Below are 54974 nucleotides of genomic sequence, written 5' to 3' on the forward strand. Positions count from 1 at the left end.
CGCCCGGCTGGACCGCGCCGCCCTGGCCGCCGGGGGCGCCGTGACCCGGGCCCTGGCCCGCGCCGCGCTCGCCGACTGGCCCGGCTTCGAGCCTCTCGATGACGTTTCCATGGAATCCGGCGAGGCCGGCTCCCTCGACACGCCGGCGCTGTTGTAGTCTCGCCCCATGGACGCCCCAGACGCCACCCTCCCCGCCGATGCGGAACCGCCCGCCGAGGCCGCCGCCATCGCCACCTCGCCCGAGCGGTTCATCAACCGCGAGCTCTCCTGGCTGGACTTCAACGCCCGGGTGCTGGAGGAGGCGGCCAATCCGCAGCACCCGCTGCTGGAACGGCTGCGCTTCGTCGCCATCTCGGCCTCGAACCTGGACGAGTTCTATTCGGTGCGCGTCGCCGGGCTGGTCGGGCAGGAGCGCTCGGGCATCCTGCCGGCCTCCCCGGACGGGCTGACGCCGGGCCAGCAGCTGGTCGCCATCCATGCCCGCGCCGCGGCGCTGATCGACGAGCAGCAGGCGACCTGGCGCGAGCTGCGCGCCCGCATCCGCGAGGCGGGCATCAGCGTCGCCGGCATCGAGGAGCTGTCGGAGGCGGACCGCGCCTGGCTCGAGAGCTGGTTCCTGGAGCGCGTCTTCCCGGTGCTGACGCCGCTGGCCGTCGATCCGGCGCATCCCTTTCCCTTCATCAGCAACCTGGCGCTCTGCATGGTGCTGAAGCTGGTGCGGGAGGAGGATGGCGGCACCATGCGCGCCCTGCTGCCGCTGCCGCCGCAGATCGAGCGCTTCGTCCGCCTGCCGCCGGCCGATGACGCGCCGCAGATCACCCCCGGCACCGGGCCGATCCGCTTCGTCGTGCTCGAGGACCTGATCACCCTCTTCCTGCCGCGCCTCTTCCCAGGCTTCATCAATGCCGAGCAGGGGCTGTTCCGGCTGATCCGCGACACCGACGTGGAGTTCGAGGAGGAGGCGGAGGATCTGGTCCGCTCCTATGAGAGCGCGCTGAAGCGGCGCCGGCGCGGCCGCGCCATCCAGCTCTCGGTCGATGCCGGCATGCCGGCCGATCTGGTGGATTTCGTGGTCGAGGAGCTGGACGCGCCGCGCGCCGAGATCTTCGTCGTCGACGGGCTGCTCGGCATGGCCGACCTCAAGCAGCTGATCGTCGACGACCGGCCCGATCTGCTGTTCACGCCCTATACGCCGCGCTTCCCCGAGCGCATCCTGGATTTCGGCGGCGACTGCTTCGCGGCGATCCGCGCCAAGGACATCGTCGTCCACCACCCCTACGAATCCTTCGATGTGGTGGTGCAGTTCCTGCGGCAGGCGGCGCGCGACCCGAATGTCGTGGCCATCAAGCAGACGCTCTACCGCACCAGCCGCGTCAGCCCGATCGCCCGCGCGTTGATCGAGGCGGCCGAGATGGGCAAGTCCGTCACCGCCATGGTGGAGCTGAAGGCTCGCTTCGACGAGGAGCGCAACATCGCGCTGGCGCGCGAGCTGGAGGCGGCCGGGGTGCAGGTCGTCTATGGCTTCGTCGATCTCAAGACCCATGCCAAGGTCAGCCTGGTGGTGCGGCGCGAGGGCGGCTCGCTGCGCTCCTACGCGCATTTCGGCACCGGCAACTACCACCCCGTCACGGCGCGCATCTACACCGACCTCAGCTACTTCACCGCCGACCCGGCGCTGACGCGGGACGCGCAGAAGCTGTTCAACTACATGACCGGCTACGCCCGCCCCGAGACGATGGAGAAGCTGGCCTTCTCGCCGCTGACCATCCGCCCCTCGATCCTCGGCCTGATCGAGCAGGAGATCGCCTTCGCGCGGGAGGGCAAGGCGGCGCAGATCTGGCTCAAGATGAACTCCCTGGTCGACCAGCAGCTGATCGACGCGCTCTACCGCGCCAGCCAGGCGGGGGTCAGGATCGACTGCGTGGTGCGCGGCATCTGCTGCCTGCGCCCCGGCGTGCCGGGCCTCTCCACCAATATCCGGGTGAAGTCGATCGTCGGCCGCTTCCTGGAGCATTCGCGCATCCTGGTCTTCGGCAACGGCCACCGGCTGCCCTCGCGCCGGGCGCGGGTCTTCATCTCCTCGGCCGACTGGATGGCGCGCAACATGGACTGGCGGGTCGAGACCATGGTGCCGGTCGAGAACGCGACCGTGCATGCGCAGATCCTCGATCAGATCATGGTGACCAATCTGCGGGACACCGAGCAATCCTGGCAGCTGAGGCCGGACGGTTCCTGGCGGCGCCTGCATCCGGGGGCGCAACCGGTGTCCGCCCACGAGTATTTCATGACCAACCCGTCGCTGTCCGGCCGGGGCAGCGCCCTGCAGCGGACCGCCGCCCGCGCGCGCCGGCGGCAGGACCGTGTCTCCCAGGACTGACTCCACAGAAGGAAGCCCGCGTTTGGATCTGCCGCATATCGCCGCCGCCGTGGGAATGGGGCCGGATGCCCGCTGCGGCATCGTCGACCTTGGCTCGAATTCCGTGCGTCTGGTGGTCTTCGAGGGGCGCGGGCGGAACCCGGCCGCCATCTTCAACGAGAAGGCGGTCCTGGGTCTCGGCCGGGGGTTGCAGACCACGGGGCGGCTGAACGAGGAGGCGGTGCCGCAGGCGCTGATGGTGCTGGAGCGTTACCACGCCGTGGCGCGCGCCATGGGGGCGGCGCCGCTGGAGGTGCTGGCCACCGCCGCGGTGCGCGATGCCGAGAACGGTCCCGCCTTCGCCGCCGCCCTGGCCGAGCGGATGCCGGGCGTGCCGGTCAAGATCCTGAACGGGCAGGAGGAGGCGGCCTATTCCGCCGAGGGGGTGCTGCTGGGCTTTCCCCAGGCGGACGGCATCCTGGGCGATCTCGGCGGCGGCTCGCTGGAGGTGGTGGAGCTGACCCAGGGCCGCGCCGGGGCCAGCGAGTCCCTGCCGCTCGGCGCCATCCGCCTCTCCGACCGCGCCGGCGGCGATGTCGGCCGGGCGCGCGGCATCGCCGAGGCCGAGCTGGGCCGGCTGCCCTGGCTGGCGCATGGCAAGGACCGCGACCTTTACCTGGTGGGCGGCGCCTGGCGCGCGCTGGCCAAGATCCACATCGCGCAGACCTCCTATCCGCTGTCCATCGTGCATCATTACGTGCTGCGGCGGGAGGAGGCGCGCGACCTCTGCGGCCTGGTGGCGGCGGCGACGCGGCGGACCCTCGAGAAGCTGCCCGGGGTTCCCTCCAAGCGGCTCCAGGACCTGCCCTTCGCCGCCGTGGCGCTGCGCCGCCTGCTGCGCGCCACCGGCGCCTGCCGCGTCGTCTTCAGCGCCAACGGGCTGCGGGAAGGCTGGTATGCCCGCCACCTGGCGCCCGAGGTGCGGCGCGAGGACCCGCTGCTGGCCGCCGGGCGCGAGATGGCGGCGCGCTACGGGCGCGACACGGCCCTGCCCCTCGCGCTCGCCGCCTGGACCGCGCCGCTCTTCCCCGAGGAGCGCCCGGCCGAGGCGGCGCTGCGCGAGGCGGCCTGCTGGCTGTCCGACATCGGCAGCCACGACCATCCGGACTATCGCGCCGAGCAGTCCTTCCTGCGCGTGCTGCGCCAGCCGGGCATCGGCCTCGACCACCACGAGCGCGCCTTTCTCGCCCTGGTGGTGGCGCTGCGCTACGAGCCCGAGCTGGCCGCCCCCTGGCTGGCCACGGCGCGCATCCTGCTGGACAGCGTGACGCTGCGCCGGGCGGAGGTGCTGGGGGCGGCGCTGCGCCTCGCCTATACGCTTTCGGGCGGCACGCCGGCGCTGCTGGGCGAGGCGCGGCTGGAGATGACCGGCGAGGAGCTTCGCCTGCGGCTGGTGCAGGGGGGTGGCGTCTTCGCCGGGGACAGCGTGCAACGCCGCGTCGAGGCCCTGGCGGCGGCGCTCGGCCTGACCGCGGTGGTGGAACTGGCGGCCTGAGGCGCGGGCGGAGGGCGTCTGATGGCGCGGATCGGCCGGGGGCTCGGAGGGGCGCTCGGAGACTGGATCAGCTTCCGGGGCCGGATCCCGCTCGGCCGCTACTGGCTGACCTATGTGCTGCCCCTGACCGCGCTCCAGCTCGCCGCCATCCTGGCCGATATCCTGCTGTTCGGCTGGAACGCGCGGAGCCTGGGGCCGGAGATCGTGCCGACGGCCCGTGCGGCGCTGGAGGGGACCTATCGGCTCCACGCCACCACGCTGACGCTGCAAGGACCCCTCTCGGGTCTCTGGTGGTGGGTCTCGCTGGTGCCCGGCTTCGCCGGCATGACGAAGCGCTGGCACGACCGTGGCGCCAGCGGCTGGTGGAGCCTGCTGTTGCTGGTACCGGTGCTGGGCTGGATCTGGGTCTTCGTCAGCCTGTGTTGCCGCGATGGCCGGCGCGGCCCCAACCGCTATGGGCCCGACCCTCTGGAGCCGGCGCCGCCGGCGGCCTGACGGATCCCCCCCTCACGGCCGAGGCCCCGCGGCAGTCCCGGCCTGGAACGTCTGTTTTTCTCGAGCGTCCTCACCCGATCCGGTGATTCCACCGGATCGGGTTCCGCTCTAGCTCGGGATCAGCTTGACCTTGCGGCCCTCGACGCCCAGGGCCAGCCGCCCGCTCTTCAGCGACACCGCCGCCTGGCCGAAGATCTGGCGCCGCCAGCCATGCAGGGCGGGGATCTGCGGCTCCGCCTCGGTGGCCAGCCGCTCCAGCTCGTCGCTGCTGGCGATAAGGCGCGGGGCGACATGATGCTCCTCGGCCTTGGCCGCCAGCAGGACCTTGAGCAGCGCGATCAGCGCCGGCGAGGCCGGCGGACCCTGGCGGTTGTCGCGCTGCGCCTCGGGCAGTTGGGCCTCCGGCAAATCGCGGGCCGCGGCCAGCGCGGCCAGCAGACCGGCCCCGGCCTTGCCGTCGGCGAAGCCCTTGCTGATGCCCCGCGCGCGGGACAGTTCGGCGGGGGAGGCGGGGCTGGTGGCGGCGATCTCCAGCAAGGTCTCGTCCCGCACCAGCCGCTGGCGCGGGATGTTCACCCGCTGGGCCTCCCGCTCGCGCCAGGCGGCGGCGGCGCGCACGGCGGCGAGGAAGCGGCGGTTGCCGCTGCGGGGCTTCAGCCGTTCCCAGGCGCTCTCCGGGTCCTGGCGGTAGGTGGCGGGGTCGGTCAGCTCCGCCATCTCCTCGGCCACCCAGGAGAGCCGGCCCTCCTCGGTCAGGCGCTCGACCAGCGCCGTATAGACCCGGCGGAGGTGGGTGACATCGGCCGCCGCATAGGCGATCTGCGCGGCGGAGAGGGGGCGCGCCGACCAGTCGGAGAAGCGGTGCGCCTTGTCGATCGAGGCATTGGCGAGGCCGCGCACCAGGCTGTCATAGCTCGCCTGGTCGCCGAAGCCGGCCACCATGGCGGCGATCTGCGTGTCGAAGAGGGGGCGGGGCGGGGCGCCGAAGCGGAGGATGCAGATCTCCACATCCTGCCGCGCCGCGTGGAACACTTTCGTGACCTTCGGATCGGCCAGGAGCTCGCCGAGGGGGGCGAGGTCCAGCCCCTCGGCCTGGGCGTCGATCACGGCGACATCCCAGGCGCCGCCGAGCTGCACGACGCAGAGCTCCGGCCAATAGGTCTTCTCCCGCATGAATTCGGTGTCGACCGTGACGAAGGGCTCCTCGCGCAGGCGCGCGCAGAGCGCGGCGAGGTCCTCGGTACGGGTGATCAGGACGGGGTCGGCGTCCTGGGCCTGGCTGCGTCGGCTCATTGTCAGCGTTCTAGCGAAGCGCGCGGGCGGCGCAAAGTCCGGCCCTGGCCGGACCGATTCGCCAGGCGGCGCAACTCGCCCTTGACAGGGGGCCGCCCGGCGCCCCTTCTGCGGCCCTTTCCGACTGACGCCGCGTCCTTATCCAGCCTGGGGTTTACCGACCGATGCACGCCTACCGCACCCACACCTGCGGCGCGCTGCGCGCCAGCGACGCGGGGCAGACCGCCCGCCTTTCCGGCTGGGTGCACCGCAAGCGCGACCATGGCGGGCTGCTGTTCATCGACCTGCGCGACCATTACGGCATGACCCAGTGCGTCTTTCCCTCCGGCTCGGAGGTCTTCGCGGCGGCCGACGCGGTGCGGCCCGAGAGCGTGATCACCGTCACCGGCGAGGTGGTGGCGCGCGAGGCGGGCACGGTGAACGACAGGCTGCCGACCGGCGCCATCGAGCTGCGGGTGAAGGCGCTGGAGGTGCAGAGCCCGGCCGAGGTGCTGCCGATCCAGGTGGCGGGCGAGCAGGAGTTCCCCGAGGAGCTGCGGCTGAAGTACCGCTTCCTCGACCTGCGGCGGGAGAAGCAGCACCGCAACATGATGCTGCGGGCGGGCGTCATCGCCTCGATCCGGCGGCGGATGATCGAGCAGGGCTTCACCGAGTTCCAGACGCCGATCCTGACCGCCAGCAGCCCGGAGGGCGCGCGCGACTTCCTGGTGCCTTCGCGGAACCACCCCGGCACCTTCTACGCCCTGCCGCAGGCGCCGCAGCAGTTCAAGCAGCTGGCGATGGTGGCGGGCTTCGACCGCTACTTCCAGATCGCGCCCTGCTTCCGCGACGAGGCCTCCCGCGCCGACCGCAGCCCGGGCGAGTTCTACCAGCTCGACTTCGAGATGAGCTTCGTCACCCAGGAGGACGTCTTCGCGGCGATCGAGCCGGTGATGCAGGGCGTGTTCGAGGAGTTCGGCGGCGGGCGCAAGGTGACGCAGGCGCCGTTCCCGCGCATCGCCTATGACACCGCCATGCTGGATTACGGCTCCGACAAGCCCGACCTGCGCAACCCGCTGAAGATCACCGACGTCACCGAGAGCTTCCGCGAATCCGGCTTCGGCCTCTTCGCCAGGGTGGTGGCCTCGGGCGGCATCGTCCGCGCCATTCCGGCCCCGGGCGCCGCCGCCAACCCGCGCGGCTTCTTCGACAAGCTGAACGAGTGGGCGCGCGCCGAGGGCGCCGGCGGCCTCGGCTACATCCAGTTCGCCGAGGACGGGCCGAAGGGCCCGATCGCCAAGAACCTGGAAGCCGACCGCGTCGAGGCGATCCGGAGCGCCTGCGGCCTGAAGCCGGGCGATGCCGTCTTCTTCGCCGCCGGCAAGGCGGACGAGACGCCGAAATTCGCCGGCAAGGTGCGGACGAAGCTGGGCGAGGAGCTGAAGCTGATCGAGGAGGGCGAGTTCCGCTTCTGCTGGATCGTCGACTTCCCGATGTACGAGCTGAACGAGGAGACCGGGCGGGTCGATTTCAGCCACAACCCCTTCTCCATGCCGCAGGGCGGGCTGGAGGCGCTGAACACGATGGACCCGCTGGAGATCAAGGCCTTCCAGTACGACATCGTCTGCAACGGCATCGAGCTCTCCTCCGGCGCCATCCGCAACCACCGCCCCGACATCATGGTCCGCGCCTTCGAGATCGCCGGCTACACGGCGGCCGATGTCGAGGCCCGCTTCGGCGGCATGCTGAACGCCTTCCGCTACGGGGCGCCGCCGCATGGCGGCTCGGCCCCCGGCATCGACCGCATGGTGATGCTGCTGGCCGACGAGCCGAACATCCGCGAGGTCATCCTGTTTCCGCTGAACCAGCAGGGGCAGGACCTGATGATGGGCGCGCCCTCTCCGGTCGAGCCGGCGCGGCTTAAAGAACTGTCCATCAAGCTCGATCTGCCGCCGGCCAAGGGTGCCGCGGTGCCGAAGGCTTCCTAACTCTGCATGACGCCCGCGCGGCACCCGCCGCGTGGCCTGCCTGACGATGCCCGGCGGCACCCCCGCCGGGCCAGCCCGAGAAGGACTTGCAGATGCGGCTGAGCGACGCCCTGGCCGGGGCCACCTTCCTCTCCGCCCCCGTCTCCGCCCCGGCCTTGCTGGCCCTGGCGCTGGCGGCCCTGCCCGCGGCCCCCGCGGCGGCGCCGCCACCGGCCGTGGCGGCCGCCGCCGCCGCCCTGCCCGGCAGTGAGGCCATGGCGCCGCACCGTGCCGCCTACCGCCTGTCGCTCGACAGGGCGCGGCAGGGGAGGGAGGTGGTGCAGGCCGATGGCGCCATGCTCTTCGAGGTGCTGGACGCCTGCGACGGCTGGACCACGCGCCAGCGCCTGCAGCTCACGGTGATCGACCGCGCCGGCCAGACGGTGGAGACCGCCTCCGACTACTCCACCTGGGAGAGCAAGGATGGCCGGCGCCTGCGCTACACCCTGACGCAGTCGGCGCAGGGGGCGGTGACGCAGCGCATTTCCGGCGAGGCCGAGCTGGACGGCGAGAAGGGAGGCACCGCCCGCTACGAATCGCCGGCCGCGCAGCAGGTGGCGCTGCCCCCCGGCACGCTGCTGCCCATGTCGCACACCATCCGGGCGCTCGAGATGGCGCGCTCGGGCCAGCGGATGCTGGTGGCGCCGCTCTTCGATGGCACCAGCGAGGACGGCGCGCAGGACAGCACTACCCTGCTCTCGCCCTGGACGAAGCCGCTCGCCGAGCCGCGCTTCGCCCTGCTGAAGGGCCAGGACAGCGCCCGGATGCGCATCGCCTTCTTCTCCCGCGAGGCGGCGGCAGGCGCCAGCGCGCCGGAATACGAGGTCGGGCTGCGCTACTTCGCCAATGGCGTGGCCGACGAGATGAAGATGGATTTCGGCGACTTCGCCGTGGACGCGCTGATGCAGAGCCTGGACCCGGTGCCGGCCGCCTGCTGAGGTCCGGCGCCGGGGAGCCCCCGACACCCCGGCGCCTTCAGTAGGTCGCGAAGATCCGCTCGATCTCCGCCGGGTCGCGCGTCACGGTCAGCGCATAGGCCAGCAGGATACGCGCCTTCTGCGGCGTCAGGTTGTCGGCCGCCAAGATGCCGCCCTCGCGCATCCTGTGGCCGCGCACCACGCGGCCGCTGCCGACACGGGTGGATTGCACCACGGCCACGCCCTCCTTCACCGCCTCGGCCAGCGCCTCGGCCTCGGCCGGGGTGGGCGCGCCCGGCGCGAAGCCGGCGCTGACGATGCCCCGGGCGCCGGCCGCCACGAAGGCGCGGATCGCCGTGCCGTCGGCATCGGCGTGGGAATAGGCGATGTCCACCCGCGGCAGGGCGGCCAGGCCCGCCAGGTCGAATTCGGTGTCCGGCGCGGCGCGGCGCAGCGGCTTGCGGTAGAACACCACCCGGTCGCCATCCGCCTGGCCGAGGGCGCCGAAATCCGGGGTGCGGAAGGTCTGCATCCGCCAGGTCGAGGTCTTGGAGACGTCGCGCGCGGCGTGGATCTCGTCGTTCAGCAGGGTCAGCACGCCGAGGCCGCGCGCCTCCGGGCTGGCCGCGGTGCGGACGGCGTTCAGCAGGTTCATCGGCATGTCGGTGGAGAGGCCGGAGGCCGGGCGTTGCGCGCCGACCATGACCACCGGCACCGCGACCCGGAGGCCGAGGGAGAGGGCATAGGCGGTCTCCTCCAGCGAGGAGGTGCCATGGCCGATGACGATGCCGGCGAGGTCCGGGATCTCGGCCACGGCGCGGGCGCATTCCCGCGCCATGCCCTGCCACTCGCGGAAGCCGATCCGGCTGGAGATCAGGGCGCTGAAGGGGCGGGCCACCACCTCGGCGACCATGGCGAGTTCCGGCACTCGCGCCAGGATCTCCTCCGCCCCCATGACCTTGCCGAGCACGCCGTAGTCTTGGATGTCCAGCGGATCGCGGCCGAGCGAGGCCATGGTGCCGCCGGTGCCGATGAAGGCGACCTTGGGCTTGGGGGCGGTAGCGGTCATATCCGGCATCCTGGCTGCGGAGACAGAGCCAAGCTGTAGGCCGGACGGGGCGGGGCCGGAAGAGGGCGTCAGGCCGGGCGCGGTGCCAGGTGGCGGGCCCGCAGGCCGCCCCGCCGCGCCATGCGGGACCAGCGCAGCGTCATCAGCACCGCCACCATCGCCAGCCCCGAGGCCAGGCCGATCCAGACGCCGAGCGGCCCCCAGCCGGCGGGGAAGCCGAGGCCGAGGCCGATCGGCAGGCCCAGCCCCCAGTAGCCGAGGGCGGCGAAGAGCATCGGCATGCGGGTGTCCTTCAGCCCGCGCAGGGCTCCGGCGGCCACGGCCTGCACCCCGTCGGCCAGCTGGAACAGGCCGGCCATCATCAGCAGGGTGACGGCGAGGGCGCGCGTCTCCGCCAGATCGGCGGCGAGGAAGAGGCCGGCGATGGCCTCCGGCAACGTCAGCAGCAGCAGCGCCGTCAGCACCATGAAGCCGGCGCCGAGGCCGATGGCGGTCCAGCCGGCGCGCCAGGCCCCCGCGGCGTCGCCGGCCCCGGTGGCGAGGCCGACGCGGGCCGTGGCGGCCTGCCCGATGCCCATCGGCACCATGAAGCAGGCGCTGGCCACCTGCAGCGCCACGGCATGCGCCGCCACGGCGCGCGGGCTGAACCAGCCCATCACCAGCGCGGTGGCGCTGAAGATGCCGATCTCGAGCAGCATCGAGCCGGCGATGGGCAGGCCGACTAGCACGATCTCGCGCATGCGCCGCCAGTCGGCGCGCCAGAAGCGGCCCGCGAGGCGGAAGCGCGACAGCCGCCGGTCCAGGCCGATCCAGAGCGCCAGGCCCAGGAACATGCTGGCATTGGCGGTGGCCGAGGCGATGCCGGCGCCGAGCACGCCGAGCGCCGGCATGCCGAGGCCGCCGGCGACCAGCCCGTAGTCGAGCAGGCCGTTGAGCAGGATCGCGGCACCGGAGATCCAGAGCGCCGGCGCCGGCCGCTGCAGCGCCGCCAGGAAGCCGCGCAGCAGCATGAAGCCGAAGAAGAAGGGCATGCCCCAGAGGAAGGCGCGGTTGTAGATCTGGGCCGCGGCGGCCAGGTCCGGGTCCTGTCCGCTGGCCAGCAGGATGGCGCCCGTGTGCCAGAGGCCGAAGCCAAGCAGGACGAAGATCGGCACGATCAGCCAGAAGGCCTGACGGACGGTGCGCCGCATCTCCCGCATATGCCGCGTCACCCGACCGCGCTCCTGCGCCAGCATGGCCGAGGCGGCGAAGGCGAGGCCGAAGGGCAGTGACATGGCGATGAAGTAGAGGTTGCCGCCGAGCGTGGCCGCGGCGAGCGGGATCTCGCCCAGCTGGCCCAGGAAGAAGGTGTCGGTGAGCACCAGCGCGATCTGCGACAGGTTGGTCAGCGCCAGGGGCCAGGCCAGCGCCAGCATGGCGCGGGCCTCTCCCGCCCAGCTGTCGCGCGGGCGGGGGGGCTTCGGAGTCGTCTGCATAATGCGTGGGCGAGTAGCACAGGATTGAGGCGAAGGCTCGCGACGTTCCCGTGTCCATGGCGAAGGCAGCCCCTGTCGTGCCTGCGGCGTTAGCCTGTGATCGCGGGCTTCCCCGACGGCCAGAAGGAGACACCGAACATGACCGAGAGCGAACTGCTGACGAAGGATTTCCTCAGGGCCGCGGGCGACGAGTTGGCGCGGACCGGCTTCCTGACCGACGAGCACGACTTCGTCCCGCCCGGCGCGCATGTGGCGGGGCATTGCGGCGCCCTGCAGGACGCGCTGCGCGAGGCCGGCAACCCCGTCCGGCTGGAGGAGGTGCCGATCAAGCATCTCTCGCGCGGGCTGCTGGTCTGCCTCTATGACGCCGGGCGCTTCCCCCGCAGGGCGGAGGCCTATCAGGCCATCCATACCTGGCTCGACACGCGCTACGAGCAGTCCTGAGGCACCCGCGCCGCGCCGGGGCTCCCCGGTCCCGCCGGCGATGCTCTAGCCTGCGCCACACGACCGCCCCCGGAGAGGCGGCCGATTCGGGAGGTCTGTGCCATGCTTCGCCGTACCGTGCTTGCCGCCCCCGCGCTCCTGGCCGCGCCGTCGCTGCTCGGCCCGCATCCCGCCGCCGCGCAGCCGGCCGGCGTCACCTTCGAGGAAATGCTGGTCCCGGGCGGCGATCCGGGCATCCAGCTCTATCTGCGCAACAAGCGCGGGGCCTCGGCACCGGCGCGGCCGGACCGCACCGTGCTCTGCGTGCACGGGGCCACCTATCCGGCCAGCACCGGCTTCGACCTGCCGCTCGGCGGCGTCTCCTGGATGGACTACATGGCCGCGCGCGGCTTCGACGTCTGGTGCCTGGACCTGCGGAACTATGGCCGCTCGACGCGCGAGGCGGCGATGGCCCAGCCGGCGGAGGGCGCCGCGCCGCTGACCCCGGGCGAGGTGGCGCTGCGCGACATCGCCGCCGCCGCGGCCTTCATCCGCGAAAGGCGAGGCGTGCCGAAGCTGGTGCATCTCGGCTGGTCCTGGGGCAGTTCGCTGATGGCGCGCTTCACGGCGGAGAATCCGGCGCTGGTCGAGCGGCTCGTGCTCTACGCGCCGCAATGGCTGCGCGAGGGGCCGAGTCCGGCGGCGGCGGGGGCGGCGGAGGCCCTGGGCGCCTATCGTCGCGTCACCCGGGCGCAGGCGCGCGAGCGGTGGCTGAACGGCGTGCCCGAGGCGCGGCGCGGTGCCCTGTTCCCCGCGGGCTGGTACGAGCACTGGGCGGACGCGACCTTCGCGACCGATCCGGAGGGCATGCGGGAGGTGCCCTCGGTGCTGCGCGCGCCGAACGGCGTGCTGGCGGATTCCCGGGCCTTCTGGCAGGCCGGCCGGCCCTGGTACGACCCCGCCGCCATCACCGCCCCCACCCTGATCGTGCTGGCCGAATGGGACCGCGACACGCCCCCCTCCATGGCCCTGGCGCTGTTTCCCCTGCTGACGCGCAGCCCGGGCAAGCGGCTCGTCCTGCTGGGCGAGGGGACGCACGGCATCATGCTGGAGCGCAACCGCGGCGCCCTGTTCCAGGCGGTGCAGCTGTTCCTGGAGGAGGCCGGGCCCGGATAGAGGGGCGGGAATTGTCTTGTGGATCGCCCCGGGCGCCCCTACATTGCAGGTGTCGACTGTTTTGGTTCGGCTTGCTGTCCCAGCTCGCCTATCCCCGCCCCTCGGGGTGGGGCACTGCGTGCCTGGTGCCCGTTCCCATTCGAAGTTGATCCGCCGTGCATGTTGCGCGGTGGCAACGCATTCTGACGGAGCACCGCGATGCCCATCGGTACCGTGAAGTGGTTCAACCCGACCAAGGGTTTTGGTTTCATTCAGCCGGAAGACGGCTCGAAGGATGTGTTCGTGCACATCTCCGACGTCCAGCGCGCCGGCCTGCAGGGCCTGAACGAGGGCGAGCGGGTGGAGTTCGAGATGCAGCGGGGCCGTGAGGGCCGCCTCTCGGCCGGCAATCTGAAGCAGGTCTGAGCCTGGAAGGGGCCGGGGCAGAGCTGGCCCGGCCCGACCCTCCGGCCCGCCGCCGACCGGTGGCGTGGCCGGTTCTCTTCCGCCCCGCGCGGGTGGCATCCACCCCTGGGCGTACCTCTTCCCGGATCGTCGCGTCGCCCCCGTGGGTCGGTTTCCGGCCGCGTCATGGTGCCGTCAGGATACCGGGCGCCAAAGCGGAGACGCGACCATGGCACGCACCCCCAATTACGGCCTTGCCCGGGCTGACCGGAACCGCTCGAAGCAGGACAAGGCCGAGGCCAAGGCGCAGCGGCGCGAGGCCGAGCGCGCCCGTCGCCAGGCCGCGATCGACGCCGGGCTGGACCCCGATCTCGGCGAACCCGTCACACTCGACGCGGAGGATGAAACCTCCAGCCGCGAGGAGCGATAGGCCCTGGCCGGGGCCATGATGGCCCGTGGCATGGCAGGATATCGCGGCATGGCGAAGCAGAACGGCACCTACGTCTTTTTCGACGTCCAGTACGAGGATGGCAGCCGGCGCTCCAACCGCAAGGTCCCGACGGAGCTGCTCGGCGGCCTGGACGGCGACCTGCCGGCGCGCCGCTACATCGAGGCGCAGGACGAGGAGATCTCCAAGGCCTCGGGCCTGCCCCGGCCGGTGATCGCGACGCTGCAGCGCTCGCCGCAGCCCAAGCCCGCCAAGCCGCCCCGGCGCTGATTCTGCCTCCAGCCCACGCCCCTCCAGCCCACGATTGACATAGCGAGGGCCGCGACGGACGCTTCACCCCAGCGGGAGAAGCGGAACCGGACGCCATGGATCAGACCAAGAAGCCTTTCAAGCTGCGCAGCCAGCGCTGGTTCGATGACCCGGAGGATCCGGGCATGACGGCGCTCTACATCGAGCGCTTCCTGAATTTCGGCCTGACGCGCGGCGAGCTTCAGTCGGGCAAGCCGATCATCGGCATCGCCCAGACCGGCAGCGACATCGCCCCCTGCAACCGCCACCACCTCGCGCTGGCGGAGCGGGTGAAGGCCGGTATCCGCGACGCCGGCGGCATCCCGCTGGAATTCCCCATCCACCCGATCCAGGAAACCGGCAAGCGCCCGACGGCGGCGCTCGACCGCAACCTGGCCTATCTGTCGCTGGTCGAGATCCTGCACGGCTATCCTCTGGATGGCGTCGTGCTGACCACGGGCTGCGACAAGACCACCCCCGCCTGCCTGATGGGCGCGGCGACGGTGAACATCCCCGCCATTGTCCTCTCCGGCGGGCCGATGCTGGACGGGCACTGGAAGGGGCGGCTCTCCGGTTCCGGCACCATCGTCTGGGAGGCGCGCAAGCTGCTCGCCGCCGGCGAGATCAATTATGACGGCTTCATGCAGATGGTGGCCTCCTCGGCCACCTCGGTCGGCCACTGCAACACCATGGGCACGGCGCTGTCCATGAACTCGCTGGCCGAGGCGCTCGGCATGTCGCTGCCGGGCTGCGCCTCCATCCCCGCCGCCTATCGCGAACGCGGGCAGATGGCGCATGCGACGGGGATGCGCATCGTCGACATGGTGCGCGAGAACCTGCGCCCCTCCGACATCATGACGCGCGAGGCTTTCGAGAACACCATCGTGCTAGCCAGCGCGATCGGCGCTTCCTCCAACTGCCCGCCGCACCTCGTCGCCATCGCGCGCCACATGGGCGTGGCGCTGACCACGGAAGACTGGCAGACCATCGGCGCCGAGGTCCCGCTGCTGGTGGACTGCCAGCCCGCCGGTCGCTTCCTGGGCGAGATGTTCTATCGCGGCGGCGGCGTGCAGTCGGTGATGAAGGAGCTGGCCGATGCCGGCAAGCTGCATACCGGCGTGAAGACCGTCACCGGGCAGACGCTGGCGGAGGACCTGAAGCGCGCTCCGCTGCCCGACCGCGAGGTCATCCGCCCCTATGCCGAGCCGCTGAAGGAGCAGGCCGGCTTCGTCGTGCTCTCGGGCAATCTCTTCGACAGCGCGGTGATGAAGGTCAGCGTCATCGACGCCGAGTTCCGCAAGCGCTTCCTCTCCAACCCGGAGGACGTGTTCGAGGGCAAGGTGATCGTCTTCGAGGGGCCGGAGGACTACCACGACCGCATCGAGGACCCCGATCTCGGCGTGGACGAGCGCACCGTGCTGGTGATCCGCAACTGCGGCCCCGTGGGCTATCCGGGCAGCGCCGAGGTGGTGAACATGCAGCCCCCCGGCGCCATGATCAAGGCGGGGCTGCAGAGCCTGCCGACCATGGGCGACGGGCGGCAGAGCGGCACCTCCGCATCGCCCTCCATCCTCAACGTCTCGCCGGAAGCGGCCGTCGGCGGCGGCCTCGCGCTGCTGAAGTCGGGCGACCCGATCCGCATCGACCTGAAGACCCGCAAGGTGGACGTGCTCATCCCGGCCGAGGAGCTGGAGGCCCGCCGCGCCGCCTGGACGCCGCCGAAGCTGCAGCACAAGACGCCATGGGAGGAGATCTACCGTTCCATGGTTGGGCAGCTCGGCACCGGCGGCTGCCTGGAGCCGGCGACGCTCTATCTCAACATCCTGGAGACGCGCGGCGAGAGCCGGCACAATCATTGAAGCGCGGCAGGCGTTGAAACGCGGCGGGGAGGAGGAAGGATGGCCGGAAGGCTGCAGGGCAGGCGCTGCTTCGTCACGGCGGCGGGGCAGGGGATCGGACGCTGCGCGGCGCTCGCCTATGCGCGCGAGGGCGCCGCGGTGGTCGCCACGGACCGCGACGCCGCCAAGCTCGAGGGGCTGGCGGCGCACGGCATCACCGCGCTCGCGCTCGACGTGCTCGATGATGCCGCCGTGGAGGCCACCATCCTGGCGAACGGCCCTTTCGACGTGGTGTTCAACTGCGCGGGCTTCGTGCACCAGAACGACGTGCTGAGCTGCACCGATGCCGAATGGGACTTCGCCTTCGCGCTCAACGTCCGGGCACAGTGGAAGGTGATCCGGGCGGCGCTGCCCGGCATGCTGGAGAAGGGGGGCGGGGCCATCGTCAACATGGCCTCCGCCGCCGGCTCGGTGAAGGGCGTCGCCAATCGCTTCGTCTATGGCACGACCAAGGCGGCGGTGGTGGGGCTGACCAAGAGCGTCGCCGCCGATTACGTCGCCAGAGGCATCCGCTGCAACTGCGTCTGCCCCGGCACGGTGGACACACCCTCGCTCGGCGAGCGCATCGCCGCCAACGCCACGGCGGCGGGCGGGCTGGACGCGGCGCGCGCGGCCTTCGTCGCGCGCCAGGCGATGGGCCGGCTCTCGACGCCGGAGGAGATCGCCGAGCTGGTGCTCTATCTCTCGGCGCCCGAATCGGCTTTCGTCACCGCGCAGGCCATCGTCATCGACGGTGGCTGGACGAACTGAACTGGTCTTGTCTGATCGTGCGCCCCACCGTTCGCGGGCGCAGTCAAGGGGAACGCTGCACCATGAAGCTGTTGCGCTATGGCCCGCCCGGCCAGGAGAAGCCCGGCCTGCTCGACGATGCCGGGACGATCCGCGACCTCTCCGCCGAGATTCCCGACCTGGCGGGCGAGGCGCTTTCGGCCGCGGGCCTGGCCAGGCTGGCGTCGCTCGATGTCTCGGCCCTGCCGGCCGTGTCCGGATCGCCCCGCCTCGGGCCGCCGGTCGCGGGGATGAAGAACTTCGTCTGCATCGGCCTGAACTACGCCGACCACGCGGCGGAGACCGGCGCCGCCATTCCGAAGGAGCCGATCATCTTCCTGAAGTCGCTCGGCGCGCTCCAGGGTCCCGATGACGACGTCGTCATCCCGAAGGACAGCGTGAAGACCGACTGGGAGGTCGAGCTGGCCGTCATCATCGGGGAGAAGGCGAAGAACGTCTCCGAGGCGGAGGCGATGGATTTCGTCGCCGGCTACACCATCTGCAACGATGTCTCCGAGCGCGAATGGCAGACCGAGCGCGGCGGCACCTGGGACAAGGGCAAGGGCGCCGACACCTTCGGCCCGCTCGGCCCCTGGCTGGTGACCAAGGACGCGGTGCCGGACGCGCAGAACCTCGCCATGTTCTGCGAGATCGACGGGCACCGCTACCAGGACGGCTCGACGCGCACGATGATCTTCGGCGTGGCCAAGCTGGTCTCCTACGTGTCGCACTTCATCACGCTGCACCCGGGCGATGTCATTACCACCGGCACGCCGCCGGGCGTCGGCATGGGGCAGAAGCCGCCGGTCTTCCTGAAGGCGGGGCAGAGGATCCGCCTCGGCATCGAGGGGCTGGGCGAGCAGAACCAGAAGACGGTGGCGGGCTGACGGCGGGAGGGGGGCCTCCCCCCTCCGCTAACCGGCGAGCGCGTCGCTTCGCAGGAAGCGCACACCCTTCGCGCGCAGCCGCCGCGTCCCTTCCGCCGTCGCCTCCGGCGTGATGCCGCGGCAGGCATCCTCGAGCAGCACCACCGCGTAGCCCAGCTCCGCCGCGTCCTCGGCGCTGAAGTCGGTGCAGTAGCCCCGCGCCAGCCCGGCGATGAAGAGGCGCGTGATGCCACGGGCCTGGAGATAGCTGTGCAGCCCCGTCGCCGTGCGTCGGTCGTTCTCGCGGAACGCCGAATAGCTGTCGATGGCGCGCCGGACGCCCTTGCGCAGGATCATCTGGATGCCGCGCGTCTCCAGCGCCGGATGCAGCGCGGCGCCGGGCGTGCCCTGGACGCAGTGATCGGGCCAGAGCACCTGCTCCCCGTAGGAGAGGGTGACGGTCTCGAAGGGGGCCTTTCCGGGGTGCTGGCTGGCGAAGGAGGCATGGTCGGCCGGGTGCCAGTCCTGGGTCGCGACGATATTGCCGAAGCGCGGCATCAGCCGGTTGATGACCGGCAGCACCGCGTCGCCCTCCGGCACGGGCAGCGCCCCGCCGGGCATGAAGTCCGGCTGCACGTCGACGACAAGCAGCAGGTCGGTGGGCGCGCTGGTGAAGGGGCTGGAGGTCGGCATGGCGGCGCAGCCTGCCACAAGGCCCGGCGGGCGGTCACCCCCCGTCGAGCACCCGCACCGCCAGCGCCGTGGCCGAGGCGCGGTTCTCGACGCCGAGCTTGGCGAAGATCCCCTCCAGGTGCTTGTTCACCGTGCGCGGGCTCATCACCAGGATCTCGGCGATGTCGCGGTTCGACTTGCCGCGGCCGAGCCAGAGCAGCACCTCGGCCTCCCGCGCGGTCAGACCGAGCCGCTCGCGCAGCACCGATTCGGCGCGGCCCGGATCGGTCGCGGTGACGCGCAGCAGCAACTCGTCCGGGGCGATCTGTCCGACATGGTGGAACTCCAGCCGCCGCCCGTCGGCCAGCGCCACCGGGCCGAGGCGCGGCGCCTCGCCCTCGGCCAGCGGCGGCCAACCGGGGAGGCGGGGGCCCGCCGGGCCGGGGGCGATGTCCCCGGCGCCGGCCTCTTCCGGCGGCAGGGCGGCACGCAGCAGGGCGGTGGCCTGCGGCGTGGCCCAGAGCACCAGCCCCTCGCGGTCCACCGCCAGCAGGAAGCGGCCGGCGACATCGAGCGCGGCATGCGCGCTGCGCGTCAGCCGGGCATTGGCCAGGTGCGCGCTGATCCGCGCGAGGACCTCGTCCGGCACCACGGGCTTGATCACGTAGTCGATGCCGCCGGCATCGAAGCCGCGCACCACGTCCTCGCTCTCGGTCAGTCCGGTCATGAAGATGACCGGCACGGAGATCAGGCTCGGCCGGCGCTTCAGGCGGCGGCAGGCCTCGAAACCGTCCATGCCGGGCATCATCGCGTCCATCAGCACGATGTCGGGGGTGATGCGCTCGGTCACGGCCAGGGCGGCGGCGGCGGATTGCGCCACCAGCACCATGTAGCCGGCACCCTCCAGCGTGTCGTTCAGCAGGCCGAGCGTGCCGGGCGCGTCATCCACGACCAGCACGATGTCGCGGCGCTCGATCATGCCTCCTCCTCCGGCAGGGCCGCCAGGAAGGCGTCGAGCCGGTACTCCGAGATGTAGCCGCGCAGCTCGGCGATGGCCGGCGCCGCCTCGGGCGCCTCGGCCTCCAGCGCGTCCAGCCGTTCGCGCAGGCCACCGACATAGCCGATGGCGGCGAGCTGGCGCAGGCTGGCCGCCTGGGCCGGGGTGAGCCGCGCGCCGGCGGCGGCGGGGCGCGGCGGCGGCGTGTCGGCGAAGGTCCAGGTGATGCCGAGCAGCAGGCCGATCTTCTCCAGCAGGGCGGTGAGGGAGACCGGCTTGGGCAGCACGTCGTCATGGTGCCGGCCCTCGCCGCCGGGGCCCAGCTCCAGCGCATTGGCCGAGATCATGACGATCGGCGCTCGCCTCCCCTGCGCCTCGCGCAGCCGGCGGGCCAGCTCCCAGCCGGTCATGCCCGGCATGGCGATATCGAGCAGGAAGAGATCCGGCGCCTCCTCCTCCGCCAGGGCCAGCGCCTCGGCCCCGTCCGCGGCGAGGCGGAGCTGGAAGCCCAGCGGTTGCAGCAGGTCGGAGATCAGGGCGCGGTGCGCGGCATCGTCATCGGCCACCAGCACGCGGAGCGGCCGTGTCGCCGCATCGGCGCGGCCGGTGACGGGCCGTTCCACCTCGGAGGGCAGGGCGCTCTTGCCCGAGAGCAGCAGGCGCACGCGGAAGCGGCTGCCCTCGCCGAGCCGGCTGGTGACGGAGACCTCGCCGCCCATCACCTCGGTCAGCGTCTTGGTGATGGTGAGGCCGAGGCCGACACCGGGTGTCGAGGGCGCATGTGAATTGCCGCCGCGCTGGAAGGGTTCGAAGATGCGCGACAGATCCCCGGGCGCGATGCCGATGCCGGTGTCGATCACCTCGAACTCGGCTACCTCGGAGCGGAAGCGCAGCCGGAAGGTGACGCCGCCCTGGCGGGTGAACTTGATGGCGTTGGAGAGCAGGTTAATCAGGATCTGCCGCAGCCGCCGCTCATCGGTGTGCACGATGTCCGGCAGGCGCGGCGGCGCGTCGAAGATGAAGGCGATGCTCTTGGCCTCGGCCTGGAGGCGCAGCATCTGCACGATCTGGTCGAGGAACTCCGGCAGGCGCACGGCATCGCGGTAGAGCTCGATACGCCCGGCCTCGATCTTGGAGATGTCGAGCAGCCCCTCGATCAGCGCCGCCAGGTGCTCGCCCGAGCGGCGGATGGTGCGCACCCCGTCGCGCCGCCGCTCGGGGATGGCGGCGTCGCGCTCCAGCAGCTGCGCATAGCCCAGGATGGCGTTGAGCGGCGAGCGCAGCTCGTGGGAGATGCCGATGACATAGCGGCTCTTGGCCAGGTTCGCCGCCTCGGCCGCCTCCTTCGCCTCCTGAAGCGCCGCGTCGGTGCGCTGGTGGGCGCGGATCTCGCTCATCAGCAGGCTGGTCTGCCGCCGCGTCTCCTCCTGCGCCACCTTGCGGCTCCCATGCGCCAGCACCAGCGTCCAGGCGACGATGCCGCCGATGACGACGAGGACGAAGAAGGCCTTCCAGAAGGCGGCGTCGAGGTCGGCGCTGGGCCGCGACTGCAGCCGGATGCCGAGGAAGACCAGGCTGATGGTGGCGACGAAGAGCAGGAAGACCACCATGAAGGCGCCGACCGGCGTCGCCAGGCCGCGCAGGAGCGGCGCCGGAAGCAGGGCGCGCAGTGGCGTCATGATCTGCGAGGAAAGCCGCGCATGCGGCTTGCAGCCATCGCCGCAGCGGGCGTCGAGCGAGCAGCAGAGGGAGCAGATCGGCCCCGTGTAGACCGGGCAATAGGCCATGTCGCGGGGCTCGAAGTCATGCTCGCAGATGACGCAGGTCAGCATCGGGCGCGCCGCCCAGGCGGCGCGGGGCCGGCGCGCCAGGTAGAAGCGCCCGCCCGTGGCCCAGGCGATGGCGGGGGCGGCGGCGAAGGCCACGCCGAAGGCGATGAAGGTGGACATCGCCTGCGCCAGCGCGCCCAGGAAACCGTAATAGGCGAGGAAGGAGGCCAGGACCGAGAGCAGCATGGCGCCGACGCCGACGGGGTTCACGTCGTAGAGATGGGCGCGCTTGAACTCGATGCCGGGCGGGCTGAGGCCGAGCGGCTTGTTGATCGCGAGGTCCGCGACCAGCGCCCCCATCCAGGCGGCGGCGACGTTGGAATAGACGAAGAGCACCTGCTCGATGGTGTTGTAGACGCCAAGCTCCATCAGCAGCAGGGCGACGGCGATGTTGAACACCAGCCAGACCACGCGGCCGGGATGGCTGTGCGTCAGCCGCGAGAAGAAGTTGGACCACGCCAGCGAGCCGGCATAGGCGTTGGTGACGTTGATCTTGATCTGCGACAGCGCGACGAAGATGGCGGTCACCGCCAGCACCAGGGTCGGCGAGGCGATCAGCACGCCGAAGGCGAGGCGGTACATCTCGGCCGGCTGCACCGCCTGCGCGGCGGAGAGGCCCGAGCGCAGCGCGGCATAGGCCAGGAAGGAGCCGGCCAGCAGCTTCAGCACATCGAAGGCGATCCAGCCCGGGCCGCCGGCCAGCAGCGCGCCCCACCAGACCCAGCGCCGCTGCGTCGCGCGCGGGGGGAGGAAGCGGATGTAGTCCACCTGTTCGCCGGTCTGGGTGATCAGCGCGAAGAGCACCGAGGCGGCGGCGCCGAAGGCCAGCAGGTCGAAGCCGGCGCGGCCGTTCTCCCCGGCATAGGCCGTCCAGCCCGCGAGCCAGTCGGGATGCGCCAGGATCAGCGCGATCAGCGGCAGGATGTTGAGCACCAGCCAGACCGGCTGGGTCCAGGTCTGCACCCGGCTGATGAAGGTGATGCCGTGGGTGACGAGGGGCACCACGACGGCGGCGCAGAGCAGGTAGCCGAGCCAGAGCGGCACGCCGAAGAAGCTGTCCAGCATGTCTGCCAGGATCACCGCCTCGATGCCGAAGAAGATGAAGGTGAAGCTGGCGTAGATCAGCGAGGTGATGGTGGAGCCGATATAGCCGAAGCCGGCGCCGCGGGTCAGCAGGTCGATGTCCACCCCGGCGCGGGCGGCGTGCAGGCAGATCGGCAGGCTGGCCAGGAAGATCACCACCGAGACGAAGAGGATGGCGGAGACGCTGTTGACGAAGCCATGGGCGACCGTCAGCGCGCCGCCGATGGCCTCCAGGGCGAGGAAGGAGATCGAGCCCAGCGCCGTGTTGGCGACGCGGAAGGCGGACCATTTCCGGGCGCTCTCGGCGGTGAAGCGGAGGGCGTAATCCTCCATCGTCTCGTCGGCGACCCAGCGGTTGTAGTCGCGCCGGATGCGCATGATGCGCTGGCGTGTCGCCATGCGGGGGCCCGTCCTCGCGCCGCCGGGCGGGAGGGATGGCGGCGCGCCACAGACTGGGGCCGGGGCGCCGGACGGGTCAAGACGGCCGGGGCTACGTCATTTGACGTATAACGCCGGTGGGAGGATCGCCGCGAGACTGCGCGCCGCGATGAGGCCGGGCCTCCACCGGCCGCCGCTTGCAGGAGACCCGATCCCATGACCGTCCGCTTCCCCGTCTCCCGGCGCGCGCTGCTCGGCGCGGCGGCCGGCGCCCTGGCCATGCCGGCCATCCGCCCCGCCCTCGCGCAGGGGAGCGGCCCGATCAAGGTCGGCGTGCTGCATTCCCTCTCCGGCACGATGGCGATCAGCGAGACGGCGCTGCGCGACACCGTGCTGATGATGGTCGAGGACCAGAACCGGAAGGGCGGCGTGCTGGGCCGCAAGCTGGAGGCGGTGGTGGTCGACCCGGCCTCCAACTGGCCGCTCTTCGCCGAGAAGGCGCGTGAGCTGCTGCAGGTGCACAAGGTGGACGTCACCTTCGGCTGCTGGACCTCGGTCTCCCGCAAGTCGGTGCTGCCGGTCTTCGAGGAGCTCAACGGCCTGCTGTTCTATCCGGTGCAGTACGAGGGCGAGGAGCAGTCGAAGAACGTCTTCTACACCGGTGCCGCGCCGAACCAGCAGGCAATCCCGGCCGTCGAATACCTGATGAGTGAGGATGGCGGCGGCGCCAGGCGCATCGCGCTGCTGGGCACCGACTATGTCTATCCCCGCACCACCAACCGCATCCTGCGCGCCTTCCTGAACAGCAAGGGCATCGCCGATGCCGACATCCTGGAGGAATATACCCCCTTCGGACATTCCGACTGGCAGGGCATCGTCAGCCGCGTCAAGCAGTTCGCCAGCCAGGGCAAGAAGACGGCGATCGTCTCCACCATCAACGGCGACGCCAACGTGCCGTTCTACCGCGAGCTGGGCAACCAGGGCATCAAGGCCGAGGACATTCCCTCCGTCGCCTTCTCGGTGGGCGAGGAGGAGCTGGCCGGCATCGACACCAAGCCGCTGGTCGGCCACCTGGCCGCCTGGAACTACTTCATGTCGGTCGACAGCCCGGTGAACACCGAGTTCGAGAAGATGTGGGCGTCCTACATCAAGAACCCGAAGCGCGTCACCAACGACCCGATGGAAGCCACCTACACCGGCTTCAGGATGTGGACCCAAGCGGTGGGCCAGGCCAAGACGACCGCCGTCGATGCCGTGCGGAGCGCCATGTACGGCCAGAAGGTGGAGGCCCCCTGCGGCTACACCGAGCAGATGTTCGAGAATCACCACCTCTCCAAGCCGGTGATGATCGGCGAGATCATGGAGAACGGCCAGTTCAACGTGGTCTACAAGACGCCGACGGCGATCAAGGCCGAGAACTGGTCGCCCTTCATCCCCGAGAACGCCAACCGCGCCAAGGCCGGCTGATGTTCCGCCTCCTGTGCCTGCTGGCCTCGCTCCTGCTGATCCCGGCTGCCTCGCAGGCGCAGGAGAGTTTCGAGGCCACCGCAGCGACCCTGGCCGGAAGCTTCACGGCCCAGGCCGAGGCGGTAGAGAGGCTCGGCGCGCTGGGTGATCCGCGCGCCCTGCCGCTGCTCCAGGCCCTGGCCGAAGGCCGCTTGCAGAAGCAGGCCGATGGCACGCTGCTGATCGCCCAGAATGGCGCGGTGCGCGAGGCGCTTTCGGGCGCCCCGGCCGCCGGGCCGGGCGAGGTGGTGCGCATCAACAACCGCGTGCGCGCGGCGCTGCGCGGCGCGCTGGGCCGCCTGCAACTGATGTCGCCCGAGGAGGCGGTGCGCGCCGCCGCCGCGGAGGGGCTGTTCCGCAGCCGCAGCGCGGAGAACATCCCGCTGCTGGAGCAGGCGCTGGCGCGCGAGACCGTGCCGGCGGTGGGCCGCCGCATGGAAATGGCGCTCGCCGCCGCGCGGCTGATGTCGGGGGACGTGGCGACACGGCGCGCCGGCATCGCGACGCTCGGTGCCAGCAGCTCCGCCGAGGCGCGCGGATTGCTGCTGGAGGCGCGCGCCGCGGGGGCCGAGACCGCGGACGGGATCGACGCGGCCATCGCGGCCATCGACGGGCGGCTGAAGCTGCGCCAGATGGCCGAGACGGCGTTCCAGGGCCTCTCCCTCGGCTCGATCCTGCTGCTGGCCGCGCTCGGCCTCGCCGTCACCTTCGGCGTCATGGGCGTGATCAACATGGCGCATGGCGAGATGGTGATGCTGGGCGCCTATACCACGGTGATGGTGCAGGAGGCGCTTCGCGGCATTCCCTGGCTGGCCGCCTGGTCCTTGCCGCTCTCGGTGCCGGCGGCCTTCCTGGTCACGGCGGCGGTGGGGGTGGCGCTGGAGCGCGGGCTGATCCGGCACCTCTACGGCCGGCCGCTGGAGACGCTGCTGATGACTTTCGGCGTCGGCATGATCCTGCAGCAGGCGGTGCGGCTGATCTTCGGCGCGCAGAACCGCGAGGTGGTCAGCCCGGCCTGGATGCAGGGCACGCTGACCCTGCCGGGCGATGTCACCGTGACGCAGAACCGGCTCTGGATCATCCTCTTCGCCCTGGTGGTGCTCGGCCTGACCGTCGCCGCCATCCGCTTCACCCGCTTCGGCCTCGAGATGCGCGCCGTGGTGCAGAACCGCCGCATCGCCGCCACGATGGGCATCCGCACCGGCCGCGTCGACGCCATGACCTTCGCCTTCGGCTCCGGCATCGCCGGCATGGCCGGGGTGGCGGTGAGCCAGATCGACAACGTCTCGCCCAATCTCGGCACCGGCTACATCATCGACAGCTTCATGGTCGTCGTCTTCGGCGGCGTCGGCTCGCTGGCCGGCACCATGATCGGCGCCTTCACCCTCGGTCTCGTCAACAAGATGCTGGAGCCATGGGCGGGCGCGGTGCTGGCCAAGATCGCCGTGCTGGTCGGCATCATGCTGTTCATCCAGCGCCGGCCGAAGGGCCTCTTCGCGCTCCGCGGCAGGGCGGCCGAACAATGAGCGCGACGACCGCCCATCCGCCGGTCCGCACCGCGCTCCGCCCGGGCCTGGTGCTGCGCGGGCTCCTCCTCGGCGGCCTCGCCATCCTGGCGTTGCTGCCGGTGCTGAACCAGCTGCCGCAGGACTCCGCGCTGCACGTCTCGGACTTCGTGGTCGCAGTCTCGGGCAAGTGGATCTGCTACGCCATCCTGGCCCTGGCCATCGACCTGGCCTGGGGCTATGCGGGCATCCTCTCGCTCGGCCATGGCGCCTTCTTCGCCCTGGGCGGCTACGCCATGGGCATGCACCTGATGCGGCTGATCGGGCCGCGCGGCGTCTATGGCCATCCGGTGCTGCCGGACTTCATGGTCTTCCTCGGCTGGACCGAGCTGCCCTGGTACTGGTGGGGCTTCCAGCACTTCCCCTTCGCCCTGCTGATGGCGCTGGCGGTGCCGGGGCTGCTCGCCGGGCTGGTCGGCTGGCTGGCCTTCCGCAGCCGCATCACCGGCGTCTATCTCAGCATCATCACCCAGGCCATGACCTATGCGCTGATGCTGGCCTTCTTCCGGAACGACATGGGCTTCGGCGGCAACAACGGCTTCACCGACTTCAAGGAGCTGCTCGGCATGCCGCTCAATACCTCCGGCGCCCGCGCGGCGCTGTTCTATGCCGCGCTGCTGGCGCTCGGCGCCGCGCTGCTGCTCTGCCGCCACATCGCCCGCTCCAAGCTCGGCCGGGTGCTGGTGGCGGTGCGCGACGCGGAGAGCCGCCTGCGCTTCCTGGGCTATGACACCACCGCCGTGAAGCTCAGCGTGTTCGTGCTCTCGGCGATGATCGCGGGGCTGGCCGGGGCGCTCTACGTGCCGCTGGTCGGCATCATCAATCCCGGCGAGTTCAGCCCGGGCAACTCGATCGAGGCGGTGGTCTGGGTCGCCGTCGGGGGGCGCGGCACGCTGGTGGGCGCGCTGCTTGGGGCCTTCTCGGTCAATGCCCTCAAGACCTGGCTCACCTCCTTCGCGCCGGATCTCTGGCTCTTCGTGCTGGGTGGCCTCTTCGTCGCCGTCACGCTGCTCCTGCCGCGCGGTCTGGCAGGCCTGTTCCGCAGGGAGGAGGGGCGATGATCGGCGGTGTCGAGGGCCGGCTCTACCTCGATGGCGTCTCCGTGGTCTTCGACGGCTTCCGTGCGCTGAACGCGCTGTCGCTGATCATCGAGCCGGGGGAGTTGCGGGCCATCATCGGGCCGAACGGCGCGGGCAAGACGACGATGATGGACATCATCACCGGCAAGACCCGCCCGACCGCCGGCACGGTCAGCTTCGGCGAGCATGACCTGACGCGGATGGACGAGGCTGAGATCGCCAATCTCGGCATCGGCCGGAAGTTCCAGAAGCCCACGGTCTTCGATGCCCTGACGGTGTTCGAGAACTTGGAGCTGGCGCTGAAGGCGCCGCGCGATCCCTGGTCCTGCCTGCGCTGGCGGCTGGCCGAGAGCGCGCGCCGCCGGATCGAGACGGTGATGGAGGAAATCGGCCTCACCGAACGCGCGCGGGACCGCGCCGCCATCCTGTCGCACGGGCAGCGGCAATGGCTCGAGATCGGCATGCTGCTGATCCAGGAGCCGCGGCTGCTGCTGGTCGACGAGCCGGTCGCCGGCATGACGGATCAGGAGACGGAGAGCACCGCCGCCCTGCTGCGCGGCATCGCCGGGCGGCGCTCGGTGGTCGTCGTGGAGCACGACCTGGAGTTCGTCCGGGCGCTGGGCAGCAAGGTCACGGTGCTCTGCGAGGGCAGCGTGCTGTCCGAGGGGTCGATCGACCATGTCCAGAACGATCCGCGCGTGATCGAAGTCTATCTGGGGCGCTGAGCATGCTGCGTGTCGAAGGTATCGATCTCTTCTATGGCGCCAGCCGGGCGCTGCGCGGTGTCTCGCTGGCCGCTGATCCCGGTCGCGTCACCTGTGTGCTGGGGCGCAACGGCGTCGGCAAGTCCTCGCTGATGCGCGCCATCGTGGGCCTCGAGCGCATCCGCGGGGGCCGCGTCGTCTGGGAGGGGAGGGACATCTCCGCCCTCTCTCCCGCCGACCGCGCCCGCGCCGGCATCGGCTACGTGCCGCAGGGGCGCGAGATCTTTCCCTTCCTCACGGTGCGGGAGAACCTCGAGACCGCGCTCGCCGCCGCGCCGCGCGGCAGCCGGGTGCCGGAGGATGTCTTCGAGCTTTTCCCGATCCTGAAGCAGTTCCTGCGCCGGCGCGGCGGCGATCTCTCCGGCGGGCAGCAGCAGCAGCTCGCCATCGCGCGCGCTCTCACCGCGCGGCCGCGCCTGCTGATCCTCGACGAGCCGACGGAGGGCATCCAGCCGAATGTCATCAAGGACATCGCCCGCGTGATCGCGCTGCTGGCCCGGAGCCGCAACATGGCGGTGGTGCTGGTCGAGCAGTATTACGAGTTCGCCCGCGAGCTGGGTGACCAGCTCGCGATCCTGGTGCGCGGCGAGGTGGCGCTGGCGGGGGCATCCGGCACGCTGGACGAGGAGGCGGTGCGCCGGCTGCTGACCGTTTAACGGGCCTTAGCGCCGGTTGCGCACCGGCACGGTCTCCAGCCTCAGCTGTGGCGTCTGGCCGGATTGCCAGGCATTGGCGCCCTCGGCCACGGCCGGCAAGGGAAGGTCGGCCCGCCCCTCGCGCCGCTCCTGCGTCGAGAGGCCGAGCCTGCGGTCGCGCTCCGCCACGGCGGCGGGGTCGAGCTGGCCATCCGCCGTGTAGCCCATCATCAGCCGCGGCGGGCCGAGCGGCAGCGTGTCGCCGCGGTCCACCTGCCAGGTGTGCCAGGTCTTGCCGTAGGTGGTGGAGAGGTCGCGCATCGCGGCCTTCTCCGCCACCTGCGGCAGGCCGGGCATGACCAGCAGGCCGGAGGTGGTTTCATAGTGATGGCTGTGCCAGAGCGGCTTCTCCTCCTCCGGCAGGTCGCGGAACAACCGCTCCGAGACGATGTATTCGATGCCGATCAGCCGCGCCTGGGCGTGGTTGCCGTCGAAGATCGTGCACTGATGCAGGTCCTCGGTGAGATGCGTGCAGTAGTGATGCGCCTCGACAAGCCGCCCCATGTCATCGGCATAGAAATGGAAGCCGTTGAGGTAGAGGTCCATGGCGTTCAGCGGCGCCTTGGACTGCAGCAGCGCCGCGCCCGTGCCAAGCACCTGGCTGCGGGTGGAGGGTTCGGCGCCGGCGGCGGGGCTGCCCTGGTGCTGCTGCACCGGCTGGGCCAGGGCATGGCCGCAGGCGCAGGCGGCGAGGGCCGGGGCGGCGGCGGTCAGGACGGCGCGGCGGGGCAGCGGGGATTGTTGCAACCGTTTCATGGCGGAGGTTCTCCCGAAGGGCCTCCGCCTGCAACGGCGGCGCCGCGCGGATGTTGCGGCGCTGGCCTCACATCCGCGCGGGCGGCCGCGTCACATCGTGGCGCCGATCGGCCAGGGCGCGAACTCCGCCGCGCCGAAGTCGTAGCTCTCGCTCTTGGTGCGCTCGCCCGAGGCGACGCGCAGGATAAGCTGGAAGATCCGCTCGCCGCACGCCTCCACCGTCTCGCGGCCGGAGAGGATGGTGCCGCAATTGACGTCCATATCCTCCTCCATGCGCTCGTACATGGCGGAATTCGTGGCGAGCTTGATCGAGGGCGCCGGCTTGCAGCCGAAGACGCTGCCCCGGCCAGTGGTGAAGCAGACCATGTTGGCGCCGCCCGCCACCTGGCCGGTCGCCGCCACCGGGTCGTAGCCCGGCGTGTCCATGAAGACGAAGCCCTTCTCCGTCACCGGCTCGGCGTAGTCGTAGACGGCGGTGAGGTTGGTGGTGCCGGCCTTGGCCATGGCGCCGAGCGACTTCTCCAGGATGGTGGTCAGCCCGCCCGCCTTGTTGCCGGGGGAGGGGTTGCTGTTCAGCTCCGCCTGGCCGCGCGCCGCGTACTCCTCCCACCAGCGCATCAGCCCGACCAGCTTCTCCCCCACCGCGCGGGAGGTGGCGCGGCGCGTCAGCAGGTGCTCGGCGCCATAGGTTTCCGGCGTCTCGGAGAGGATGACGGTGCCGCCATGCCGCACCAGCAGGTCCGAGGCATGACCCAGCGCCGGGTTGGCGGTGATGCCGGAATAGCCGTCCGACCCGCCGCATTGCAGGGCGATGGTCAGGTGGCTGGCCGGCACGGCCTGCCGGTGCACCTGGTTGGCCTCGGCTAGCACCTCGCGCACGAAGGCGATGCCGGCCTCCACCGTCTTGCGGGTGCCGCCCATGGACTGGATGTCCATGTTGCGCAGCCGGCCGGCGAGGTTCTGCTCCTCCAGCAGCCCGGAGATCTGGTTGACCTCGCAGCCCAGGCCGATGGCGATGACATGGCTGAAATTGACGTGCCGCGCATAGCCCGCCAGCGTGCGGCGCAGGATGCGCAGGCCGTCATTGTCGCCCATGCCGCAGCCGGTCTTGTGCGTCAGCGCGACGACGCCGTCGACATTCGGGAACTCGGCCAGCGGGTCGTTGCCGGTGAAGGGGTTGCGCTTGAAGGCATCGGCGATCATCGCGGCGACATGCGCCGAGCAGTTCACGCTGGTGACGATGCCGATGTAGTTGCGCGTGGCCACGCGGCCATCGGGGCGGAGGATGCCCTGGAAGGTGGCGGGCTCGGGCACGTAGAGCGTCGGCCTGGCATCGACGCCCCAGGCATAATCCTTGTCGAAATCGCCCATGCCGCAATTCTGCACGTGCACCCAGTCCCCGGGCGCGATGGGCTGCGTGGCGAAGCCGATGATCTGCCCGTAGCGCTTCACCGCCTCGCCCGGCGCATGGGCGCGGACCGCCACCTTGTGGCCGGGCGGAATGCGGGCGCGGGTCAGGACATTGGGTCCGACGGGCGTGCCCTCGGCCGCGGCGCGGCGGGCGATCAGCACGCTGTCCTCGGGATGCAAGCGGATGAAGGGTGTCTCGGCCGGGGCGTCCATGGTTCGTTGTCCTCCAGGGGTTCGGACATCCTAGAGCGGACCCGGCATCGCGGAAATTGGCAAGGCGCGGGCCGGGCGCTCACGTAAAACAGCCGCCTGAGGGGCTGATCGCAGGGCGGGGCGGACCGCCGGGCGGGCTCAGGCGTGGCCGGCGACACCCGAGAGCAGCAGCGGGTCGATCCGCAGCTTGGCCAGGGCCTGCCGCCACTTCTCCTCGGCCGTGCCCTCGAACAGCAGGGCCTCGTCCGCCGAGACGTTGAGCCAGGCGTTGCGCTGGATCTCCTCCTCCAGCTGGCCCGGCCCCCAGCCGGCATAGCCGAGCGCCAGCAGGCCCTGGCGCGGCCCGCCGCCGCCGGCGATGGCCTTCAGGATATCGACGCTGGCGGTGAGCGCGAAATCGCCCGTCACCCTCAGGCTGCCCTCGCTCGACCAGTCGGTGGTGTGCAGCACGAAGCCCCGGCCGCCTTCGACCGGCCCGCCGGCGAGCAGGCGGATCTGCCGCTGGGGCGGCGCCGGCTCCACCTCGAGCTGCTTCAGCAGATCCTCGAAGGAGAGGCTGTCGAGCGGCTTGTTGAGCACGATCCCCATCGCCCCGTCCGCCGAATGGGCGCAGAGGCAGATGACGGACCGGGCGAAGCGGGGGTCCTGCATGCCGGGCATGGCCACCAGCAGCTGGCCGTTCAGGTAGCCGGCCTGCAGGCTGCTTCCGGTGGCCTGGCCCGCCGCGGACCCGAGGGGCTTCCCCTGGGCATTGCGGAAGGCGTCGGGCAACTCATCCTCGCGTGCGCGTCTTGCCATTACCCTGTCAACATGGCGGCGGCGGCCGGCCCGCGCAAGCGCCATGCCGGCCGTCCGGCGCGGCGGGGCGCGGGGCGCGGCGGCGGATCGCGCGTTGACAGTGCGGGCCGGGCTGTGAAAAGCCGGCAGGGCCTGGCGGCGCGGCAGGCGCGCCACAAAGAGGAGAACGCCTAATGACCATCCAGACCGGCGAGACCATTCCGTCGCGGAAGCTGACCGAGGCCACGGCGGAGGGCCCGCGCGAGACCTCGACCGAGGCGGTCTTCGGCGGCAAGACCGTGGTGCTCTTCGGCGTGCCGGGCGCCTTCACCCCCACCTGCTCCGCCAAGCACCTGCCCAGCTTCCTCGAGACCGCGGGGGCGCTGAAGGCCAAGGGCGTCGACACCATCGCCTGCATGGCGGTGAACGACGCCTTCGTGCTGCGCGCCTGGGCCAAGGACCAGGGCGTGGCGGATGAGGTGGTAATGCTGGCCGACGGTGCCGCCGACTTCACCAGGGCGCTCGGCCTGGAGCTGGACCTGACGGCGCGCGGCCTCGGCCTGCGCTGCCAGCGCTTCGTCCTGGTGGCGAAGGATGGCAAGGTGACGCATGTCGCGGTCGAGGCGCCGGGCGCCTTCGAGGTGTCGAGCGGCCAGGCGGTCCTGGCGGCGCTCTGACGGGCCTGCCGGGCGCCGGGCCCCCTAGCCCGGCGCCTCCGGCCGGTCCACCCGCCGGTTGTCGCGGCCGCGGAACCAGATCAGCGCCCGCCGCTCGCGCTGCTCCGGGCTCATGGCGAGCCAGTCGCGGAACTCGGCCAGCACCTTGCCGGTGATCGGCGCCACCGGCAGGTCGAGCAGGGTGTCGAGCGGCATGTAGCCCAGCCCCTCCAGCTCGCCCGAGCCGGCGAGCCGCCCCTCCGCCGCCTCGGCCGGGGCGATCAGGAAGCGGGCGTTGAAGCGGATCGGGCTGGTCGGCGGCGTCACCGCGCGGCAGAGATACTCCAGCCCGTCCAGCCGCGGCACCGCGCCGCCGAGCGTCAGCCCCGTCTCCTCCTCCAGCTCCCGCGCGGCGGCGATGGCGAGCGCGCGCGCCAGCCGCGGCGGCGCGCGGTGCTCGAGCGCGGCGCGGGTGGCGGAGCGCAGCTCGGTGGCGGCGGCGGCGGCGCGGTCCGCCAGATCCACCCTGCCGCCCGGAAAGACCAGCCGGTTGGGCATGAAGCGGTGCCCGGCGGCGCGCATCCCCATCAGCACCTCCACCACCCCGGCATGGTTGCGGCGCCAAAGGATCAGGGTGGCGGCGTGGCGCGGAAAGGCCGGGCGGGCGGCGGGAGCGGCCTGGCGGCCGGCGGGGGCGATCTCGGACATGGCGCACAGGCTCGCACCATGCGCGGTGCCCGAAAAGGGGCCAAGTTCTTGACATTGCAACGACGCGAGCGCATCTGCCGGAAAGCGGACGAATCAGGTCCGTTTTAGCTGAGAACCATTCTCAAAGAAGAGGGGCCCGCGTGTTGCGGCTGTCGAAACTGACGGATTATGCCGTGGTGGTGCTGTCGCGGCTCGAGGCCGAGGGCGGGGTGCAGACCGCGCCGGGCCTCGCCGCGGCCACCGGCATCGCCGAGCCGACGGTGGCCAAGGTGCTCAAGACGCTGGGGCATTCCGGGCTGGTCGAGGGGCTGCGCGGCGCGCGCGGCGGCTATCGCCTGGCGCGGCCGCTCTCCGCCATGCCGCTGTCCGAGGTCATCGTCGCCATCGACGGCCCGATCGCGCTCACCGCCTGCGTCGATGGCGCCAGCGGCGGCTGTGAGGCCGAGGCGGTCTGCCCCGTCCGCGGCCGCTGGGACCCGGTGAACGAGGCGATCCGCGCCGCGCTCTCCTCCATCACCCTGGCCGATCTGGCGGTGCCCCGCGCCGCATGCTCCGCCGCGCCGCCCGCCCGTCCGCGCCCGCCGGCGGAGCCGGCCCGCTCTTATTCGCCGGCGCAGCCGGCCCGTCTGCCCGCCCATTCGCCCGCCGCCGAGTAGGGAACACGCCATGCCCGCCGTCACCGAAACCATCGATACCGTCGCCTCCGTCACCTCGGGCACCTACAAGTACGGCTTCGAGACCGAGATCGAGATGGAGTTCGCCCCCAAGGGGCTGAACGAGGACATCGTCCGCTTCATCTCCGCGCGGAAGAACGAGCCGGAATGGCTGCTTGCCTGGCGGCTGAAGGCCTTCGCGCTGTGGCGGACGATGGAGGAGCCGCGCTGGCCGGCGGTGAAGTATCCCCCCATCGACTATCAGGATGCCTACTACTACGCCGCGCCGGTGAAGAAGCCGGGGCCGAAGTCGCTCGACGAGGTCGATCCCGAGCTGCTGCGCACCTATGAGAAGCTCGGCATCCCGCTGCGCGAGCAGACCATCCTGGCCGGCGTCGAGGGCGCGGGGGAGAGCCCGGCCGAGGGCCGCATGCCGGTGGCGGTGGACGCCGTGTTCGACAGCGTCTCGGTGGCCACCACCTTCAAGGGCCGGCTGGAGAAGGAGGGCATCATCTTCTGCTCCATCTCCGAGGCGGTGCAGAACCACCCCGAGCTGGTGCGCCAGTATCTCGGCAGCGTGGTGCCGCAGGCGGACAACTTCTTCGCCGCGCTGAACAGCGCCGTCTTCACCGATGGCAGCTTCGTCTACATCCCGAAGGGCGTGCGCTGCCCGATGGAGCTGTCCACCTATTTCCGCATCAACGCCAAGAGCACCGGCCAGTTCGAGCGCACGCTGATCATCGCCGATGAGGGCGCGACCGTGTCCTATCTCGAGGGCTGCACGGCGCCGATGCGCGACGAGAACCAGCTGCACGCAGCGGTGGTGGAGCTGGTGGCGCTGGACGATGCCTCGATCAAGTACAGCACGGTGCAGAACTGGTATCCGGGCGACGAGAACGGCAAGGGCGGCATCTACAACTTCGTCACCAAGCGCGGCGCCTGCCGCGGCCGGCGCTCCAAGATCTCCTGGACCCAGGTCGAGACGGGGTCCGCGATCACCTGGAAGTACCCCTCCTGCATCCTGCAGGGCGATGAGAGCGTGGGCGAGTTCTACTCGGTGGCCATCACCAACAACCACCAGCAGGCCGATACCGGCACGAAAATGATCCATCTCGGGCGCAACACGCGCTCGACCATCATCTCCAAGGGGATCAGCGCCGGAAAGGGCCAGAACACCTATCGCGGCCTGGTGAAGATCCAGCCCAAGGCGTCGGGCGCGCGCAACTTCACCCAGTGCGACTCCCTGCTGATCGGCGACCAGTGCGGCGCGCACACCGTGCCCTATATCGAGAACCGCTGCATGACCGCCAAGGTCGAGCACGAGGCGACGACCAGCCGCATCGCCGAGGACCAGCTCTTCTACTGCCGCCAGCGCGGCCTGTCGGAGGAGGATGCGGTCGGGCTGATCGTCAACGGCTTCTGTCGCGAGGTGCTGAAGGAGCTGCCGATGGAGTTCGCCGTCGAGGCGCAGAAGCTGCTGCAGATCAGCCTCGAGGGCTCGGTCGGCTGAGGCCTTTCCCGGCGTCGCGGCACGCCGGTGCGGAACTGAGATGCGAGATGAAGGGCGGCGCCATCCTGTCGGGCGCGCGCCGCAAGGACGGAAGTGGAAGCGATGCTGAAGATCGAAGGGCTGACCGCCGAGATTGATGGCAAGGAGATCCTGAAGGGGATCGACCTCGAGGTGCCCACCGGCGAGATCCACGCCATCATGGGGCCGAACGGCTCGGGCAAGTCCACCTTGTCCTACGTGCTCTCCGGGCGCGAGGGCTATGAGATCACCGGCGGCGCCGCGAGCTTCGAGGGCCAGGACCTGCTGGCCATGGAGCCGGAGGAGCGCGCCGCGGCCGGCCTGTTCCTCGCCTTCCAGTATCCGGTCGAGCTGCCCGGTGTCGGCAATGCCAACTTCCTGCGCACCGCGCTGAACGCGCAGCGGCGTGCCAAGGGCGAGGCCGAGCTGGACGCCATGCAGTTCCTCAAGCTGGCGCGGGAGCGGATGCGCGCCCTGTCGATGCCCGAGGACATGCTGAAGCGCGGCGTCAATGTCGGCTTCTCCGGCGGTGAGAAGAAGCGCAACGAGGTGCTGCAGATGGCGCTGCTGAAGCCGCGCATCGCCATCCTGGACGAGACCGATTCCGGCCTCGACATCGACGCGCTGAAGATCGTGGCCGATGGCGTCAACGCCATGCGCGGCCCGGACTTCTCGGCGCTGGTCATCACCCACTACCAGCGCCTGCTGGACTACATCGTGCCCGACCGCGTGCACGTGCTGATGGGCGGCCGCATCGTGCAGTCCGGCGGGCCGGAGCTGGCGCAGCAGCTGGAGGCGAGCGGCTACGGCTCGGTGCAGGCGGCATGAACGCGGTGAGTGAGCCTGCCGTGACCGAGGCCGGCGCCGCCGGCTTCCTGCATCGCTTCGAGGGGCTGCGCGCCCGCCTGCCGGGCCGCGGCCTGCCCTGGCTGGTGGCGCGGCGCGAGGCCGCCGCCGAGAGCTTCCGCGCCCAGGGCTTCCCCAGCCGCAGGGTGGAGGCCTGGAAGTACACCGACCTCGCGCCCCTGATCCAGGCCGGCTTCGGCGAGCCCCTGACCCCGGTGGAGAGCGCGCTGCCGCTGCCCCGCCCGGCGGCGCCGCGGCGTGTCGTGCTGGTCGATGGCCGGTTCAGCCAGGACCTGTCCGACCCCGACGCGCCGGTGCGCAGCCTGGCGCGGCACCTTCCGGAGCTGGAGGGCCGCCTCGGCGCCCTGGCGCGGGTCGAGGACCTGCCGCTGGTGGCGCTGAACACCGCCCTCTTCGAGGATGGCGTGCTGATCGATCTCGCGCCGGGCGAGGATGGCGGCGTGATCGAGCTGCTCTCCGTCACCCGTGCCGACCGGCCGGTCGCCTCGCATCCGCGCCACCTGATCCGGCTGGGCGCCGGAGCGAAGCTCGTGCTGATCGAGCGCAGCTGGGGCCATGGCGAGGGGCGCTACCTGCACAGCCCGGTCTTCGAGGTCGAGGTGGGCGAGGACGCGCATGTCACCCACGCCCGGATGCAGCAGGAGGGGAAGGGGGCGATCCACCTTTCCACCGTCTTCGCCGAGGTCGCGGCGCGCGGCACCTATGACAGCTTCCTGCTGCATGCCGGCGCCAAGCTGTCGCGCAGCGAGGCGCATGTGCGGCTGGCCGGGCCGCGCGCGGCGGCGCATCTGAACGGCGCGCAGCTGCTGGGCGATGGCCAGCATGGCGATTGCACCACCTTCCTCGACCACGCGGCGCCGGACTGCCCGAGCCGCCAGACGGTCAAGACGGTGCTGGCCGGCAGGTCGCGCGGCGTCTTCCAGGGCAAGATCCATGTCCATCAGGTCGCCCAGCGCACGGATGGCTACCAGATGAACCAGGCGCTGCTGCTGTCGGACCAGGCCGAGATCGACAGCAAGCCGCAGCTGGAGATCTACGCCGACGACGTCAAGTGCAGCCACGGCGCCACGGTAGGCGAGCTGGACGAGGAGCAGGTCTTCTACCTGCGCTCGCGTGGCATTCCCGCCGCCCAGGCGCGCTCGATGCTGATCGAGGCCTTCCTGCAGGAGGCGGTCGAGGGCGTCACCGAGGAGGCGGCGCGGGCCGCGCTGGCCGAGGCGGTGGCCGGCTGGTGGGAAAGGATGGCGGCGTGATGGAGGGGGCGGTCGCGGCCGGCTTCGATCTCGCCCGCATCCGCCAGGATTTCCCCATCCTGGCGGAGAAGGTGCGCGGCAAGGATCTCGTCTTCCTCGATTCCGGCGCCTCCGCCCAGAAGCCGCGCCAGGTCATCCGGGCGATGACGCGGATGATGGAGACCGCCTATGCCAATGTGCACCGGGGCGCCTACCATCTCTCCGAGGCCGCCACCGAGGCCTATGAGGCGGCGCGGCGCGCCGTCGCCGGCTTCCTGAACGCGGGCAGCGAGCGCGAGATCGTCTTCACCGCCTCCTCCACCGCCGCCATCAACCTCGTGGCGCACAGCTACGGGCGTGGCGTGCTGAGGCCGGGGCAGGCGGTGCTGATCTCCGAGATGGAGCACCATGCCAATCTGGTGCCCTGGCAGATGCTGAAGGCCGAGCGCGGGATCGAGCTGCGCGTCGCCCGCGTGACCGATGCCGGGGAGCTGGACCTCGCCGATGTCGAGGCCAAGCTGGCCGATGGCCGGGTGGGCCTCCTCGCCGTCACGCATATGTCCAACGTGCTGGGCACGGTGACGCCGGCCGGGCGGCTGGCGGCGCTGGCGCATGCGCATGGCGCGAAGCTGCTGCTCGACGGCTCGCAGGCGGCGGTCCACCGCCAGGTCGACGTCCAGGCCCTGGACTGCGATTTCTACGTCTTCACCGGCCACAAGCTCTATGGCCCGACCGGCATCGGCGTGCTCTGGGGCCGGATGGCGCTGCTGGAGGCCATGCCGCCCTTCCTCGGTGGCGGCGACATGATCAGCGAGGTGACGCTGGAGGGCTTCCTGCCCGCGCCCGTGCCGGCGAAGTTCGAGGCCGGCACGCCGCCCATCGTCGAGGCGGTCGGGCTGCACGCGGCCATCGACTACGTCCAGGCCATCGGCATGCCGGCCATCGAGGCGCATGAGCGGCATCTGGTCGATCACGCCATGGCGCGGCTGGCGCCGATCGAGGGGCTCTCGCTGCTCGGCCGGGCACAGGATCGCGGCGGGGTCTTCGCCTTTGCGCTCGACAACGCGCATTCCCATGATCTGGCGACATTGCTGGACCGCGTCGGCATCGCGGTCCGGTCCGGCCGCCATTGCGCCGAGCCGCTGCACGCCCGATTTGGAGTGGAGAGCACCTGCCGCGCCTCCTTCGGCCTCTACACGACCGAGGCGGAGATCGATTACCTGGCGGAGGCGCTCGGCAAGGCGCGGGAGTTCTTCGGCTGATGTTCGACGATCTGCGGGACCTCTACCAGGAGGTCATCCTCGACCACGGGCGCAAGCCGCGCAATTTCCGCCGGCTGGAGACGTTCGATCGCGAAGGCCGCGGCGACAACCCGATGTGCGGCGATCGCATGCAGCTCTGGGTGAAGCTGGCGCCGGACGGGCGGCTGGACGATCTCGCCTTCCAGGGCAAGGGCTGCGCCATTTCCATGGCCTCGGCCAGCTTGATGACCGAGACCGTGCGCGGCAAGACGCAGCAGGAGGCGCGGCACCTGTCCGACTGCTTCCGCGAGCTGGCGATGACCGGCGCCTGCCCCGATTGCGGCGCCGGGCTGGCGGAGGAGATGGAGCGCCTGCAGGCCCTGGGCGGCGTCTCCGAGTTCCCGAGCCGGGTGAAATGCGCGACCCTGGCCTGGCACACGCTGAACGAGGCGCTGGAGAACAGCGGGAAGGAGGCGAGCAGTGAGTGACGGGAGCCCCGCCACCCAGGAGCGGCACGGAAGCTGGACACCGGAGGGCGAGACGCCGCCGCGCATCTCCGAGGACGCGGTGATCGGCGCCATCGCCAATGTCTATGATCCCGAGATCCCGGTGAACATCTACGAGCTCGGGCTGATCTATGCCGTCGAGATCGGCGATGACGGCGTGGTGAAGGTCGAGATGACGCTGACCACCCCGTCCTGCCCCTCCGCCCAGGAGCTTCCGGGGCAGGTGGAGGAGATGGTCCGCGCCGTGCCCGGGGTCACCGATGTCACGGTCGAGATCGTCTGGGACCCGCCCTGGGACCCCTCGCGCATGAGCGAGGATGCCCGGCTGGCGTTGAACATGTACTGACCGCTGGCCATCTTGAGGTTGAGATGAGCACCACCGCCACCACGCCCCGTCCCGCTCGCGCGCTGCCGCCCCTCATGCAGGTCTCGGAGGCGGCGGCCGAACGCCTGCGCGCCCTCTATGCCGGCGGACAGGAGGGGCGGCTGCTGCGGATCGCGGTCAAGACCAAGGGCTGCTCCGGCATGGCCTACGACCTGAGCTGGGCCGATGCGCCCGGCCCGGGCGACGAGGTGGTTTCGGACAGGGGCGTGACCGTGCTGGTGGACCGCAAGGCGACGCTGTTCCTGATCGGCACCACCATGGACTACGAGGTGAAGGCCATGTCGGCCGGCTTCACCTTCACCAATCCGAACGAGAAGGGCCGCTGCGGCTGCGGCGAGAGCTTCCACGTCTGAGGGCAGGGCCGGGGGCGATCCCCCGGCCGCCGCCCCGTTCAGTCGAGCCGCGCGCCGGAGACGCGGACGACGTCCTTCCACTTGGCGTCCTCGCGCGCAATGAAGGCGTCGAATTCGGCCGGTCCCATCGGCCGCGGCTCACTGCCGATGTCGCGCAGCTTGGCCAGGGCGGCGGGCTCCTTCAGGATCTCCAGGATCAGCCCCGAGACGCGCTCGATGATCGGCTTCGGCGTCCTGCTCGGCGCCTGCACGCCGAACCAGGCCTCGGCCTCGAAGCCCTCGACGCCGCTCTCGGCCACCGAGGGCACGTCCGGCAGGGCGAACCAGCGCGCCTTGCTGGTCACCGCCAGGGCGCGCAGACGGCCTTCCTGGATATGCGGCAGGTAGGGCGGCAGGTTGTCGATGGCGATGTTGAGCCGGTCGCCCAGCAGGTCGGGGATCACCGAGGCGCTGCCGCGATAGGGCACATGGAAGATGTCCGTGCCGGTGCGGTGCTTGAGCAGCTCGCCGCACATATGGCCGGAGGTGCCGTTGCCGGGCGTGCCGTAGCTGAGGTCGCCGGGCTTCTCCTTGGCCTGCTTCAGCAGGTCGGCGAAGCTCTTGATCGGGCTGTTGGCCGGGACGGTGATGACATTGGCCAGGGAATTGACCAGCGCGAGGCTCGTCAGGTCCTTCGGCGCATAGGGCATCTTGGTGTAGAGGAACTGGTTGATGCTGGCCGTGCCGATGGTGCACATCAGCAGCGTGTAGCCATCCGGCTCCGACTTCGCGACCATGTCGCTGCCCAGCATGCCGCCGGCGCCGGGGCGGTTGTCCACCACCATGGGCTGGCCCAGCATCTGGGAGAGCCGCTCGGCGATGACGCGGGCGGTCACGTCGGTGGCGCCGCCGCCGGGGAAGGGCACGACGAGGCGGATCGGCCGGCTGGGATAGGCGGCCTCCGCGCGCAGGCTGGCGGGGAGGAGGGCGGGGGCGGCCAGAAGGCTGCTGGCGGCCAGCAGATGGCGGCGCGAGAGCGTCATTGCGCGACCTTTCGAGAACGTTTTCTGCGCGCGTGCTAGACGCTGGGGCCCCATTCTGCAAGCGGCAGCCTGGCCTTTCCCGCGCCTCCCCCGGCCCCGGCCGCTACTCCACCCTGGCCCCCGAGCGGCGCACCACCTCGCCCCATTTCGTCACCTCGGCGGCGACGAAGGCCTCGAAGGCCGCGGGGCTGGTGCCGCCATTGGGCGTCAGCCCCGGCTTCATGCCGCCGAGATCGGCCAGCCGGGCCCAGGTCTCCGGCTCGGCGATGATGGCGTCGATGGCCGCGCCGAGCTTCTCGACGATCGGCCTCGGCGTCCTCGCCGGGGCCTGCACGCCGAACCAGCCGGTGGCCTCGACACCGGGGAATCCCGCCTCGGCGGTGGTCGGCACATCGGGCAGGGCTTCGCTGCGCACCGGCGTGGTGACCGCCAGCGGCCGCAGCCGGCCGTCGCGGATATGGCCGATGGCGGAGGGGAGGTTGTCCACGCCGACCTCGATGCGGCCGGACATGATCTCGGCCAGCATCGGCCCGGCGCCGCGGAAGGGCACATGGGTGAGGTTGATGCCGGCCTCGAGCTTCAGCAGCTCACCCGTCATATGCAGCGAGGTGCCGGCGCCCGAGGAGCCGATATTGAGCTTGCCGGGCTCCCTCTTGGCCAGTGCCACGAGCTCCGCCAGGGTCTTCACCGGCAGGGCGGGGGTGACGAAGATGACGTTCGGCACCTTGATCACCAGCCCGACACTGGCGAGATCCTGCGGCTTGTAGCCCATCTCGCTGCCGTAGAGCGCGTAGTTGATGGCGCCCGAGGAGACGGTCTGCATCAGGATGGTGTAGCCGTCCGGCTCGGCCTTGGCGACGGCGTCGGAGCCGATGTTGCCGCCCGCCCCGGCGCGGTTCTCGATGGGGAAGGGCTGGCCCAGCCGTTCCTGCAGCCGGGGCGCGATGACGCGGGCTGCGATGTCGGTGGTGCCGGCGGGCGTGAAGGGGACGATGAAGCGCACCGGCCGGGTGGGCCAGTTGGCGGCCGGGGCCGCGCTTCCCTGGGCCACGGCGGGGCCCGCCGCGGGCAGAGTGGACAGGGCGGCGGCGCCCAGGGAATGGCCCAGCAGGGTGCGGCGGGGCAGCGGCGTGGTCATGGCGGTCCTCTCCTGGCTCGGCGGCGCGGAGACATGGCCCGCGCCTTGTCCGTCTGGCCTCGTTCCTGCCGCAGAAGGATGCGGTCCCGCAAGCGGGAAGTGCGCCAGCGGCGGCCACCGGCACAGAACCTCGCCGCATGGGTGATCTGCCGGGGGTGGAGGCTCGTCGCGCAGCAGAATTGCGCTATGATGACAAGCCAGGAAACATATGTGCGGGAACCGGCGCGATGAGCCCCTTCAACGATCCTTCCATCCGTTTCACCCGGACCACGCAGCCGCGGCCCAGGCCCGAGGATGCCTCGCTCAGCTTCGGCAAGGTCATGACCGACCACATGTTCCTGATGGATTATGAGGAGGGGAAGGGCTGGCACGATCCGCGCGTGGTGCCCTATGGCCCCTTCAGCCTGGATCCCGCCACCTCGGTGCTGCACTACGGCCAGGCGGTGTTCGACGGGCTGAAGGCCTTCCGCGGCGAGGACGGCAGCATCCGCCTGTTCCGCGCCCAGCGCCACGCGGAGCGGCTCAACCGCTCCTGCCGCGCCCTCTGCATCCCGGAGATGGATCCGGCGCTGATCCGGGCCTCCTTCGAGGCCATCGTCGCCGCCGATCATGACTGGGTGCCGCGCGCCGCCGGAACCTCGCTCTACATCCGCCCGACCGTCATCGCCCGCGACGTGATGCTCGGCGTGCATCCGGCACACAGCTACACCTACTTCGTCATCTGCTCGCCGGTCGGCGCCTACTACAAGGAAGGGGTGAAGCCGGTTCGCATCCTGGCCACCGACACCCATGTCCGCGCCGTGCAGGGCGGCCTCGGCGAGGCCAAGACGGCGGCCAACTATGCCGCCTCGCTCTCGGCGCAGCAGGAGGCGGAGAAGCTCGGCTTCACCCAGGTGCTCTGGCTGGACGGCGTGGAGCGCCGCTTCATCGACGAGGTCGGCACCATGAACATCATGATGCGGATCGGCGACGAGATCGTCACCCCGCCGCTGGCCGGCACCATCCTGGACGGCGTGACCCGCAACTCCATCCTGACGCTGATGCGCGACTGGGGCCTCGGCGTCTCCGAGCGGCGCATCGACATCCAGGAGGTGATGCAGGCCGGGCGTGACGGCACGCTGGCCGAGATGTGGGGCACCGGCACCGCGGCCGTGGTCTCCCCGGTGGGGCAGCTCCAGTACAAGGGCGAGACCATCACCATCGGCGGCGGCGAGACGGGCGCGCTGACGCGCAAGCTCTACGAGGCCATCATCGCCATCCAGTACGGCCGGGCGCCGGACCCGCATGGCTGGACCAGCGCGGTGCGGCTGCCCGTCGCGGCCTGACCGCCCGAGGCCTGACCATCCTGGCGCGGGGAGGGGGGCGGCCCCCTCCCCGGTGAGGCTCAGCGCGTGGTGAAGACCTCGGTCGCCTGGGTCTGCTCGTCGACGCGCGGCCGGTAGTCGAGGCCGCGCCGCAGCGCCCAGACGCTCTTCTGGGTGTGCAGCGGGATGATGGCGACATCCTCCATCGCCACCTTCATCGCCTCCTGGTGCAGCGCCTCGCGCTTCGCCTCGTCCAGGCTCTGCAGGCCCTGCAGCGTCAGCTCGTCGACGCGCGGGTTGGAGTAGCGGCCGTAGTTGGACAGGCCCGTCCCCGCCGTGCCGCGCGAGCCCAGGACGGCGCGGAGCGAGGTGGAGGGCTCGCCCAGGCTGTTGCTCCAGCCCAGCAGGTAGGCCGAGGCCTCGAAGCGGTTCAGCCGACCGATCAGCGTCGCCAGCGGCTGCGCGTCCACATTGGTCTTCACGCCGATGCGCGTCCACATCTGCGCCACCACCTGCAGGATCTGCGCGTCGTTCACGTAGCGGTCGTTCGGGCCGCGCAGCGTGACGGTCAGGCCGTTCGGATAGCCGGCCTCGGCCAGCAGCGCCCTGGCCCGCTCGACATCATACTTCGGCACGGCGATGGCGGGGCTGTAGCCAAAGGCGCCGGGCGGCATGAACTGCCCGGCCGGCACCGCCGCCCCCTCCATCACGCGGCTGACGATGGCGGGGCGGTTGATGGCGATGGAGAGCGCCTCGCGCACGCGCCGGTCCTGCAGCGGGTTCCTGTCCAGCGTCTCGCCATTCGGGCCGGTCACGTCGGGCGTGGCGCCGTCACGGTAGACATCGAGGCCGAGGAAGATCAGCCGCAGGCTGGTGTTCTCGACCACCTTCACCCGCTCGTCCTTGCGCAGCCGCGCCAGGTCGTTGGTGGGCAGGTTGTCGATCATCTGCACATCGCCCGAGAGCAGCGCCGCCACGCGGGCTCCGGAATTGGTCAGGATGCGGTAGTCGACCTTGGCCCATTCCGGCTTGTCGCCCCAGTAGGCGTCGTTGCGCGCCATCTCCACCCGGTCGTTCGGGCTGTAGGAGACGAAGCGGAAGGGGCCGGTGCCGATCGCCGCGCGGCCGCTGTTGAACTCCGAGGAGGCGACCTCGCCGAGCGAGCGCGGGATGATGAAGATCTGCGTCAGGTCGTTCGGCAGCAGCGGATAGACGCCGTTGGTGCGGAAGCGGATGGTGCGATCGTCGACCACCGTGATGTCGGTGATGGCGCGGGTATAGACGGCGAAGGAGCTCGGGCTCTGCACCGTGGGCGGCCGGCGGACGGAATAGGCCACGTCCTCGGCGGTGAGCGGCGCGCCGTTGTGGAAGGTGACGCCGGGGCGGAGCCTGAATTCCCAGGTGGTGTCGTCCACCAGCTTCCAGGATTCCGCCAGGCCCGGGATGACGCGGGAATTGCCGTCGCGCCGGGTGAGCCCCTCGAACATATGGGAGGAGAGCTGGATGCTCGGCGTCAGCGTGTAATACTGCGGGTCGATGCTGGCCGGCGGCGCCGAGATGCCCATGGAGAGGGTCTGGCCCAGGGCGGACGTCAGCGCGGGGGTCAGAACGGGGGTGGCCGCGAGCAGGGCGGTGCCCAGCAACGCGGCCTTGAGGCTGGATGTGATACGCATGGCGGTCTTCCGCGTGGAGGAGGAGGGGATGGGGGAGGTCATGCCGCCTCCCCCTCGGTCCAGCCAAGCTCCTGGCCGACCAGGCTGGCCCAGTAGGCCGCGCCGAGCGCCAGGATCTCGTCGTTGAAGTCGTAGAGCGGCGTATGGACGTTGTGGAAGCTGCCGTCCGGGTTCACGCCGTTGCCGATGCGCATGAAGACGCCGGGCTTCTCGCGCAGCATGAAGGCGAAGTCCTCGCCACCGGTGCTGAGCGGGATCTCGCCCACCTCCTCCGCGCCCACAAGGGCGGCGGCGGCGGCCATGGCCACCGGCACCTTCTCGGCGGCGTTGACGGTGGGCGGGCAGAGCGCCTCGTAGCTCAGCTCGGCGGTGCAGCCATGCGCCGCCGCCAGGGTCTCGGCCAGCTCCTGCAGCCGGCGCCGGATGACGGCCTGGGCGGCGGGCTCGAAATACCGCGCGGTGCCGCGCACCACGACCTTGGCCGGCATGACGTTGGGCGAGCCGAAGCTGCCGCCCTGGACATGGCCGACCGAGAGGGCCGCGCTCTCGATGGGGCGCAGGTTGCGCGGCAGGATGGTCTGCACGGCCAGCAGGAAGTGGCCGAGCACGACCGTGGCGTCGGTGGCGAGATGCGGCGCCGCGCCGCCATGGCCGCCGGTGCCGTGGAAGGTGACGCCCCAGAAATCGGCGCCGGCCAGCATCGGGCCGGGGCGCGTCGCGAACTGCCCGACCGGCAGGCCCGGCGTGTTGTGCATGCCCCAGACGCTGTCCACCGGGAAGCGCTCGAAGAGCCCGTCGCGGATCATGGCGGGGGCGCCGGTGCCGGCCTCCTCGGCGGGCTGGAAGATGAAATGGACGGTGCCGGCGAAGTCCGGATTGCCGGCCAGGTAGCGGGCGGCGCCAAGCAGCATGGTGGTGTGGCCGTCATGGCCGCAGGCGTGCATCTTGCCCGGCACGGTGGAGGCATGGGCGAAGTCGTTCTCCTCCTGGATGAAGAGCGCATCCATGTCGGCGCGCAGCCCGATGGCCCGCTGGCCGGGCCGCCGCCCCTTCAGCGTACCGACGACGCCGGTGCCGCCGATGCCCTCGGCGACCTCCAACCCCCATTCCCGCAGCTTGCCGGCCACCAGCCCGGCGGTGCGCACCTCCTCGAAGCGGGTCTCGGGATGGCGGTGGATGTCCCGCCGGATCTCGACCAGCTCGGGCTCATAGGCCCTGATCGCCTCAAGGATGTCCTGCCGCATGCTGTCGTCCTTTGTCTGCTGCGCGATGCGGGGCAAACTGAGGCGCCCCCGGCCGGGGGTCAACGGGCGTGACATGTTAACGGCTTATGCGATAGATATATTTCCATCATGATGGACACGCCCGCCGCCATGCCCGAGATCCGCGATGCCACCGAGGCCGACCTGCCGGCCATCCTCGCCATCCTGAACCAGGCGATTCGCGAGACCACCGCGATCTGGCACACCGCCGAGGCGACGCTGGAGGCCCGTCGCGCCTGGCTGCACGAGCGCCAGGGCCGGGGCCTCCCGGTGCTGGTGGCGGTCTCCGGGGGGGAGGTGCTGGGTTTCGCCAGCTTCGGCGACTTCCGCCCCTTCGCCGGCTATGCCCTGACGGCCGAGCATTCGCTCTACGTGGCGCCGGCGGCGCAGGGGCGCGGCCTCGGCAAGGCCCTCCTGACGGCGCTGCTGGTCCGGGCCGAGGCGCTCGGGCTCCATGTCCTGGTGGCGGCGATCGAGGCGGCCAACGCCCCCTCCATCGCCCTGCACCGGGCCATGGGCTTCGAGGAGGCGGGGGTGCTGCGACAGGTCGGCCGCAAATTCGATCGCTGGCTCGACCTGCTCTTCATGCAGAGGATCCTGCCCGGCGGCGGCTGAGGCGTGGCCGGGCCCGTGGCGGCTGGCCGGCAGGCGGCGCGCGCATCCCTCCTGCCAGTCCTTGGCGGGCCTTTTCTCGTTGACGGGGCGGGGGCGCCGCCGCATGGTCCCCCGCCCGATTTCGGGCCCGATTTTCAACCCCCCGATTTCAACCCTGGGATGACCCTTCCGATGCCTGCGATCACGCTGCCCGACCAGTCCGTCCGCCAGTTCGACGGGGCTGTGACCGGCACGACCGTGGCCGCCGCCATCGGCCCCGGCCTCGCCAAGGCGGCGCTGGCCATGCGGGTGGACGGCCAGCTGCGCGACCTCTCGGCGCGCATCGACCAGGATGCCGAGATCCGCTTCATCACCCGCCGCGACCCCGAGGCGCTGGAGATGATCCGGCATGACGCCGCGCATGTGCTGGCCGAGGCGGTGCAGGAGCTGTTCCCCGGCACCCAGGTGACCATCGGCCCGGCGATCGAGAACGGCTTCTACTACGACTTCGCGCGCAACGAGCCCTTCACCCCGGAGGACTTTCCGGCGATCGAGGCGAAGATGCGCGAGATCATCGCGCGCAACGCGAGCTTCGAGCGGGAGGAATGGCCGCGCGCCGAGGCCATCGCGTTCTTCGAGAAGCGGGGCGAGCGGTACAAGGCCGAGCTGATCCGCGACCTGCCGGAGAGCGAGGTGATCTCGATCTACCGACAGGGCGAATGGCTGGACCTGTGCCGCGGCCCGCACATGCGGAGCACGGGCGACATCGGCTCCGCCTTCAAGCTGATGAAGGTGGCCGGCGCCTATTGGCGGGGCGATCATCGCAACGCCATGCTCTCCCGCATCTACGCGACCGCCTGGCGCGACCAGAAGGAGCTCGACGCCCATCTCCACCAGCTGGAGGAGGCCGAGAAGCGCGACCACCGCAAGATCGGCAAGGAGATGGGGCTGTTCCACCTCCAGGAGGAGGCGGCGGGCAGCATCTTCTGGCACCCCAAGGGCTGGCGCCTCTACACCACGGTGCAGGACTACATGCGCCGGCGGCTGGATGCCGAGCGCTACCAGGAGGTGCGGACCCCGCAGCTCGTGGACCGCAAGCTGTGGGAGGCCTCGGGGCACTGGGAGAAGTATCGGGAGAACATGTTCCTAGCGACGGTGGATGACGAGTCCGAGAAGGACCGCATCCTGGCGCTGAAGCCGATGAACTGCCCCTGCCATGTGCAGATCTTCAACCATGGCCTGCGCTCCTATCGCGAGCTGCCGATGCGCATGGCCGAATTCGGCGCCTGCCACCGCTACGAGCCCTCGGGCGCGCTGCACGGCATCATGCGGGTCCGTTCCTTCACCCAGGACGACGCGCATATCTTCTGCACCGAGGCGCAGATCGCCCAGGAGACGGTTGAATTCGTCAGCCTGCTTTCGCGCGTCTATCGCGATTTCGGCTTCGAGAGCTTCCGGGTGAAGTTCTCCGACCGGCCGGAGAAGCGCTCCGGCACGGACGAGGTCTGGGACCATGCCGAGGGCGCGCTGCACGAGGCCTGCCGCATCGCCGGCGTCGAGTACGAGATGAACCCGGGCGAGGGCGCCTTCTATGGCCCCAAGCTGGAATTCGTGCTGCGCGACGCCATCGGCCGTGACTGGCAGTGCGGCACCCTGCAGGTGGATTTCGTGCTGCCCGAGCGGCTGGACGCCGTCTATGTCGGCGAGGATGGCAACCGGCACCGGCCCGTGATGCTGCACCGCGCCATCCTCGGCTCCTTCGAGCGTTTCCTCGGCATCCTAATCGAGGAGCATGCCGGGCGCTTCCCGCTCTGGCTGGCGCCGGCGCAGGTGGCGGTGGCGACCATCGTGGACGAGGCGGCCCCCTATGCCCGCGAGGTGGCGGCCGCCTTCCGCAAGGCCGGGCTGGCGGTGGAACTGGACGTGCGGAACGAGAAGATCAACCGCAAGGTCGTCGACCATATCGAGCAGCGCATTCCGGTGCTCGCCGTGATCGGTCGGCGCGAGGCGGAGGAGGGGCGGGTGGTGCTGCGCCGCCTGCCGGGCCGTGAGCAGGTGGCCATGAGCCTGGCCGAGGCGGTCGAGACCCTTGCATCGGAGGCGCTGGCGCCCGATCTAAGGGCGCCGACAGAGGTTGCGGTTGCGTGACCACTGCACCATAAGACACTCCGCTTCGTCCCCCACAGCAACAGGAGCCGACTCTGGCCCGAGGCCCAATCCCGAACCAGCTGCCAACCCGCGACGGTCCGCGGGTCAATGAGGATATCCGCGTCCCGCAGGTTCGCCTGATCGACCAGGATGGCGAGATGCTCGGCGTCATGAGCGCGCGCGAGGCCCTGCTCCGCGCCTATGACGCGGGCATGGATCTGCTGGAGATCAGCCCGAATGCCGTCCCCCCGGTGTGCAAGATCACCGACTACGGCAAGTTCAAGTACGAGCAGCAGAAGAAGGCCAACGAGGCCCGCAAGAAGCAGAAGATCGTCGAGATCAAGGAAATCAAGGTTCGCCCGAACATTGATGACCACGACTACGACGTGAAGATGCGCGCGGCGAAGGGCTTCCTCGAGGAAGGCGACAAGGTGAAGGTCACCCTGCGCTTCCGTGGCCGTGAGATGGCGCACCAGGATCTCGGCGTGAAGGTTCTCGAGCGCATCCGCACCGAACTGGTCGAGCTGGCCAAGGTCGAGCAGATGCCGCGTCTGGAGAACCGCCAGATGATCATGGTGCTGGCGCCCAAATAATCCGCCGGCGGCCGGGCCCTGCCCGCCAGACCGGATGAAAAGGCCGGGGCGCGTCGCGCTCCGGCCTTTTTCGTGGGATCCCCGGGGCCGCCGCCCCCCCTAGCGCCCCGGAAATCGCAGATCCAGGCCGCGCGCCCGCCATCCCGCCTCGATCACCGCCTTGTCGATCAGCCCGGCGGGATCGGCCTTGCGCGGCGAGAAGGCCAGCGAGGGCGCCCGCTCGCGGCGCCAGATGCCGAGCAGCCGGCGCAGCTCCGTCAGCGGCTCGGGATGGTCGTCCACGCGCAGGTCGAGGTCCGGGAAGTCCTCGGTGGTGATCAGCTTCATCGCCGCCGACTGCCGCCCCCGCCGGTCGCCCCCTGCCGCCTGCCCGGCATCGAGCGCCAGCATAAGCCGTTCAGGCAGCTGCAGGCCGGTGCCGGAGCGGAAGGTCGCCGCCGTCTCGCCCACCACCGCCGGATTGGCCAGCATGTTGCCGGCCACGCTGAAGCCTTGCCCCTGCTGGCTGCCCGCCCATTCGACGCAGCTCTGGCCGGTCCAGGCGGCGGCGCGGCCATGCCGGTCCACGGCGTGGATCTGCCGCAGCGCCTTGCCGTCATCGCCCACCAGCGCGCCCTCGATGGCGGCCGAGGGCGTCAGGCCGCGCGCCAGCCCGTCCAGCACGGCGGGCGCCAGGTAGCGGTTGGTGAAGGACTGGGTGGAGACGGCGCCCACCCCGGCCCGCACATGCGGGCAGGAGGCGCCGACGGCGAAGGCGCAGGTGGTGACGGCCACCGCGAAGGCGCCGCTCTCGGCGTCATGCGCCACGATCGACCAGGTCATTGCCGCGTTGTCCTCGGTATCTTGCTGCGCTCCACGGTGGCGCTGACGGTCCGGCGGATCAAGGGGAAGCCGGAGCCGGCGGGGGCGGCGCGAAAGTCTTGCCTTGACAGCGGCGTTGTGGTGCAAGCTGGCCCATGGCCGACCTCTCCTCCCCCAGCTCCCATCACGACCGCGTCCTGATCCTCGATTTCGGCAGCCAGGTGACGCAGCTCATCGCGCGCCGGGTGCGGGAATCCGGCGTCTATTGCGAGGTCTGGCCGTTCACGGCCGGCGAGGAGCGCATCCGCGCCTTCGCGCCCCGCGGCATCATCCTTTCCGGCAGCCCGGCGAGCACGACGGAGGAGGGCAGCCCGCGCGCCCCGCAGGCGGTCTTCACGCTGGGCGTGCCGGTGCTCGGCATCTGCTACGGCCAGCAGACCATGTGCCTGCAGCTCGGCGGCGATGTCGCCGGCAGCGACCACCGGGAGTACGGCCGCGCCTATGTCGAGGTGCGCGAGGCCTGTGCCCTGACGCAGGATGTCTGGGCGCCCGGCGCGCGCGAGCAGGTCTGGATGAGCCATGGCGACCGCGTCACGGCGCTGCCCGAGGGCTTCCGCATCGTCGCCGTCAGCGACGGCGCGCCCTATGCGATGATCGCCGACGACGCGCGCCACTTCTACGGCCTGCAGTTCCACCCCGAGGTGGTGCACACCCCGCATGGCGCGCAGCTCCTGCGGAACTTCACCCATGGCGTCTGCGGCTGCCGGGGCGACTGGACCATGGCGGCCTTCCGCGCCGAAGCCATCGGGCGCATCCGCGCCCAGGTCGGCGGCGGCCGGGTGATCTGCGGCCTCTCGGGCGGCGTCGATTCCTCCGTCGCGGCGGTGCTGATCCACGAGGCGATCGGCGACCAGCTCACCTGCATCTACGTCGATCACGGCGTGATGCGCGCCGGCGAGACCGAGCAGGTCGTCGCCACCTTCCGCGACCGCTTCAACATCCGGCTGGTGCACCGCGATGCGTCGGACCTCTTCCTCGGCGCGCTCGAGGGCGTCACCGATCCGGAGGTGAAGCGCAAGACCATCGGCCGGCTGTTCATCGAGGTCTTCGAGGAGGAGCAGGCCAAGATCGGCGGCGCCGACTTCCTGGCCCAGGGCACGCTCTATCCGGACGTGATCGAGAGCGTCTCGGCCACCGGCGGCCCCTCCGTCACCATCAAGTCGCACCACAATGTCGGCGGGCTGCCCGAGGACATGCGGATGCAGCTGGTCGAGCCGCTGCGCGACCTGTTCAAGGACGAGGTGCGCGCGCTGGGCCGCGAGCTGGGCCTGCCGGAGGAGATCGTCGGCCGGCATCCCTTCCCGGGGCCGGGGCTTGCCATCCGCATTCCCGGCGCGGTGACGCGGGAGAAGGTGCAGATCCTGCAGAAGGCCGATGCCATCTACCTTGAGGAGATCCGCGCCGCCGGCCTGTACGATGCCATATGGCAGGCCTTCGCCGTGCTGCTGCCGGTCAGGACGGTGGGCGTGATGGGCGATGGCCGCACCTATGACAGCGTCTGCGCGCTGCGCGCCGTCACCAGCACGGATGGCATGACGGCCGATGTCTACCCCTTCACCATGGAATTCCTGACGCGGGTGGCGGGGCGCATCGTCAACGAGGTGCGCGGCATCAACCGCGTGACCTACGACATCACCTCGAAGCCACCCGGAACCATCGAGTGGGAGTGACGGGAGCGCGGCCGCCGCGCTGAGGCCGGAGCCGTTCCGCCACCACCATCGCCGCGGCGCCCGCCAGCATCAGCAGCGCCATCGGCCGCGCCGAGCCATCGGCCAGCCAGCCGAGCAGCAGGCCGCTGCTGCCCGCCACCGTGAACTGCAGCGTGCCCATCAGCGCCGAGGCCGAGCCGGCCTGGCTGGCGTGGCGGCTGAGCGCGCCGACGGCGGCGTTCGGCATGACCAGGGCGCTGCAGGCCATCGCGACGGTAATCGGCGCCAGCACCTGCAGCGGATGGGTCGGGCCGGCCATGGCGATGGCGGCGAGGGCGAGCATGGCGGCGAGGATGGCCCAGCTGGCCCAGCGCACGAGCCGCCCCGGCCCGAGGCGGAGCAGCAGGGCCGGGTTGAACTGCGAGGCCAGGATGAAGGCCGAGGCGTTGAGGCCGAAGAGCAGGCCGAAGCTGGTGGGCTCCATCCGGAACAGGCCGACGAAGACCGCGGGCGATCCGCCGACATAGGTGAACATCAGGAACATGGCGGCGCAGCCCAGCGCGACATGCGCGCGGAAGCCCGGTTCGCGCAGGATCTGGACGTAGCGCAGCAGCTGCGCCCCCGGGCCGAGGCGCAGCCGGCGCTCCGCCGCCAGCGTTTCCGGCAGCAGGCGCCAGACCAGCAGCATCGAGATCAGCCCGTAGGCGGCGCTGAACCAGAAGATCGGCCGCCACCCGCCGAGGCCGAGCAGAAGCCCGCCGAGGCCGGGCGCCAGGATCGGCGCCGCGCCCATCACCAGCATCAGCCGCGACATCAGCCGCGCCGCCTCGTGCCCGTCCGCCATGTCGCGCACCACGGCGCGCGGCAGCACCATACTGGCGGAACCGCCGAAGGCGGCGAGGCAGCGGAAGGCGGCGAGCGAGGCGATGTCGGTCGCCAGGGCGCAGCCGACGGAGCCGGCGATGAAGACGGCCAGGCCCAGGATCAGCGGCCGGCGGCGCCCCAGCCGGTCGGCCAGCGTGCCCTGCACGAGCTGCCCCACCGCCAGGCCGAGGAACCAGGTGGCGAGGGTCAGCTCGGCGGAGCCGTGCGGCACGCCGAAGCCGGTTTCGATGGCCGGGAAGGCCGGCAGGTACATGTCGGTCGAGAGGGGACCGATGGCGGTCAGGAAGCCGAGCAGCAGGGGTAGCCAGACGGGCATGTTAGATCCAGGCGGGCCGGGCGGTGGGGAAGGGGCGGCCGGTATCGGGGCGGGAGGGCGCAGGGCGGCCAGGCCGGGGCCGTGCCATGCGGCATTGTGCCATCCCCGCCGGCGGCGGGCCAGCCGTTGTCCGGCCGGCGGGCCGCTCCCATCTGCGGCGTGAGGGCCGGCCATGGGGCCGCGGCGGGAGGATCTCGGATGCAGGATTTCACGGTGGAGGGCCAGGCGAGGCTGGCGGCGCTGGCGCGGCAGCAGGGCTTCAGCCCGGAGGCCGTCGCCGTGCTGGCGCGGGCGCTGCGCCGGGGCGGCGGCAGGCAGGCCCAGTTCAGCCATCCTGAGCTCGGTGGCATGGGGCAGTGGTCGGCCGGTGGCATGCTGATGATCGGCGACATGTTCAACAACGGGCTCAAGGCGCGGGTGGCGGCCCTTTGCGACGCCCTGGTGGAGACGATGTCGGAGACGATGGCGCGGGGCGGTCTCTTCACCGAGGCGGAGCGGGCCGGCGGGGGGGCCGCGGCCTGGTGGCCGGCGGCGCTGGGCCGGCCCTCCTCCCAGGGCGCGCAGGACGGCATGCGCTATGCCCATTTCCCGGCCGAGCGCCGGCTTGCGGTGGAGCGGGAGGGGCGGGTCACGCTCTACGATACCGGCGATCTGCAACTCAGCGGCTTCGGGCAGCAGCAGGGCGGCGGCGGCCTGCCCCTCAGCCTCTCCGGCACCGGCGGGCCGGTGCCGCTGGACAGCCTGCCGGTCGTGGAACCGCCGCCGCGGCCGCAGGCCGGGGGCGGCGACAGCGACATCCCCGCCCTGATCGAGAGACTGGCGGCGCTGCATCTCCAGGGCATCCTGACGGATGCCGAGTTCAGCGCGAAGAAGGCGGAGCTGCTGGCCCGCCTCTGAGGCGGCGCGTCAAAGGCGGTGCGTCAAAGGCCGGGCAGACGCTGGAAGCCCGGCTCCTCCGGCGGCTCGGCGAAATCCTCGGCGATGGATTCGACCCGCGCCAGGGCGGGGCCGGCGCGGCATTCGGCCAGCAGGGCGTTGACCGCCGCCGCCTCACCGCTGACCAGCGCCTCGACACTGCCATCGGCACGGTTGCGGACCCATCCCTGCACGCCGAGCCGGTTGGCCATGCCGATCATCCAGTCGCGGTAGCCCACGCCCTGCACCCGGCCGCGGATGCGCACCCGCTTGCTGATCATGGCAGCCTCCGTTGCCTCGCCGGGCCGATTCCCGCTCCGCGCCTACTCCCGGGCCAGCCGGAGCAGCCGCGCCGCCAGGCCGACGTCGCGGATGACGCCCTCCTGCCGCAGCATGGCCTCGGCATCCTGTCCCCACAACTCCTGCTGGAAGGTCTCGTCGAGGAAGGCGAGCCGGCAGGCCTCGGCGGCATCCAGGCGGTCCTGCGCCAGGGCGAGGCCGAGCACCAGGCTGCCGAGCGCCGGCACGGCGACGCCCAGCGCGGCGAGCTCCAGCACCGGCAGGGCATCGAGGCGCCGGCGCAGCGCGGCGAGCGAGGCCGGCGGCTGCGCCACGGGCATCAGCCCCGTGGTGACGGCGAGGGGCGCGTCGAGCTGCAGCGCCGCCCAGTCGAGCAGCGGCTGCCAGTCCCGCGCCTGCCGCTCGGCCAGGCTCGGCTCCCCGGCCCGGTAGCAGAGCAGATCGCTCATGCCGTACTGCGCCAGGGCGGCGGCGCTGGGGGCCGGGTCGGGGGCCATCCGCTCCAGGGCGGTGGCCACCACGCGGGTCAGCGGCACCTCCTCCATGCTCATCTCGCCGTCCCTGGCGCCGCCGGCCCGCTGCCACTCCTCGGCCACGGCCTCGGCCAGCCGGAGGCGAGGCAGATGCAGCGGGCCGCTGCCCGGCAATCGCAGCGGCCGCCCGTCCAGCAGCACCGCGAAGCCCGCCCCGGCCGGCATCGCCTCGGCCTTGTCCCAGAAACGCTTCATGGCCGGCTTATGGGGTCGCGCGCCCGCCGCGCCAAGCCCCCGCGGACCGGCGGCCACGATCCCAGGCAGAAAGCATTATCGTGCAGGTTCTGCAATTCGCTTTCGCGCGCGACCCTGGGATGCGAAACTCCGCCCGCTGCAACCCGCGGATCGATGATGCGCCAGGACACGCCCCTGCCGACGGCCCCTTCGTCCTCACCCCGGGAGGCCGCGCGCCCCGCCTGTCCAACCTGTTGTCACTAGCCGGGCATGCCCAGCACCCTCAGCCGCTTTCCGGCCACGGTCATCGCGCCGGCCACCGAGGCGCACCTGCCCG

General features: G+C 71.1%; 52 protein-coding genes (1 of these 52 running past the window's edge). 34 read left to right on the top strand and 18 right to left on the bottom strand.

The annotated features are described in order from the left end of the window. Positions 1–166 precede the first annotated feature (166 nt). The 3 genes from ACVMLK_RS04195 to ACVMLK_RS04205 are packed head-to-tail and all read left to right on the top strand — an operon-like array spanning position 167 to position 4406. Entirely contained in the window at positions 167–2377 is a 2211-nt protein-coding gene (locus tag ACVMLK_RS04195; RefSeq protein ID WP_198366323.1) for an RNA degradosome polyphosphate kinase, read from the top strand. A gap of 55 nt (positions 2378–2432) precedes the next feature. Continuing rightward, the gene (locus tag ACVMLK_RS04200; RefSeq protein WP_198366586.1) at positions 2433–3911 is read left to right on the top strand and encodes a Ppx/GppA family phosphatase; all 1479 of its coding nucleotides are present in this window, start codon (positions 2433–2435) and stop codon (positions 3909–3911) included. Between the two features lie 21 nt (positions 3912–3932). Next, positions 3933–4406, top strand: coding sequence for a DUF805 domain-containing protein (locus ACVMLK_RS04205; RefSeq protein WP_457485720.1), 474 nt, complete (start codon positions 3933–3935; stop codon positions 4404–4406). A 108-nt stretch (positions 4407–4514) separates the two neighbouring features. Here ACVMLK_RS04205 and rnd read toward each other — a convergent pair whose 3' ends face one another. Next, positions 4515–5699 carry a ribonuclease D gene (gene rnd, locus ACVMLK_RS04210; RefSeq protein WP_457485721.1) on the bottom strand — a complete coding sequence of 395 codons (1185 nt, stop codon included), beginning with the start codon at positions 5697–5699 and terminating at the stop codon, positions 4515–4517. Between the two features lie 164 nt (positions 5700–5863). On the opposite strand from rnd, the gene aspS reads away from it, so the two are divergent. Further along, positions 5864–7666 (top strand): aspartate--tRNA ligase, encoded by a 1803-nt coding sequence (gene aspS / locus ACVMLK_RS04215; RefSeq protein WP_198366325.1) that lies wholly within the window; start codon positions 5864–5866, stop codon positions 7664–7666. A 92-nt stretch (positions 7667–7758) separates the two neighbouring features. Next, positions 7759–8643, top strand: a complete 885-nt coding sequence (locus tag ACVMLK_RS04220) for an EipB family protein (RefSeq protein WP_457485722.1) — start codon at positions 7759–7761, stop codon at positions 8641–8643. A 37-nt stretch (positions 8644–8680) separates the two neighbouring features. On the opposite strand, the gene ACVMLK_RS04225 is transcribed toward ACVMLK_RS04220, so the two are convergent. Further along, positions 8681–9691 carry an asparaginase gene (locus tag ACVMLK_RS04225; RefSeq protein ID WP_422922860.1) on the bottom strand — a complete coding sequence of 337 codons (1011 nt, stop codon included), beginning with the start codon at positions 9689–9691 and terminating at the stop codon, positions 8681–8683. Between the two features lie 68 nt (positions 9692–9759). Next, positions 9760–11166 (bottom strand): MATE family efflux transporter, encoded by a 1407-nt coding sequence (locus ACVMLK_RS04230; RefSeq protein WP_457485723.1) that lies wholly within the window; start codon positions 11164–11166, stop codon positions 9760–9762. 138 nt (positions 11167–11304) lie between these two features. On the opposite strand from ACVMLK_RS04230, the gene ACVMLK_RS04235 reads away from it, so the two are divergent. The 8 genes from ACVMLK_RS04235 (at position 11305) to ACVMLK_RS04270 (ending at position 17438) form a co-directional block, all read left to right on the top strand. After that, on the top strand, positions 11305–11610 hold the full coding sequence (locus ACVMLK_RS04235) for a hypothetical protein (protein WP_198366329.1): 306 nt from the start codon (positions 11305–11307) through the stop codon (positions 11608–11610). A 102-nt stretch (positions 11611–11712) separates the two neighbouring features. After that, entirely contained in the window at positions 11713–12765 is a 1053-nt protein-coding gene (locus tag ACVMLK_RS04240; protein ID WP_457485724.1) for an alpha/beta hydrolase, read from the top strand. A 198-nt stretch (positions 12766–12963) separates the two neighbouring features. Beyond that, complete coding sequence (locus tag ACVMLK_RS04245; protein WP_198366331.1) at positions 12964–13170, top strand: cold-shock protein; 207 nt, start codon at positions 12964–12966, stop codon at positions 13168–13170. Positions 13171–13378: 208 nt separating this feature from the next. Further along, the gene (locus ACVMLK_RS04250; protein ID WP_457485725.1) at positions 13379–13579 is read left to right on the top strand and encodes a hypothetical protein; all 201 of its coding nucleotides are present in this window, start codon (positions 13379–13381) and stop codon (positions 13577–13579) included. 48 nt (positions 13580–13627) lie between these two features. Then, complete coding sequence (locus ACVMLK_RS04255) at positions 13628–13867, top strand: hypothetical protein (protein WP_198366333.1); 240 nt, start codon at positions 13628–13630, stop codon at positions 13865–13867. A 95-nt stretch (positions 13868–13962) separates the two neighbouring features. Continuing rightward, entirely contained in the window at positions 13963–15744 is a 1782-nt protein-coding gene (locus tag ACVMLK_RS04260; RefSeq protein WP_198366334.1) for an IlvD/Edd family dehydratase, read from the top strand. 39 nt (positions 15745–15783) lie between these two features. Next, positions 15784–16533: an SDR family oxidoreductase gene (locus ACVMLK_RS04265; RefSeq protein WP_457485726.1), complete on the top strand. Its 750-nt coding sequence runs from the start codon at positions 15784–15786 to the stop codon at positions 16531–16533. 62 nt (positions 16534–16595) lie between these two features. Further along, positions 16596–17438, top strand: coding sequence for a fumarylacetoacetate hydrolase family protein (locus ACVMLK_RS04270; protein WP_457485727.1), 843 nt, complete (start codon positions 16596–16598; stop codon positions 17436–17438). Between the two features lie 27 nt (positions 17439–17465). Here the strand turns inward: ACVMLK_RS04270 and pncA are convergent, their stop codons facing one another. The 3 genes from pncA to ACVMLK_RS04285 are packed head-to-tail and all read right to left on the bottom strand — an operon-like array spanning position 17466 to position 22397. Then, positions 17466–18110: a bifunctional nicotinamidase/pyrazinamidase gene (gene pncA, locus ACVMLK_RS04275; RefSeq protein ID WP_457485728.1), complete on the bottom strand. Its 645-nt coding sequence runs from the start codon at positions 18108–18110 to the stop codon at positions 17466–17468. A gap of 34 nt (positions 18111–18144) precedes the next feature. Further along, on the bottom strand, positions 18145–19068 hold the full coding sequence (locus ACVMLK_RS04280) for a response regulator (protein WP_198366338.1): 924 nt from the start codon (positions 19066–19068) through the stop codon (positions 18145–18147). Beyond that, positions 19065–22397: a hybrid sensor histidine kinase/response regulator gene (locus tag ACVMLK_RS04285; RefSeq protein ID WP_457485729.1), complete on the bottom strand. Its 3333-nt coding sequence runs from the start codon at positions 22395–22397 to the stop codon at positions 19065–19067. The genes ACVMLK_RS04280 and ACVMLK_RS04285 overlap by 4 nt, the downstream gene beginning before the upstream one ends. Positions 22398–22592: 195 nt before the next feature. Here ACVMLK_RS04285 and urtA point away from each other — a divergent pair, with 195 nt between their 5' ends. From urtA to urtE, 5 genes are read left to right on the top strand one after another with little or no spacing between them, the layout of a single operon-like run. Continuing rightward, complete coding sequence (gene urtA, locus ACVMLK_RS04290) at positions 22593–23843, top strand: urea ABC transporter substrate-binding protein (RefSeq protein WP_457485730.1); 1251 nt, start codon at positions 22593–22595, stop codon at positions 23841–23843. After that, a complete protein-coding gene (gene urtB, locus ACVMLK_RS04295; protein WP_457485731.1) occupies positions 23843–25408 on the top strand; it encodes an urea ABC transporter permease subunit UrtB in 1566 nt (521 codons plus the stop codon). The genes urtA and urtB overlap by 1 nt, the downstream gene beginning before the upstream one ends. Next, positions 25405–26508 carry an urea ABC transporter permease subunit UrtC gene (urtC, locus tag ACVMLK_RS04300; RefSeq protein ID WP_198366342.1) on the top strand — a complete coding sequence of 368 codons (1104 nt, stop codon included), beginning with the start codon at positions 25405–25407 and terminating at the stop codon, positions 26506–26508. Before urtB ends, urtC begins: the two co-directional genes overlap by 4 nt. Beyond that, the gene (gene urtD / locus ACVMLK_RS04305; protein WP_422922873.1) at positions 26505–27251 is read left to right on the top strand and encodes an urea ABC transporter ATP-binding protein UrtD; all 747 of its coding nucleotides are present in this window, start codon (positions 26505–26507) and stop codon (positions 27249–27251) included. Before urtC ends, urtD begins: the two co-directional genes overlap by 4 nt. A 2-nt stretch (positions 27252–27253) precedes the next feature. Beyond that, complete coding sequence (urtE, locus tag ACVMLK_RS04310) at positions 27254–27946, top strand: urea ABC transporter ATP-binding subunit UrtE (RefSeq protein ID WP_198366344.1); 693 nt, start codon at positions 27254–27256, stop codon at positions 27944–27946. A 6-nt stretch (positions 27947–27952) separates the two neighbouring features. Here the strand turns inward: urtE and ACVMLK_RS04315 are convergent, their stop codons facing one another. From ACVMLK_RS04315 to ACVMLK_RS04325, 3 genes are all read right to left on the bottom strand, one after another. After that, positions 27953–28741 carry an OBAP family protein gene (locus ACVMLK_RS04315; RefSeq protein WP_457485732.1) on the bottom strand — a complete coding sequence of 263 codons (789 nt, stop codon included), beginning with the start codon at positions 28739–28741 and terminating at the stop codon, positions 27953–27955. A gap of 90 nt (positions 28742–28831) precedes the next feature. Beyond that, complete coding sequence (locus ACVMLK_RS04320; RefSeq protein WP_457485733.1) at positions 28832–30364, bottom strand: UxaA family hydrolase; 1533 nt, start codon at positions 30362–30364, stop codon at positions 28832–28834. A 138-nt stretch (positions 30365–30502) separates the two neighbouring features. Next, the gene (locus tag ACVMLK_RS04325) at positions 30503–31162 is read right to left on the bottom strand and encodes a YqgE/AlgH family protein (RefSeq protein WP_198366346.1); all 660 of its coding nucleotides are present in this window, start codon (positions 31160–31162) and stop codon (positions 30503–30505) included. Between the two features lie 173 nt (positions 31163–31335). On the opposite strand from ACVMLK_RS04325, the gene ACVMLK_RS04330 reads away from it, so the two are divergent. Continuing rightward, the gene (locus ACVMLK_RS04330) at positions 31336–31818 is read left to right on the top strand and encodes a peroxiredoxin (RefSeq protein ID WP_198366347.1); all 483 of its coding nucleotides are present in this window, start codon (positions 31336–31338) and stop codon (positions 31816–31818) included. A gap of 24 nt (positions 31819–31842) precedes the next feature. Here the strand turns inward: ACVMLK_RS04330 and ACVMLK_RS04335 are convergent, their stop codons facing one another. Then, a complete protein-coding gene (locus ACVMLK_RS04335; protein ID WP_422922880.1) occupies positions 31843–32505 on the bottom strand; it encodes an NUDIX domain-containing protein in 663 nt (220 codons plus the stop codon). A 140-nt stretch (positions 32506–32645) separates the two neighbouring features. Between ACVMLK_RS04335 and ACVMLK_RS04340 the strand changes: the two genes are divergently transcribed. The 8 genes from ACVMLK_RS04340 to ACVMLK_RS04375 all read left to right on the top strand — a co-directional run bounded on the left by ACVMLK_RS04340 (position 32646) and on the right by ACVMLK_RS04375 (position 39270). Further along, positions 32646–33161, top strand: a complete 516-nt coding sequence (locus ACVMLK_RS04340; protein WP_198366349.1) for an SUF system Fe-S cluster assembly regulator — start codon at positions 32646–32648, stop codon at positions 33159–33161. Positions 33162–33171: 10 nt separating this feature from the next. After that, positions 33172–34668 carry a Fe-S cluster assembly protein SufB gene (sufB, locus tag ACVMLK_RS04345; RefSeq protein WP_457485734.1) on the top strand — a complete coding sequence of 499 codons (1497 nt, stop codon included), beginning with the start codon at positions 33172–33174 and terminating at the stop codon, positions 34666–34668. A gap of 102 nt (positions 34669–34770) precedes the next feature. After that, the gene (sufC, locus tag ACVMLK_RS04350) at positions 34771–35514 is read left to right on the top strand and encodes a Fe-S cluster assembly ATPase SufC (protein WP_422922884.1); all 744 of its coding nucleotides are present in this window, start codon (positions 34771–34773) and stop codon (positions 35512–35514) included. Next, positions 35511–36806 (top strand): Fe-S cluster assembly protein SufD, encoded by a 1296-nt coding sequence (gene sufD, locus ACVMLK_RS04355; protein ID WP_457485735.1) that lies wholly within the window; start codon positions 35511–35513, stop codon positions 36804–36806. Before sufC ends, sufD begins: the two co-directional genes overlap by 4 nt. After that, positions 36806–38047, top strand: a complete 1242-nt coding sequence (locus ACVMLK_RS04360) for an aminotransferase class V-fold PLP-dependent enzyme (protein WP_457485744.1) — start codon at positions 36806–36808, stop codon at positions 38045–38047. Before sufD ends, ACVMLK_RS04360 begins: the two co-directional genes overlap by 1 nt. Continuing rightward, entirely contained in the window at positions 38047–38514 is a 468-nt protein-coding gene (gene sufU / locus ACVMLK_RS04365; RefSeq protein WP_198366359.1) for a Fe-S cluster assembly sulfur transfer protein SufU, read from the top strand. The genes ACVMLK_RS04360 and sufU overlap by 1 nt, the downstream gene beginning before the upstream one ends. Then, entirely contained in the window at positions 38507–38878 is a 372-nt protein-coding gene (locus tag ACVMLK_RS04370) for an SUF system Fe-S cluster assembly protein (protein ID WP_198366360.1), read from the top strand. Before sufU ends, ACVMLK_RS04370 begins: the two co-directional genes overlap by 8 nt. A gap of 23 nt (positions 38879–38901) precedes the next feature. Next, on the top strand, positions 38902–39270 hold the full coding sequence (locus tag ACVMLK_RS04375) for a HesB/IscA family protein (protein ID WP_198366361.1): 369 nt from the start codon (positions 38902–38904) through the stop codon (positions 39268–39270). Between the two features lie 38 nt (positions 39271–39308). Here the strand turns inward: ACVMLK_RS04375 and ACVMLK_RS04380 are convergent, their stop codons facing one another. Continuing rightward, on the bottom strand, positions 39309–40292 hold the full coding sequence (locus tag ACVMLK_RS04380) for a Bug family tripartite tricarboxylate transporter substrate binding protein (protein WP_198366362.1): 984 nt from the start codon (positions 40290–40292) through the stop codon (positions 39309–39311). 103 nt (positions 40293–40395) lie between these two features. Continuing rightward, a complete protein-coding gene (locus ACVMLK_RS04385; RefSeq protein WP_457485736.1) occupies positions 40396–41430 on the bottom strand; it encodes a Bug family tripartite tricarboxylate transporter substrate binding protein in 1035 nt (344 codons plus the stop codon). Positions 41431–41657: 227 nt separating this feature from the next. Here ACVMLK_RS04385 and ACVMLK_RS04390 point away from each other — a divergent pair, with 227 nt between their 5' ends. After that, positions 41658–42755, top strand: coding sequence for a branched-chain amino acid aminotransferase (locus ACVMLK_RS04390; protein WP_198366363.1), 1098 nt, complete (start codon positions 41658–41660; stop codon positions 42753–42755). Between the two features lie 59 nt (positions 42756–42814). Here ACVMLK_RS04390 and ACVMLK_RS04395 read toward each other — a convergent pair whose 3' ends face one another. Continuing rightward, a complete protein-coding gene (locus ACVMLK_RS04395) occupies positions 42815–44407 on the bottom strand; it encodes an ABC transporter substrate-binding protein (protein WP_457485737.1) in 1593 nt (530 codons plus the stop codon). Positions 44408–44445: 38 nt separating this feature from the next. Beyond that, positions 44446–45651: an amidohydrolase gene (locus ACVMLK_RS04400; RefSeq protein WP_457485738.1), complete on the bottom strand. Its 1206-nt coding sequence runs from the start codon at positions 45649–45651 to the stop codon at positions 44446–44448. A gap of 108 nt (positions 45652–45759) precedes the next feature. Between ACVMLK_RS04400 and ACVMLK_RS04405 the strand changes: the two genes are divergently transcribed. From ACVMLK_RS04405 to infC, 3 genes are all read left to right on the top strand, one after another. Next, complete coding sequence (locus ACVMLK_RS04405) at positions 45760–46284, top strand: GNAT family N-acetyltransferase (protein ID WP_422922901.1); 525 nt, start codon at positions 45760–45762, stop codon at positions 46282–46284. A gap of 171 nt (positions 46285–46455) precedes the next feature. Then, positions 46456–48411: a threonine--tRNA ligase gene (thrS, locus tag ACVMLK_RS04410; protein ID WP_198366367.1), complete on the top strand. Its 1956-nt coding sequence runs from the start codon at positions 46456–46458 to the stop codon at positions 48409–48411. Positions 48412–48491: 80 nt separating this feature from the next. Beyond that, positions 48492–49004: a translation initiation factor IF-3 gene (gene infC / locus ACVMLK_RS04415; protein WP_232477126.1), complete on the top strand. Its 513-nt coding sequence runs from the start codon at positions 48492–48494 to the stop codon at positions 49002–49004. 99 nt (positions 49005–49103) lie between these two features. Here the strand turns inward: infC and ACVMLK_RS04420 are convergent, their stop codons facing one another. Next, entirely contained in the window at positions 49104–49826 is a 723-nt protein-coding gene (locus tag ACVMLK_RS04420; protein WP_198366369.1) for a DUF1028 domain-containing protein, read from the bottom strand. Positions 49827–49960: 134 nt separating this feature from the next. On the opposite strand from ACVMLK_RS04420, the gene guaA reads away from it, so the two are divergent. Continuing rightward, entirely contained in the window at positions 49961–51535 is a 1575-nt protein-coding gene (gene guaA, locus ACVMLK_RS04425) for a glutamine-hydrolyzing GMP synthase (RefSeq protein ID WP_198366370.1), read from the top strand. Here guaA and ACVMLK_RS04430 read toward each other — a convergent pair. Further along, on the bottom strand, positions 51498–52715 hold the full coding sequence (locus ACVMLK_RS04430; protein ID WP_457485739.1) for a multidrug effflux MFS transporter: 1218 nt from the start codon (positions 52713–52715) through the stop codon (positions 51498–51500). The genes guaA and ACVMLK_RS04430 overlap by 38 nt on opposite strands. 198 nt (positions 52716–52913) lie before the next feature. Between ACVMLK_RS04430 and ACVMLK_RS04435 the strand changes: the two genes are divergently transcribed. Then, on the top strand, positions 52914–53612 hold the full coding sequence (locus ACVMLK_RS04435; protein WP_422922952.1) for an SHOCT domain-containing protein: 699 nt from the start codon (positions 52914–52916) through the stop codon (positions 53610–53612). Between the two features lie 23 nt (positions 53613–53635). Here ACVMLK_RS04435 and ACVMLK_RS04440 read toward each other — a convergent pair whose 3' ends face one another. Beyond that, on the bottom strand, positions 53636–53911 hold the full coding sequence (locus ACVMLK_RS04440) for an acylphosphatase (protein WP_422922954.1): 276 nt from the start codon (positions 53909–53911) through the stop codon (positions 53636–53638). 42 nt (positions 53912–53953) lie between these two features. After that, the gene (locus ACVMLK_RS04445; protein ID WP_422922956.1) at positions 53954–54658 is read right to left on the bottom strand and encodes an ATP12 family chaperone protein; all 705 of its coding nucleotides are present in this window, start codon (positions 54656–54658) and stop codon (positions 53954–53956) included. Between the two features lie 249 nt (positions 54659–54907). On the opposite strand from ACVMLK_RS04445, the gene ACVMLK_RS04450 reads away from it, so the two are divergent. After that, on the top strand, positions 54908–54974 hold the beginning of the coding sequence (locus tag ACVMLK_RS04450; protein WP_422922958.1) for a GNAT family N-acetyltransferase. Its footprint extends 479 nt past the window's final position; only the first 67 of its 546 coding nucleotides appear in the window; it begins with the start codon at positions 54908–54910; its stop codon lies beyond the right edge, outside the window.

The sequence above is a fragment of the Teichococcus aerofrigidensis genome, from assembly GCF_054073225.1.

Excerpts from the sequence above, each read along its gene's own strand:
- ACVMLK_RS04195 (WP_198366323.1), top strand. The coding sequence starts at position 167 with ATGGACGCCCCAGACGCCACCCTCCCCGCCGATGCGGAACCGCCCGCC.
- ACVMLK_RS04200 (WP_198366586.1), top strand. The coding sequence starts at position 2,433 with ATGGGGCCGGATGCCCGCTGCGGCATCGTCGACCTTGGCTCGAATTCC.
- ACVMLK_RS04205 (WP_457485720.1), top strand. The coding sequence starts at position 3,933 with ATGGCGCGGATCGGCCGGGGGCTCGGAGGGGCGCTCGGAGACTGGATC.
- rnd (WP_457485721.1), bottom strand. The coding sequence starts at position 5,699 with ATGAGCCGACGCAGCCAGGCCCAGGACGCCGACCCCGTCCTGATCACC.
- aspS (WP_198366325.1), top strand. The coding sequence starts at position 5,864 with ATGCACGCCTACCGCACCCACACCTGCGGCGCGCTGCGCGCCAGCGAC.
- ACVMLK_RS04220 (WP_457485722.1), top strand. The coding sequence starts at position 7,759 with ATGCGGCTGAGCGACGCCCTGGCCGGGGCCACCTTCCTCTCCGCCCCC.
- ACVMLK_RS04225 (WP_422922860.1), bottom strand. The coding sequence starts at position 9,691 with ATGACCGCTACCGCCCCCAAGCCCAAGGTCGCCTTCATCGGCACCGGC.
- ACVMLK_RS04230 (WP_457485723.1), bottom strand. The coding sequence starts at position 11,166 with ATGCAGACGACTCCGAAGCCCCCCCGCCCGCGCGACAGCTGGGCGGGA.
- ACVMLK_RS04235 (WP_198366329.1), top strand. The coding sequence starts at position 11,305 with ATGACCGAGAGCGAACTGCTGACGAAGGATTTCCTCAGGGCCGCGGGC.
- ACVMLK_RS04240 (WP_457485724.1), top strand. The coding sequence starts at position 11,713 with ATGCTTCGCCGTACCGTGCTTGCCGCCCCCGCGCTCCTGGCCGCGCCG.
- ACVMLK_RS04245 (WP_198366331.1), top strand. The coding sequence starts at position 12,964 with ATGCCCATCGGTACCGTGAAGTGGTTCAACCCGACCAAGGGTTTTGGT.
- ACVMLK_RS04250 (WP_457485725.1), top strand. The coding sequence starts at position 13,379 with ATGGCACGCACCCCCAATTACGGCCTTGCCCGGGCTGACCGGAACCGC.
- ACVMLK_RS04255 (WP_198366333.1), top strand. The coding sequence starts at position 13,628 with ATGGCGAAGCAGAACGGCACCTACGTCTTTTTCGACGTCCAGTACGAG.
- ACVMLK_RS04260 (WP_198366334.1), top strand. The coding sequence starts at position 13,963 with ATGGATCAGACCAAGAAGCCTTTCAAGCTGCGCAGCCAGCGCTGGTTC.
- ACVMLK_RS04265 (WP_457485726.1), top strand. The coding sequence starts at position 15,784 with ATGGCCGGAAGGCTGCAGGGCAGGCGCTGCTTCGTCACGGCGGCGGGG.
- ACVMLK_RS04270 (WP_457485727.1), top strand. The coding sequence starts at position 16,596 with ATGAAGCTGTTGCGCTATGGCCCGCCCGGCCAGGAGAAGCCCGGCCTG.
- pncA (WP_457485728.1), bottom strand. The coding sequence starts at position 18,110 with ATGCCGACCTCCAGCCCCTTCACCAGCGCGCCCACCGACCTGCTGCTT.
- ACVMLK_RS04280 (WP_198366338.1), bottom strand. The coding sequence starts at position 19,068 with ATGATCGAGCGCCGCGACATCGTGCTGGTCGTGGATGACGCGCCCGGC.
- ACVMLK_RS04285 (WP_457485729.1), bottom strand. The coding sequence starts at position 22,397 with ATGGCGACACGCCAGCGCATCATGCGCATCCGGCGCGACTACAACCGC.
- urtA (WP_457485730.1), top strand. The coding sequence starts at position 22,593 with ATGACCGTCCGCTTCCCCGTCTCCCGGCGCGCGCTGCTCGGCGCGGCG.
- urtB (WP_457485731.1), top strand. The coding sequence starts at position 23,843 with ATGTTCCGCCTCCTGTGCCTGCTGGCCTCGCTCCTGCTGATCCCGGCT.
- urtC (WP_198366342.1), top strand. The coding sequence starts at position 25,405 with ATGAGCGCGACGACCGCCCATCCGCCGGTCCGCACCGCGCTCCGCCCG.
- urtD (WP_422922873.1), top strand. The coding sequence starts at position 26,505 with ATGATCGGCGGTGTCGAGGGCCGGCTCTACCTCGATGGCGTCTCCGTG.
- urtE (WP_198366344.1), top strand. The coding sequence starts at position 27,254 with ATGCTGCGTGTCGAAGGTATCGATCTCTTCTATGGCGCCAGCCGGGCG.
- ACVMLK_RS04315 (WP_457485732.1), bottom strand. The coding sequence starts at position 28,741 with ATGAAACGGTTGCAACAATCCCCGCTGCCCCGCCGCGCCGTCCTGACC.
- ACVMLK_RS04320 (WP_457485733.1), bottom strand. The coding sequence starts at position 30,364 with ATGGACGCCCCGGCCGAGACACCCTTCATCCGCTTGCATCCCGAGGAC.
- ACVMLK_RS04325 (WP_198366346.1), bottom strand. The coding sequence starts at position 31,162 with ATGGCAAGACGCGCACGCGAGGATGAGTTGCCCGACGCCTTCCGCAAT.
- ACVMLK_RS04330 (WP_198366347.1), top strand. The coding sequence starts at position 31,336 with ATGACCATCCAGACCGGCGAGACCATTCCGTCGCGGAAGCTGACCGAG.
- ACVMLK_RS04335 (WP_422922880.1), bottom strand. The coding sequence starts at position 32,505 with ATGTCCGAGATCGCCCCCGCCGGCCGCCAGGCCGCTCCCGCCGCCCGC.
- sufB (WP_457485734.1), top strand. The coding sequence starts at position 33,172 with ATGCCCGCCGTCACCGAAACCATCGATACCGTCGCCTCCGTCACCTCG.
- sufC (WP_422922884.1), top strand. The coding sequence starts at position 34,771 with ATGCTGAAGATCGAAGGGCTGACCGCCGAGATTGATGGCAAGGAGATC.
- sufD (WP_457485735.1), top strand. The coding sequence starts at position 35,511 with ATGAACGCGGTGAGTGAGCCTGCCGTGACCGAGGCCGGCGCCGCCGGC.
- ACVMLK_RS04360 (WP_457485744.1), top strand. The coding sequence starts at position 36,806 with ATGGAGGGGGCGGTCGCGGCCGGCTTCGATCTCGCCCGCATCCGCCAG.
- sufU (WP_198366359.1), top strand. The coding sequence starts at position 38,047 with ATGTTCGACGATCTGCGGGACCTCTACCAGGAGGTCATCCTCGACCAC.
- ACVMLK_RS04375 (WP_198366361.1), top strand. The coding sequence starts at position 38,902 with ATGAGCACCACCGCCACCACGCCCCGTCCCGCTCGCGCGCTGCCGCCC.
- ACVMLK_RS04380 (WP_198366362.1), bottom strand. The coding sequence starts at position 40,292 with ATGACGCTCTCGCGCCGCCATCTGCTGGCCGCCAGCAGCCTTCTGGCC.
- ACVMLK_RS04385 (WP_457485736.1), bottom strand. The coding sequence starts at position 41,430 with ATGACCACGCCGCTGCCCCGCCGCACCCTGCTGGGCCATTCCCTGGGC.
- ACVMLK_RS04390 (WP_198366363.1), top strand. The coding sequence starts at position 41,658 with ATGAGCCCCTTCAACGATCCTTCCATCCGTTTCACCCGGACCACGCAG.
- ACVMLK_RS04395 (WP_457485737.1), bottom strand. The coding sequence starts at position 44,407 with ATGCGTATCACATCCAGCCTCAAGGCCGCGTTGCTGGGCACCGCCCTG.
- ACVMLK_RS04400 (WP_457485738.1), bottom strand. The coding sequence starts at position 45,651 with ATGCGGCAGGACATCCTTGAGGCGATCAGGGCCTATGAGCCCGAGCTG.
- ACVMLK_RS04405 (WP_422922901.1), top strand. The coding sequence starts at position 45,760 with ATGATGGACACGCCCGCCGCCATGCCCGAGATCCGCGATGCCACCGAG.
- thrS (WP_198366367.1), top strand. The coding sequence starts at position 46,456 with ATGCCTGCGATCACGCTGCCCGACCAGTCCGTCCGCCAGTTCGACGGG.
- ACVMLK_RS04420 (WP_198366369.1), bottom strand. The coding sequence starts at position 49,826 with ATGACCTGGTCGATCGTGGCGCATGACGCCGAGAGCGGCGCCTTCGCG.
- guaA (WP_198366370.1), top strand. The coding sequence starts at position 49,961 with ATGGCCGACCTCTCCTCCCCCAGCTCCCATCACGACCGCGTCCTGATC.
- ACVMLK_RS04430 (WP_457485739.1), bottom strand. The coding sequence starts at position 52,715 with ATGCCCGTCTGGCTACCCCTGCTGCTCGGCTTCCTGACCGCCATCGGT.
- ACVMLK_RS04435 (WP_422922952.1), top strand. The coding sequence starts at position 52,914 with ATGCAGGATTTCACGGTGGAGGGCCAGGCGAGGCTGGCGGCGCTGGCG.
- ACVMLK_RS04440 (WP_422922954.1), bottom strand. The coding sequence starts at position 53,911 with ATGATCAGCAAGCGGGTGCGCATCCGCGGCCGGGTGCAGGGCGTGGGC.
- ACVMLK_RS04445 (WP_422922956.1), bottom strand. The coding sequence starts at position 54,658 with ATGAAGCGTTTCTGGGACAAGGCCGAGGCGATGCCGGCCGGGGCGGGC.